The organism is Veillonella parvula (assembly GCF_040097785.1).
GTDB lineage: Bacteria > Bacillota > Negativicutes > Veillonellales > Veillonellaceae > Veillonella > Veillonella parvula_D.
Map to the genome: position 1 here is coordinate 1 of NZ_JBBNNS010000006.1, position 57,671 is coordinate 57,671.

A 57,671-nucleotide genomic window follows, 5' to 3' on the forward strand; every position below is an offset into this window, starting at 1 on the left:
AGGTATGACAATCTTTATGATTATCATCTCCGCTGTATGCTTAACCGCAGCAGGTATGACTGGTAAGGTCGGCATGATTGCGGTCCTCATGATGGCATCTTTTATCGGTACTACTATTGGGATGGCTAGTAACTTCATGTCTGAGCTTAAGGTGGCACATATGACAGGTGCTACACCTAAGAAAATGGAACAATGGCAAATCGTTGGTACTATTCTTTGTGCCGTACTTTCTGTAGGTGTTATGATTCTTTTGAATGATGCTTATGGATTTGTAGGAGATCATGCATTAAATGCACCTCAAGCGAACGCTATGGCTGCCATCATTGAGCCAATGATGACTGGTGGTAGTGCTCAATGGCCTCTATACATGGCTGGCGCATTATTTGCAATCATCTTGTGGATGGTAAGAGTTCCACCGTTGGCATTTGCCTTGGGCACATACTTGCCAATGGAAATTAATACACCATTACTTATCGGAGGTTTGATTGCGTATCTTGTACAAAATAGTACAAAAGACAAAGAATTGGCAGATCTTCGCTTCTCCAAAGGTAGTACAATTGCCTCTGGTCTCGTAGCTGGTGGTGCTATTGGCTCCTTGTTTAGTGCAGTGCTTCGTATTGCAGGTGTTGATGTATTTGCTCAAGCTTGGGTAGAAACACCTGAAGCGACATATCTCAGTATCGTAATGTATTTATTACTCTGTACGTTCTTGTACAAGGTAGCTATGTATATAAAAGCTAAACATGCTAAATAAATTACATACTATATATCCTAAATGAATTGAATAGCTTATTTATTCTATAAATAACCAGGAATCCTCCATTTTGGAGATGACCGCCTTTATCAAGTTTCATCTATGCTTGGTAAAGGCGGTCTTTTTATATACTTAGGAATGTTATTTTCGATATAGCTAAAAACTATATCAATTCAATACCTATTGGTATAGTTGGATTTGTTGACCCTTACTATATCGAATGTTATCATAAAACTATAATACCTTTAGAGGTATTATTTTTATTATGCTCATAAGTGTAAGTATAAATATATTAGTTAATTAAGGAAAAATCTGTTTCTAGATAGAACGGAGAGAAGTAAGGGTAATAATATGAAATTTAAGAAAATAGCAGCTCTATTAGGGGCTTTCACTATTGCTAGTAGTTTATTAATCGCTGGCTGTGGTAATGCGGGTAATAGTCAGAAGACATGGCGCGTAGGTACTGATGCGACCTATGCACCATTTGGTTTTAAAGACAAAGATAGTGGTAAATTAGCTGGATTTGATATTGATATTATCAATGCGATTGCAAACGAAGAGGGCATAGAAGCAGATATTCAAAATCTAAACTTTGATGCGCTTTTACCAGCATTACAAAGTAACACCATCGACATCGCTATTTCGGATATGACTATTTCTGAAGAACGTGCAAAATCCGTTGATTTTAGTAAACCGTACTATATTGCAGGTAATGGTCTCGTTGTAAACATTGATAACACCAATATTAATAGCTTTAAGGATCTAGAAGGTAAACGCATTGGTGTATCCATCGGCTCTACTGGTGCAGAGATTGCTAGCAAGATTCCCAATGCCGATGTACGTCAGTTTAATATTATTGTCGATGCGTTCTTAGAATTGCAAAATAAAGGCGTCGATGTAGTTATCAATGATACACCAGTAAACGAATATTATGTTAATGGTAAGGGCAAAGGTATCGCAAAGGTTACTGGAGAGGACTATGATGCGGCACCACTAGGTATTGCTGTGAAAAAAGGTAATACAGAGTTGCTTAACAAAATCAATGATGGCTTGGCTAAGATCAAAGCAAATGGTAAATACGCAGAAATTTATAAGAAATGGTTTGGTAAGGAACCTCCAGCAGAGGTATTAAAATAGTTTGTAGATAGTACCAGAACGTATTATTTGATATAATATGCTAGGTAAGCCTCGTGTTATATGAGGTATGTATAGAATGGGTGATATGATGGCTAAACGAAGTGCATTTTTAGATATTATTAAGGAAAAGGGCGCCCTCGTCTTGGATGGAGCTTTAGGGACCGAATTAGAGCGTTATGGCTGTGATATTCAACATAAGTTGTGGTCTGCTAAGGTTCTCATGGATCAGCCAGATATCATTAAGAAAATACATATTTCTTATTTAGCTGCGGGTGCCGATATCATTCAAAGCTCTGGCTATCAAGCGACAGTAGCAGGCTTTAAAGGTTTAGGTTATGGAACGGAAGAAGCGATAGAGCTTGTTAAACTATCTGTTCGTTTAGCCATGCAAGCTCGTAATGAGTTTTTAGAAGCAAAGGCGAGTGGGGCGCTTACATTGCGTGGTATTACGCTCGGTGAAGAGACTCCTGAGGGGGTTAGATATTTTTCTGAAGGTGCTTTACCTAAACCGTTGGTGGCAGCCTCTGTAGGACCTTATGGCGCTTTCTTGGCTGATGGCTCTGAATACCGTGGTTATCCTGATGTGCAAACAGAATATCTAGAGATATTCCATATTCCACGGCTAGCATTATTCTGCGAAGAACATCCAGACATATTATCCTTTGAAACTATACCGTCTTATGCTGAAGCAATCGCTATTGCGAGAGCTATGTCTGATCCGTTTACATCCAAAGGTATTCCCGGATGGATTTCTTTTTCTTGTAAGGATGGGCATCATGTTTCTAGTGGCGAAACCATTATTAAATGTGCACAAATGATCGACAAGGTACATCCTATTACGGGGATTGGCATTAATTGTACTAAACCGGAATATGTAGAATCATTGATAAAAGATATTCGTACTGTTACAGAGAAACCGATTGCTGTATATCCGAACCTTGGTGAAAGCTATGATAGTAAAACTAAAACTTGGTATGGCGATGCTGCATCATTTGTAGACTACGTTGAGGTATGGCGAAAAGCTGGAGCTGAAATCATTGGTGGCTGTTGTAGAACGACACCTGAAATTATCGGTGATATTGCAAAGAAAATTCACAACTAATATAGTGTGACATATAAAAAGCTATTCGAGTATAATTCGAATAGCTTTTTCTTTATATGCAAATAAAAAAGCAGTGCGAAAGCACTGCTTTTACTATGGCGGAGAGACAGGGATTTGAACCCTGGGTACGGGATAACCGCACACATGATTTCCAATCATGCTCCTTCAGCCGCTCGGACACCTCTCCATGTATTCTGTTGTGTAACAGGTACTTGTATAGTATATGAAAAAGTTAGATTTATGTCAAGCAAAAAAATGGTAGAATTATTGCATATTTACAAGGCTTTTAAAATACAATATTTGATTGCAATGATGGGGAATGATCGAAGGTTAAAACCTAATTTCGATTGTGTAAATTTGACATATAAACAGAAAAAGCCGCCTAAATAGGCGGCTCTTGTATTAGGAATTAGAATACGTCTTTAATTTCAGCAGCTTCAATGGATGCTTTAATATCGTCTGCCATTTTTTCAATTAATGGAAGATCTTCTTCTTTCAAAGAGGATTTGATATCTAGTGGTTCGGAAACGATTTCAATGTCTTTGAAGTCATTTTCGAAATGGGAAACCATTGTTTTCATCGCAGCGGAAGCCCAAGAGTGGTTACCAATGATGGATACTTTATGGTTTTGGAAGTTAAGGGCTTTTAATTCATGGATAAAGTTTTCCATAGTAAGGTATAGATTCAAGTTATATGTAGGTGCGATAGTTACCAAGTTAGTATATTTCCAAGCATCGGAGATGATGTAGGAAGCATTAGTTTTGGAAACATCGTAAATTCTGATATCTGTAACGCCACGTTTGGATAGTTGTTTAGCCAATTGTTGAGCAATAGCACGAGTATTGCCGTACATGGAACCAAAAGCGATAACAACACCTTTTTTCTCAGCTGTATAGCTGGACCAATGTAAGTATTTGTGCGTGATATATTGGATAGATTCAGGGGTGCGCCAGATTGGACCATGAAGTGGAGCAATGCGTTTGATATCAAGGCTAGAAATTTTGCGAAGCGCATTTTGTACTTGTGGTCCGTATTTACCAACGATATTTGTATAGTAACGGCGAGCTTCTTCTTCGTATGTAGCTACGAAATCGGTTTGATCAGCAAAGATATTACCATTAACTGTACCGAATGTACCAAAAGCATCTGCAGAGAACAATGTGCCTGTAGATTTTTCGTATGTACAAGTTACTTCAGGCCAGTGAACCATAGGCATAGTGTAAGAAACCAAAGTATGTTTACCTAAACAGATTTCATCGCCTTCTTTAATTTGATGGTATTGTTCTGGTTTTGGAGTGTTATAGAATTGCTCAAACATGCGGAATGTTGTAGCATTACCTACCATTTTACAATTTGGATACCGTTCCAATGTTTCCAATAATGTTTGGCAATGATCAGGCTCCATATGGTTTACGACGATGTAATCAAGTTCACGACCATTTAAGAGGTGAGTCAAGTTGTCGAAGTACTCTTCACGAATTTCAGCATCTACAGAGTCTACCACACAAGTTTTTTCATCGTCGATGAAATAGCTGTTATAGCTAACACCATTTGGAATAGGAAATAAGTTTTCGAAACGTTCTGTTGTCCAGTCATTACTACCAATCCAGTAGATATTATGAGTCATTTTCTGAGCACAATGCATAATAAAATCCTTTCTTAACCCACACTAGGTATGTATAGCTTTACATGAGAACTCATGTCTGTAAATATAGTATCAATTTATAATACTAATATTTTCGAAAAAAATCAATATTGAAAAAGCCTACTTGAAGAAGTAGGCTTTCACATGAAAGTTCATAGTGACCAATTATTTGAAGTATTTTACACCAGATGTAAAGATTGGCATTTCTAATTGGCCAGGAATATTTTTGCTAATACCGGCGCCACAGCGTTCGGAGTGTGCCATTTTGCCGAATACGCGACCATCAGGGCTATAAATACCTTCGATAGCAGCTACAGATTGGTTAGGATTGAAGCGACTATCCATGGAGGCGATACCATCAAAGTCTACATATTGTGTAGCAATTTGGCCAGTTTTATTGAACTCCAACACTTGTTGAGGAGACGCTATAAAGCGACCTTCGCCGTGAGAAATTGGTACTGTGTAAATTTCTCCAGCTTTAGCATCACTCATCCAAGGGGATTTTGTGGAAATAACTTTCGTATTAACCATGCGAGATAAGTGACGACCAATGGTATTGTATGTCAATGTAGGATGATCTGCAGTTAACGTTTCAATATGTCCACCAGGTAATAAGCCTAACTTGATGAGCGCTTGGAAGCCGTTACAAATACCTAATACAAGGCCATCTTGTTTGTACAAGAGGTTTTCTAAACCTTCTGCAAGGTATGGGTTGCGGAAGAGGGTGGCTATGAATTTACCAGAACCATCTGGCTCATCACCGGCACTGAAACCTCCTGGAAACATAAGAATTTGAGACTCTGCTAATTTAGCTTTGATTACGTCGATAGATTCTTTTAATTGTTCTGGAGTTTGGTTGCGGATAAGCACGATATCTGTTTCTGCACCAGCCCGTTCAAAGGCGCGAGCAGAGTCAAATTCGCAGTTTGTACCAGGGAATACTGGAATAAGAACTTTTGGTTTGGCACCTAGGGAGGTGCTGCGAGGTTTAGCGTGTTGATCATGAATGTAAGCGACTGCTTCACCAAAGCCGTTTGGTGCATGCATTGGGAAAATATCGTTTAGAGGTGCTTCATAAGCAGCTTGTATTTCTTTGAGAGAAACAGATTGTCCTTCCCATTCGATAACAGGTGTGGCTTGGGTTACACCGATAACTTTCACATCAGGTAACTCTAAAAGATAATTAACAGCTGTAATATCTACTTCAACGATGAAGGAACCAAGGGCTGGTTGGAAGATACCACGTTCAGCGTATTTATCGAATTTAACACCAATATTATTGCCAAGGGCCATTTTAGTGACTGCTTCAGGAATGCCGCCTTGATCAACTACATAGGCAGAGTAAACGCGACCTTTTTCAATTTGTTCTTGTAGTGTATCGCAGTTTTCTTTGAATCGATCCCAATCAGGGGTGTCATCGTATGTACGAGGTACATCGAAGAATACGAGGCGGTGATCTACACCTTTAAGGTCTTGGCTCACAATATTATCTACATGAGCTGTACCAACCGCAAAGGATACGAGGGTAGGAGGAACTGTAAGGTCCATAAAAGTACCGCTCATAGAATCTTTACCACCAATAGCGCCGATTTCAAGTTCTTTTTGTGCTTTATAAGCACCAAGTAAAGCTGCTACTGGCTTACCCCAAGATTCTTTAGAATTGAGGCGTTCGAAATATTCTTGTAATGTTAAGTATGCATCTTCACGACGACCGCCAAGAGCTACTAATTTTGCTACAGATAAAAGCACTGCATATTGCGCACCATGATAAGGGCTCCATGCAGATAACTCAGGCACAAAAGCGTGAGTCATAATACTCGCCGTTGTAGTTTCACCGTTTAGAACCGGTAATTTAGCAACCATGCCTTGGGTAGGCGTTTTTTGGAATTTGCCACCGAATGGCATGAGGACTGTATTGGCACCCACAGTGCTGTCAAAGCGTTCTGCTAAGCCTTGTTGGGATGCTGCATTTAAATCGGATACGGCTGCGAGCCATTTTTCCTTGAAGTTATCTGCACTAGCAGAACCACGTAAGAAGTAGGATCGATCTACTGGAGCTTTTACGATAGCTTCTTGTTGTTGACTAGCACCATTTGTATTTAAAAAGTCGCGGCTAATATCTACAATTGTTTCGCCATTCCAGTTCATGATGAGGCGATTTGTATCAGTTACCTCTGCCACAACTGTACACTCCAGGTTTTCTTCGTCGCAGTATGCTTTGAACGCCTCTACATCAGAAGCAGCGATGACACAGGCCATGCGTTCTTGGGATTCAGAGATGGCTAACTCTGTACCATCGAGGCCAGCATATTTTTTAGGGACTAAGTCGAGATTGATTGATACACCATCAGTTAGTTCACCGATAGCAACAGATACACCACCTGCACCGAAGTCATTACAACGTTTGATAAGTGTCGTTACTTCGCCACGACGGAATAAGCGTTGGATTTTGCGCTCTGTAAGAGCATTGCCTTTTTGTACTTCTGCACCGCATGTGGATAGAGAGTCAACGGTATGTTCTTTAGAGGACCCTGTAGCACCACCACAGCCATCACGGCCAGTTTTACCACCTAGCAATACTACCACATCGCCTGCAACTGGTACCTCACGACGAACTTGGTTGCGAGGTGCAGCACCGATAACTGCGCCGATTTCCATGCGCTTTGCTACGTAGCCAGGATGGTAATATTCTTTTACTTCACCTGTAGCAAGGCCGATTTGGTTGCCGTAAGAGGAGTAACCACGAGCTGCTTCTTGGGTGATCTTTCTTTGTGGTAATTTGCCTTCCAATGTATCTTCAAGTCTTGTATGTGGATCGCCAGAGCCTGTGATGCGCATAGCTTGGTATACGTAGGCGCGACCGCTCAATGGGTCGCGAATACAACCACCTAAGCAGGTAGCTGCGCCCCCAAATGGTTCGATTTCAGTAGGGTGGTTATGGGTTTCGTTTTTGAATAGTAACAACCATTCTTCAGTCTTGCCATTTACATCGACAGGGATGATGATTGTACATGCATTGATTTCATCAGATTCATCGAGATTTGTAAGTCCTCCAGCGTGGCGCAATTCTTTTACAGCCAATGTAGCCATGTCCATGAGGGAGCGAGCTTTTTTCTTAGTCGTGTAGAGCTCAGCACGGCCTTCCATATATTCTTCGAAGGCTTCCTTTATAGAACCGGTGAAGCGGCTGTCTTCAATGGTAATATCTGTTAACTCGGTCATAAAGGTAGTGTGACGGCAATGGTCAGACCAATATGTATCGAAGAGGCGAATTTCTGTAATCGTAGGATTGCGGTGTTCCACCTCTGCGTATTGTTGTCTAATCATTTGAAGGTCTGCTAATGTCATAGCAAGACCGTAGTTTTTGATGAGAGCTTCTAAATCATCATTGCTCATCGTAGTAAAGCCATTGATTGTTGCCACCGGTTTTGGATCTTCTAAATCGAGAGCTAAGGTATTTGGTACGTCAAGGCTCGCTTTGCGGGAATCAACAGGGTTAATGTAGTAGGCCTTAATGACATTTTCTTGTTCTTTTGTAAAGGTGCCTTCGATAGCATATACGCGAGCACAACGCACGATGTGGCCGGATGTAAGTGTGAGCATAGAAATACATTGCTCTGCGCTATCAGCACGTTGATCGTATTGACCTGGCACATATTCAACAGCAAATACAAAGTCTTGTACACTTGGAATTTTTTCTAATACAGTATCTACAGGAGGTTCAGAAAAAATTAAATTTTTAGCAGACTCTAGATCTTTTGCATCTAAATTTTCGATGTCGTATCGCTCATAGATAGTCACATCTGTAGCAGGCATAGATAATTCCTGTTGTAAGGTTTGTAACATGCGTTGCGCTTCTAGGTTGAAAGATTCTCGTTTTGTTACGAATAATCGTTGTATAGCCATTGTAGCCTCCTGTAATGTATATAATTCCCTATGGGATATTGACAAATTAAGTATAGTCGGTCTAGACTTATAAGTAAAGATAATCTTACTAATGAAAAGATTAGAAATACTAATAAATATGAAGAGTTCATGAAGGTCATAAGACCTAACTTTCATGAAGATTTCTACATATTCATTATATATTGAGAGTCTATAGTTATAATAGGGTAATGATATGTGTATTTAAAAGTAAGAAGTTACTATTAGTATATAACAGAGGTGAATAAAATGGCAGTATCTGCAGATTTATATAGAACCTTTCTAGGGGTAGGCTTATATTTATCTTTTTCCCGTGCCGCAAAAGAATTAGGCGTGTCCCAATCCGCCATCAGTCAAAGTATTAAACAATTAGAAGGAGAACTTAATATGCCTCTCTTCGTGCGTACTACAAAATCTGTAGGGTTCACGCCAGAAGGTAAAGAATTGTTTGATACGGTAGCTAAAGCTTTCTCCATTCTTGATAATGGTGTTACCCAATTACAAGAACGGGTTAGTCAAGCTTATGAAAGTTTAAATTTGGCTGCCACAGATACTTTGTGTCGCCATTTCCTATTGCCTTATTTCCACAAATGGCAATTACAAGAAAGTGAAATTGGCTTACATATCATTAATCGTCCGTCTCCTGATTGTGTAGAATTAGTACTCAATAAAGAGGCGCAATTAGCCGTGGTTAATGATTATGAGGGCTTGAGAGATAATCCTCAGCTAGAGGTAACTACGCTAGCTACCATTCAAGATGTCTTTGTTGGCGGTCCTGACTATAAAGGGGCAGGATTCTTTGATCAAGGGCGCCTTCTTAACGAGCCTATTTTACTTTTGCATAAAGGCTCTGCTAGTCGTACATTCTTTGACGATGTAACACATGGTGCTTGTCGTAAGCCTCGCTTTGAATTGGGTAGCGTCGATGTATTACTAGATCTTGTAGAAATCAACATGGGTATTTCCATGTTACCTAATCATGTGGTACAACAAAAAATGCAAGAAGGGACTATTGTGCGCATCGATACAGATATTCCGGTACCAACACGCGACATTGTGCTTGTGCGTTCTCGCTTGGTTCCTCAATCTGAAGGGGCTGCAAGATTTACGTCCTTACTAGTTAATCGTGAAAGTACTCGAGATAAAGTTTTATAAGAAAAAGACATGTTTAAAGACATACTTTAGGAAACTTTCTTAAAGTGTGTCTTTTTATATATTAGTGTGAGTTTTACCGTGCTATATTATATTCCTATAAAGCAGTTGAGTTATATAATTCATATATGAAATATTTAAGTCTTATTTGCAATGATATTTATGGGGTATATTATAAGACTTTTACTAGATATAGGTTGACCCTAAGGGGTTGTTTACGTTAAAATTTAAAGATAGTTATGCGGAGGTATGAGCACATGGAATTATTAAAAGAACGCATTCGTGAAGAGGGGATTGTCCTCAATAATCGAGTGCTGAAAGTAGATGGGTTCTTAAACCATCAAATCGATCCACAATTGTTTAAGGCGATTGGTAAAGAAATCGCGGATCGTTACCGTGATGCAGGTGTACAACGTATTGTTACCATCGAAGCATCTGGTATTGCGTTGGCGTTGATGGCCGCGCTTGAACTAGACGTGCCATTGGTATTTGCGCGTAAGAAAAAATCCATCCTTATGGTAGATGATGTATATCATAGTGTTGTGTACTCTTATACAAAAGAAGAGAATTATGATATCACTATTTCTAAAAAATTCTTGCCAGCTGGTGAAAAAGTGTTGATTATCGACGATTTCTTGGCGTCTGGTGAGGCGGCTATGGGCCTTGCTAAGTTGGTTCAAGACGCAGGTGATGAAGTAGTAGGCATGGCGATTGCTATCGAAAAGTCCTTCCAACCTGGTCGTGAACGCTTGGAAAATGCGGGCTACCGTGTAGAGTCTTTAGTTCGCATTAAAGAATTCAAAGATAATGGTTGTGTGTTTATCGAAGACTAATTTGTCTGATTATTGTTAGAGGGAATTATGAATAAAAAAGCAGAAAAATTCGACTTACTCGTTGCTGACCTTAACAAAGGCGGTAACACTTGGTTTACAAAGGAAGAAATGACAGACGATCTTAATACAGTTGTATATCATGGTCGTTTGGATGTTCATGAGCATAGCTTGCCTGTGTTCATCGTTGTAGACGATTCTGCGTTCACCTATGTACGCATCGCTATCACAACAACATCTATTGATAAAAAAGTGATTCCTGCGGTATTGAAAGAACTTAACACGTTAAATCAAGATTACAAGATATCTAAATATTACGTGAGCAATGAAGATAATAACATTTATATGGATGTGTCTATACCATGTTTGAATGAACAATTTGATCCTACTGTAGTAGTGAATCTTATGCTTGAAGTTATTCAACCGCATTTAGATACTGTACATAAAGATATTCTTAAAGTAGCTGGCTTAGCTTAATAGAGGTTGTTATGAATCCTAAATCCTTATTATTTGATAAGTTTTTGAAAGAAGAAGAAATCATATCTTTTGAACGGAAGGATTTTGATGATGAAGACGGTACAGTAGTATATCGTTCTTATATCAAGTCTCCTTTATGGGATATGCCTTTGTTCGTCATTCTCGATAACAGCATTTATAGTGTAGTTCGTTTAGTGTTAGGCCCTGAAAAGGTAACAGCACAAAATATGAATGCCTTGAATGCATTAATTAATCGTGACAATGCGACATATAAAAATTACAAACTTTATATTGATGAACAAGACTCTAGCCTATACTTGGATTGTGTATATATGTGTGGTGATGATGCGTTCGAGCCTGCATTGATGTATGCGTTGATGTCTTCTATTGTAGATTATATTCCAGAATCTGTAGGTGAATTGAAAGCTGCCTTTGAAAGTGGTACTCACTAATCAATAATAGATACAAGTTAAGTGATCTAATGTTCGGAATTATGAAAAGAGGATAACCTGTTTATAAATGGGTTATCCTCTTTTTGTATGGATAAGAAAAAACATATAAATATTTTAATCGATAGAGTAAGTTTGTGTTATTATAAGATTGAAAAGGCAGTATTTTATTTTACAGATTTATTTAAAATTATTTTATATGATGCAATCTATATTTTTTCAATAGTTCGGAATATAACGAATGATAAAAATATTTAATAAAAAAATATTCGAAAATAGTATTGATTTTGTAAATGTTAGGTGTTACAATTTGAGTACAAGAAGGAGGTAGCACCGTGAACTATGCAAATCAACAAACTCAAAGCAAGTCTACGGAGGCTATTTGCGCGTATTTGTCCCAGTCTGTTTTGGCTGGGCTTTTTTATTAGGAGGATCTATGAAGGTCGGTATTATCATGGGCAGCAAGTCTGACCTGGACACAATGAAAAAAGCATCTGCCGTACTTGATGAATTTAATATTCCCTATGAAATGGTTATTGCCTCAGCTCATCGTACCCCAGAGGCTGTAAAAAATTTTGTTATACGACTTGAAGGTGAAGGAGCTATTGCTTTTATTGCTGGTGCAGGCGCAGCGGCTCATTTACCTGGTGTGGTGGCGAGCTTCACTACACTACCAGTTATCGGCATCCCACTTAATGCAACCGCATTAAAAGGTATTGATTCTCTACTTGCTATTGTACAAATGCCATCTGGCATGCCTGTAGCAACCATGGCTGTAGATGGTGCTAAAAATGCAGCGCTCTTTGCAGTACAAATTGGAGCAGCTTTCAATAAAGACCTGAAAGAACAATATCAACAATATCGTAAAGATATGGCTGAAAAAGTCTTGGCAGACAATGCAGAATTACAAGGTGCTATTCATATTTAATCATCTAAATCATCGGTGATTAAATGTTGGTTAAGAAAAACAGTTTATTTAGATATCTATTATATAGTTTGTATCATTAATTATGATAAAGGAGAAAGATCATGGCTAACATCGATTTGGAAAAATTAACATTATTGTATGAAGGGAAAGCAAAACAAGTATATGCAACAGATAACAAAGATGAGTACATCGTTCATTACAAAGATGATGCCACTGCATTTAATGGTGAAAAACATGACACCATCCTTGGTAAAGGCGTGTTGAATAACAAAATTTCCTCTTTCTTCTTTGAATTGTTGAAAAAAGAAGGCGTACCAACTCATTTCGTTCGTCGTGAAGATGATCGCAACCAAACAGTACTTACATTGAAAATAGTTCCTCTTGAAGTTATCGTTCGTAATATTGCGGCTGGCTCTATGGCTAAACGCTTTGGCATTGAAGAAGGAACTCCACTTAAACATCCAATTCTTGAATTCTGCTATAAAAATGATGAACTAGGCGATCCATTTGCCAACGAATCCCAAATCACTGCACTTGGTTGGGCCACTCAAGAGCAACTTGATGTAATTTCTACAATTACTTTAAAGGTAAACGATATTTTGAAAAAATTCTTGGCTACTAAAAATGTAACCCTTGTAGATTTTAAATTAGAATTTGGTACCCATAATGGTGAAATTTTATTGGGTGATGAAATTTCTCCCGATACATGCCGTTTCTGGGATGCTACAACTGGTGAAAAACTCGACAAAGACCGTTTCCGTCGAGATCTTGGTAATATTGAAGAAGCATATAAGGAAATGTTATTCCGTCTTACAGGTGAGCGTGCCTAATAGGGGGGAAGATGAACTACGATTCTGTTTTTGACAAATGGCACGAAGAGTGTGGTGTATTCGGCATCTATGATAGGACCGTTGATGTAGCACGCTATGTATATTGGGGGCTATTTGCTCTCCAACATCGTGGTCAAGAAAGTGCGGGCATTGCTGTTACCGATGGTCATGATGTAGAACTGAAAAAAGGCATGGGCTTGTTGACCGAGGCTATCAAAGAATTACCAGCATTGCCAAGTTATATGGGGACTGGTCATGTGCGGTACTCTACGACTGGGTCCAATAATCCGCGTAATATCCAGCCTTTGGTTATTCACTACCAAGGCGGTCAAATTGCGGTGGCTCACAATGGAAACTTAACGAATGCCTTATCTATTCGAAAATGTCTCGAAGCCGATGGTTCCATCTTTCAAACGACGATGGATTCTGAGGTTATCGTAAACTTGATAGCCCGCTCTAAAGCAGAAACACAAGCGGAACGGATTGCCGATGCAGCTCGTCAAATTGAAGGGGCGTTCTCTCTAGTCATTACTACGAACGACTCCTTAGTAGGTGTACGAGATCCTCAAGGATTTAGACCACTTTGCTTAGGTAAAACAGAAAATGGTTATGTGCTCTCTAGTGAAAGCTGTGCTTTTGATGCGATTAAGGCAGAGTTTATTCGCCATATAGATCCTGGTGAAATGGTTATCATCGATGACTCTGGTGTGCGTAGTACTATGTATGCGGAACCAGAAAAAATCGACAAAAAACTTTGCGTCTTTGAATACATCTATTTTGCACGTGGCGATAGTCATATCGATGGTCAATCCGTATATCAATCTCGGCTAAATATGGGCCGCGAACTATATAACGAAACTAAGTATGATGCAGACATCGTAATGTCCATTCCGGATTCCGGTACAACAGCTGCATTAGGTTATGCTCGTGCATCGGGTATCCCTTTTGCGGAAGGTTTAGTTAAGAACCGTTATAGCGGCCGTACCTTTATTAAACCAAATCAAGAGGAACGAGAATTAGCTGTTCGTATGAAGCTAAATGCATTGCCACATATTGTTGGAGGTAAGCGTATCGTCCTTATTGATGATTCTATTGTGCGCGGTACTACGAGTGGTATCATTGTAAAAATGCTAAAAGAGGCTGGTGCTAAAGAGATTTATATGTGTATTAGTTCTCCAACTATTGAGTACTCCTGTCACTATGGCATTGATACATCAGTGCGTAAAGAACTTATAGCAGCTACTCATACTGTGGATGAAATTAGAGATTTTATCAAGGCTGATAAATTACATTACTTGTCTCGTGAAGGCCTATGTCGTGCTGTATCTGATGTAAAGCCAGATGATTTATGTTTTGCATGTTTCAATGGTGATTATAGTGTAGCGGTTCCTGCGGACCAAGAGGAAGGGGTCAAATATGTGCTCGAATAAAACTAGTTTAACCTATTGCGATGCAGGTGTTGATATCGATGCAGGTAATCGCGCCGTAGAATTGATGAAAGAATCTGTTAAACGGACGTATACACCGGGTGTTGTTGGTGATCTAGGTGGTTTTGGGGGAATCTATTCCTTAGCTGGTCATGCTATGTCTGATCCTATGCTCGTATCTGGTACAGATGGGGTGGGTACCAAATTACGTCTCGCTATTATGATGGATAAACATGATACTATCGGTCAAGACTGCGTAGCTATGAGTGTTAATGATATCCTCGTACAAGGTGCTACACCTTTATTCTTCCTTGATTATATTGCGGTTGGCAAACTAGAGCCTGTAAAAGTGGCGGATATCGTACGTGGTGTAGCTGAGGCGTGCGAAGAATCAGGCTGCGCTTTACTAGGCGGTGAAACTGCTGAGATGGCAGGTTTCTACGATGATGAGGATTATGATGTAGCTGGTTTTGCCGTTGGTATCGTAGATCGTCCTAAATTGATTACTGGTGAAAGTATCAAGGCAGGAGACGTTATTCTTGGGTTACCATCTTCTGGGGTTCATTCTAATGGTTTCTCGTTAGTTCGTAAAATTGTATTTGATCACAAGGGTTTCTCCATTGGTCAAGATATTCCTGAATTTGGCAAAACACTGGGAGAAGAATTATTAACGCCAACGCGCTTATACCCTAAAGCTGTATTGCCGTTGATTAAAGAAAGCCTACTTAAAGGTATGGTTCATATTACGGGCGGCGGTTTCTATGAAAATATTCCTCGCGTCTTACCTACGGGAGTAACAGCAGAGATCGATTGTGATACATGGCCTCGCGTTCCAGTTTTTGAAAAGCTACAAGAATGGGGCAATGTAGATTGGCATGAAATGTACCGTACTTTTAACATGGGCATTGGCATGATCCTCATAGTGGACGCTACGGATGTGGATCGAGTAAAGGCAAATCTTGAAAGTCGTAATGAAGCGGTTTATGAAATTGGTCATATCGTTAAAGGCGAAGGTCCAGTTGTTGTAAAAGGGGCGGTATTTAATGACTAGTTCCTTAGTTAAAAAACGTCTAGCTCTATTCGCAAGCGGTAGAGGCTCCAATGGGGAAGCCCTCTATAAAGCCATGCAAGAAGGATATATTAATGGTGAGTTTGTAGTTATCATTACAGATCACGGTGATGCAGGGATTGTTGAACGTTCTAAACCTTGGAATATTCCACTCATTGTCATCGAACGTAGCGACTATGATTCTAAAACTAGCTTTGAACAAGCCCAGTTAGATGCGTTAGAGCCCTACAAGGTAGATGGTATCGTTTTGGCTGGATATATGCGCATTGTAGGGGCTCCACTGATTGAGCACTATGAGCATAGAATTTTAAATATCCATCCTGCCTTGTTGCCATCCTTTCCGGGACTACATGGACATCAACAAGCTATCGATGCGGGCGTAAAGGTAACTGGTTGTACGGTACATTTTGTTGATGCCGGAATGGATACAGGTCCTATTATCATGCAGAATACAGTTCCTGTATTACCTGATGATACAGAGGATGTTTTGAGTGATAGATTATTACCTATAGAACATAAAACATATAAAGAGGCGTTACGACTATTTTGTGAGGATAAGCTCACTATAAAAGGTCGTACGGTTTATATTGAAGATTGATATGTGTAAGCAAATGGAGAGGTTACATGATTAAAAATGCACTGCTTAGTGTTTCTGATAAAACGGGTATTGTAGATTTTGCAAAAGGTTTAGTTGACTTAGGTGTAACCATTTATTCGACAGGTGGTACGCTTAAGGTGATTACCGATGCAGGTATTTCTGCAAAAGCTGTAGAGTCTTTGACAGGTTTTCCAGAAATGATGGATGGCCGAGTAAAAACTTTACATCCTAACGTGCATGGTGGTATTTTGGCGATCCGTGATAATGCGGAGCATAAACAAGCTATGGCAGAACATGGTATCGAACCAATCGACCTTGTTGTGGTTAATCTTTACCCGTTCCGTGAAACCATTGCAAAACCTAATGTGTCCCTAGAAGAGGCCATTGAAAATATCGATATTGGTGGCCCTACGATGGTTCGTTCTGCCGCAAAAAATCATGCGTACGTAGGCATCGTAGTAAATCCAAATCATTACGATGAAATCTTGGAGATGCTCAAAGACAAAGGAAAATTGACTAAGGAATATCGCTTTGGTCTTGCCAAAGAAGCCTTTGCTCATACAGCGGCTTACGATGTGGCTATCGCTAATTATATGAGTGGAATCTTGCATGAAGGTCCTACACCTCCTGAGTATTTGAGCGCTTATGAAAAGGTAACAAATCTTAGATATGGCGAAAATCCGCATCAACAAGCAGCGTTCTACAAAGAAATTGGTACAGCTCATGGCATGGGGGCTTTGAAACAACTACATGGCAAAGAGCTTTCCTATAACAATATTGTAGACATGGAAGCGGCATGGAATATGGTATGGGAGTTTACTAATCCAGCTGCATGTATAATTAAGCATACGAACCCATGTGGTGCCGCTACTGCATCTACATTACATGATGCCTATGTAAATGCGTACGAAGCTGATTCCGTATCTGCCTTTGGTGGCATCGTAGCCTTAAATCGTGAAGTAGATGCAAGTACAGCGGAGGAAATGAGCAAAATTTTCTTAGAAGTTATTATGGCGCCAGCTTTCACAAAAGAAGCATTAGAAATCCTTGAAGCAAAGAAAAATATTCGCCTCATCGAGCTATCTAAGCCGGAATCTGGCCAAGTGACAGTGAAAAAGGTGTCTGGTGGTTTATTAGTGCAAACAGAAGACGATCTCGTAGAAGACCGCGCCAATTATAAAGTTGTTACGAAGGTACAACCGACAGAGGAACAATGGAAAGCCCTTGAATTTGCATGGAAACTTGTAAAACATGTAAAGTCCAATGCTATTTTGATTTCTAATGAAAAACGTACCCTTGGAGTTGGGGCCGGTCAGATGAATCGCGTAGGCTCTGCAAAAATTGCCCTTGAACAAGCCGGGGAAGCCGCAAAAGGCGCTGTATTGGCATCCGATGCATTCTTCCCGTTTGGCGATACCGTAGAAACAGCGGCAAAGCATGGCATCGCAGCTATTATTCAACCAGGTGGCTCTATTCGCGATGAAGAGTCCATCAAAGCGGCTGACGAAGCGGGCATTGCCATGGTATTTACAAATATTCGTCACTTTAAACATTAATTGGTTAAGAGCTTTTAGCGGATTGTTAAACACTATCAGGGCAAAATATCTATTGTATGGTCAATAATTATTGATGTTTGGAGTAGTCTCGTTATGTGTTTATATTATTATAAACTTAATGGCGTTTAGGCGCCGATGGAGGACTTATGAAAGTATGTGTAATCGGTAGCGGCGGCCGCGAACATGCATTGGCGTGGCGATTGTCCATCAGCCCTAGCGTAACAAAGGTTTATGCTATTCCTGGTAGCGCAGCCATGTCAGATTGTGCAGAGCTAGTTGGCATCGATTGGCAACAAAGTGATCATTTGATTAGCTTTTTGAAAGAGAATCAAGTTGATTTAGTTGTTGTTGGGCCTGAGGCTCCTTTGGTAGCAGGCTTAGCAGATGTACTCAATAAGGCGGGAATTCCAGTTTTTGGTCCATCCAAAGCCGCCGCTCAACTAGAGGGCTCAAAGGTGTTTGCCAAGGATCTCATGAAAAAATACAACATTCCAACTGCTGCGTATGGTGTATTTCATAAGATAGATGAAGCGAAAGCTTTTATTGCTCAAACAGGAGCTCCTATTGTTGTTAAAGCTGACGGCTTGGCGGCAGGGAAGGGTGTTGTAGTAGCTATGACCGTCGACGAAGCGAATGCGGCTGTGGAAGATATGCTCAGCGGTAATCGATTCGGAGATGCAGGCAGCACCGTTGTTATTGAAGAGTTTATGGAAGGTGAAGAGGCTAGTTTATTAGCCTTTGTAGATGGTAAGACCGTTGTTCCCATGATTGCCTCTCAAGATCATAAACGCATCTTTGATGGGGATAAAGGGGCTAATACTGGTGGCATGGGGACTTATGCACCGGCACCAGTTCTTACGGATGCATTGCGGGACGAAGCGATGAAAACTATCTTGGAGCCTATAGTAGCGGCCATGGAAAAGGAAGGTATGCCGTATGTGGGCTGCCTCTACGCTGGGCTTATGATTACTGACGAAGGTCCTAAGGTGGTAGAATTCAATGCGCGCTTTGGTGATCCTGAAACACAAGTTGTATTGCCGCTACTCGATGGTGATTTAGGTGAGATTATGATGGCCTGTGCTAAGGGCACATTAACCTCTAATATGGTGAAATGGAAAGATTCCTCAGCGGCCTGCGTTATCCTTGCTTCTAAGGGCTATCCTGAAACTTCATCAAAGGGCGATGTCATCAGTGGGGATATTAAACAATATGACACAACCATTGTATTCCATTCTGGTACAAAGCTTGTTGGTGAAAATTATGTTACTAATGGCGGTCGTGTGCTCGGTGTTGTCGGACTTGGCAAAGACCTTAGAACGGCACTTGATAGAGCCTATGGACGTATAGAGCATATCGACTTTGAAGGCATGCAATATCGTACAGATATTGGGGCTAAGGCTTTTAAATAAAGTAACAACATTTTGAATATAATGAAAACCTCTACATTCATGCACGACGCATGCGGTGTAGAGGTTTTATTTTCTACCTTTTAACTGTTACCTATGATATAATAAATTAGATATAAAGAGGGCCCATCGACGTGTGATGGCGTTAGGCTCATCTCAAAAATTTGGAAACTTATTGATGACGCCTGACGTGTAGAAGTAAATCTTCTACACGTTAGGTGTTTTTACTATAGTCTATTTTATTTCTTAATAGCGATATACAACTATGATATATAATAAAGAACCGTTAGAACTGAATAGTCCGGTAGCCTTTTGGCTGAATTTTCCAAACGAAGAACGCGTATTTTGGGTGGATCGTCAAAGTGACCGCATCGTTGTAGGCGCTAAACGTTTGGCGACGGTCAAAGATGATGAAGATCGCCATAATTACGCTTACGTGTTTTATGGAGATACTTTTTTTGAGAACTCTAAGGACCCTAAATGGGCTGGCATGGGTCATGAAATGATTGCTTTCACCCATTACTACATCGTAGAAAATGGGGAGTCTTTCTACTTGCACGTTGGTGAAAGCGTCCCTATTACGGATTTCGAGGTGTCTCGAGTTCGCCATAACTACAAGGAAACCAGTGATGATAAGGCGGTTTGGGATAGTTTGATGAACGCTATCGCTGATGGTATTAGTAGCGGTGAAATGACGAAGGTCGTTTCTTCTCGAGAGGTACAGTTCACTAGCGAAACACCATACAATGTGGCAAGTATTTTAGCAAATTTAGTAGATAATAATCCAAATTGCTTTATCTTTGGTTACGAAAAGGATGGACGCACCTTTGTGGGTGCATCGCCAGAGATTCTAGTTCGCCATCGAGGTAGTGAAATTCTCAGCTATGCCTTGGCGGGGACAGCGCCTAAACATGGACCAAATGCGTGGACTAAGGAACAACTGTTAACGGATAAGAAAAATCTCTTTGAACATAATATCGTCCGTGACCGTATTGTGGAGATCATGAAATCTATTACTCCGGAGGTTATAATAGGTGAAACGGGTATCATGGAGCTGGCGCATCTCTATCATTTGCGCACCATTATTACTGCAAAGGATAGCACAAAATCCCTCGTGGAATGGGCAAAGTTGCTCCATCCTACACCGGCTCTCGGTGGTGAACCACGAGAAAAGGCGTTGGCATTGCTACAAAAGTACGAAGCTCATGAGCGCGGCATGTATGCAGCACCTTTTGGCTTTATGAAAGATATGGGGGACGGCATTGTCATCGTTGCTATTCGATCTGCCCTCATTATGGATAATGTTCTTTATGCCTATGCAGGATGTGGCGTCGTAGCCGATTCTGATGCGGATGAAGAATATGCAGAAACTAATAATAAAATGCGCACCATTTTGGATGCGTTATAATAAATTTCCAAACCCTTAGGAGTTGTTGAAAGGGAATATAATGAACGAATATATTGCTGCCTTGGTAGATGAGTTTTACCAACTCGGCGTCCGGCATGCTGTGTTTAGCCCTGGTTCTCGTTCTACGACGATGGCTATGCTTTTCACGGAGTATGAAGGCTTTGAAACATATATGAATATAGATGAGCGCTCTGCTAGCTTTATGGCGCTTGGCATTGCAAAGGCTCATAAAGAACCAACTGTGTTAGTTTGTACATCCGGTTCCGCAGTGGCTCATTATTTGCCCGCTATTTTAGAGGCTCAATATAGTGGGGTACCTCTTATTGTATTGTCTGCCGATAGACCTTATACCTTGCTACATACAGGGGCTCCACAAACAGTAGATCAACAAAAAATCTTTGGTACAGCTGTAAACTATTATGAAGAATTAGCGGTGCCTCAAAAGGAACATTATTATACATATCCACGACAAGTAGCGCGCAAGGCATATATGAAAGCTATGGATACTAAAAAAGGACCCGTGCATATCAATATACCTCTCTTTGAGCCGTTGGTACCTGAACTGGACCGTAAGCACTTTGAAGCGGGACGTAGCCCTTACAAAGTATTTAAACCTAATTACGGTGATGTGTTTAGCTATCAGAATAGAAGTAATAATACAAGTAATGCAAGTAATGCAAGTAATGTAAGTGACGTAAGTGATGTAAGTTATACTAAAAATACTACTGATAATAGTGCTAATAATACTAATAACTTTAATAACTCTAATCTATTGCTTACACAGTATAAGAGAGTCCTTATTTTAGCTGGCCCACAAATTGATATAGATGAAGTTGAGTCTATTCATTCCTTTGCGGAGAATTTACAAGCTCCTATCTTGGCGGATCCATTGTCCAATGTAAGACGTTGTCATAAGACTGGTACTATTGATGACAATCATGAAGTTGCTAGCAATCGTAACAATGATACAGATATGATTCAGAAAAAACATTTCTCTGATGTTGTCATTTCTACGTATGATGCGTTTTTAGCGGATAAAGACCTATGGCCTGTACTAAAGCCAGATTGCGTAATTCAGTTTGGACAAATCGTTGTATCGAAACGGGTACAGCAAATGGTGGCAAGTTGGGATAATGTGGAGTATATTGAGGTAAATCCCACGATGGACTCCATGAACCCTATGGGGAAAACCACCATACACATGCAAGCAAGCATCGATATGTTTACGCATTTGTTCGCTGTAAAGAACGAATCTAATGCATATCTTAATAGATGGCAACGTTTAGAAGTAGCTGGTAAAGCTCAACTAAGTACAGCTATAGAAGAACCAAGTTGCTTTGAAGGACGCACGATACGCGAGTTGCAACAGCATATTCCTGACAATAGCCAAGTACTTGTGGCGAATAGCATGACCGTTCGCGACTTTGATTACTTTTGGCTTTCTGGGGAGTCCGATGCCGTTCTTTACGGTAATCGTGGTGTTAATGGTATCGATGGTACAGTTTCCACTGCGCTTGGACTTGCAACGAATCATCAGCCTACATATCTCGTAACGGGTGATTTGTCTTTATTCCATGATCTAAACGGTTTAGCGGTTGCTAAAACGCACAATCTCAATTTGACGATTATTTTGCATAATAACGATGGAGGCGGTATTTTTGAATATTTACCGCAAAAGGGAACGAAATATTTTGATTATTTGTTCTCTACGTCACAAGGTTTAGATTATAGTGGGGTTGCTAAACTCTATGGCTGTGGGTACACTAAAATCTCTAGTCCTGATGAATTGGTCCCTGTATTAGCTAAAGTTAGCGAGGAATCTGGCGTTCATATTATTGAAATACCAACAGACCGGGAATATAGTCGTCAGTTACATAGGAAATATACAAAAGTTTCAGTTGATATGGAGGCATTACTATGAGTCAGTATTTTTGCAGTATTGTAGATAATGCTTTGTGTAATCCAGCTCAGCGCATGTATTTTGACTTGGGAGAGTATCGCTACGGTTTGACTGTGGTAGGTGAAGGGGAACCTATTGTATGTTTCCACGGCTTCTCTGAATCAAGCTATACTTGGGATGCTATTAATCTGCCGGGGTATCGAGTGGTTCGTATTGATTTAATCGGACATGGCGATTCAGATATTCCTGATGAGAATCAGGCTTACACCATTCCTCAAATGATAAAGGACTTACACACAGTTATCTATTACATGGTTGGTGAAAGCTATTACCTCATGGGCTATTCTATGGGGGCTCGTATTGCACTTTCCTATGCGTTGGAGTATGAACGTGAAATCAAAGGTCTTATTCTTGAAAGTGGCTCGGTAGGCATCGCTTCTGACGCTGAGCGAGCAGCACGCCGCAAGGCGGATGAAGACTTAGCAGTTCATATCGAAGAGCATGATGGTGCTTGGTTTGCTGCACGATGGGCGGAAGTACCTATTTTTGAGAGTCAAAAACAGCTTTCAGAGGGGGTAGAAGAATTAATCTATCTACGTCGTTCCAATAATAGCCCATATGCATTAGCTTGTACATTGCGTGGGTCAGGGCAGGGCGTGATGCCTTATGTAGGGGATAAATTAGAAAAATTCTCTGTTAAAGGTTTATATGTGAGTGGCGCATTAGATACAAAATATACTACAATAGGAAGAGATGTATTTGGCAAGTTGCCAAGTTTTAATCATGTCATCGTCGACGGGGCGGGGCATAATGTACATATAGAGAAACCGCAGATTTTTGAACAAGCGGTATTGGATTTTTTACAGAAGAAAGGTTAAGTCCATGAGCAAATTTGATTGGAAAATATTGGATCGTAATTATGAAGATGTAATTTACGAAACATATAATGGCATTGCAAAGATTACTATTAACCGTCCAGAAGTGCGCAACGCATTCCGTCCTAAAACGGTAATGGAGTTAATTGATGCTTTCACAGTAGCTCGTGAAGATAACGAAGTAGGCGTAATCGTATTGACTGGTGCTAACCACGGTAAGGGCGAAGATAAAGAGGCATTCTGCTCCGGCGGTGACCAAAGCGTACGTGGTCACGGTGGTTATGTAGGTGAAGATAATGTGCCTCGCTTGAACGTTCTCGATTTACAACGCTTAATTCGCGTCATCCCTAAACCTGTTATTGCAATGGTTAATGGTTATGCTATCGGTGGCGGTCATGTATTGCACATCGTATGTGACCTTACAATCGCTTCTGAAAATGCTAAATTCGGTCAAACTGGTCCTCGTGTAGGCTCCTTCGACGCTGGTTATGGCGCAGGTTACTTGGCTCGTATGATCGGTCACAAACGCGCTCGCGAAGTATGGTTCTTGTGCCGTCAATACACAGCAGCTCAAGCGTATGAAATGGGCATGGTTAATACTGTGGTACCATTTGACAAATTGGAAGAAGAAACAGTTCAATGGTGTAGCGAAATCCTTGAATTATCTCCAATGGCATTGCGCATGTTGAAAGGCGCTTTCAATGCCGACACAGATGGCCTTGCAGGTTTACAACAATTCGCAGGGGACGCTACATTGATGTACTATACAATTGATGAAGCGAAAGAAGGTCGCGACGCGTTCAAAGAAAAACGGAAACCTAACTTCAAACAATTCCCTAAATTCCCTTAATCGGGAGTCGATACAGTCCTATATGACGGACTATATTAACGGTTAAAACGACAAGTGCGCCTCTATAGGAGGCGCCTTTCTTGTAATATCTCTTTATTTATCATATTTCAATTATTATTTTTTAGTTTTTACTTATTATTTACTATTTATTGGTAATTAGTGATTACTTATTAGTGATTAGGTTTAGATACGAGGTGAGATGATGGAGTGGTTACGTTATGGTGCACAGCACTACCCTAATCGTAAATGTATAAATGAATATACCTATAACGATATATACCGTGGCGTACTCCATGTAGCTCGTAATTTAGTGCCTTTAGACGCATCTCGTGTGGCTATCTTGTCTGATAACTCTGTGACCATGGCAATGTATGTGTTGGCTGCTATGCTAGTTCATAAAGAGGTACTTTTACTTAATGTACATCTTAAGCCAAAGGAAATAGAAAACCAATTGGATCAACTAGGTGTTACCACCGTATTACATAGTAAAGAACGACGTAATCAATTATCTCATTTCGTTGATTCGAAGGCCTCTAATTCAATTGTTACAAATGAGTTTGAAGCTCTAGAAGATATTCTATCGGATTTAGCGGTCGAGGACTCCTTTGATTGGGTCTTTGTAGACACAGACATAGCTGCTATCATGAATACGAGCGCTACTACGGGGCAATTTAAGTCTGTACCGCTTCGATGGGGGCAGATTAAAGCTCATGTACAAGCTTCCCAAGAGGTACTAGGAAAAACGGATCAGGATAATTGGCTAATGGTACTGCCTCTGTTTCATGTGAGTGGTTTATCTATCTTGATGAGGTCTCTTTATAACGGGACGGCTGTCACTATTTTGCCTAAATATGATGAAGCTCAAGTTCTCAAACTTATAGAATCTGAGCAAATCAATATGATGTCCTTAGTGCCCACTATTTTGACTCAATTAGAGCCACATATTACGCACCATGTATTACGTGTTATATTGCTCGGTGGAGAATTCATTCCTATGGCTCTCATCGAAGCTTGTGAAAAGAAATCTTTGCCTATCTATAAGACCTACGGCATGACGGAAACCTTTAGTCAAAGCGTGACCTTCTCTGTATTGGAGTATCCTCATAAACGAGAATCTGTAGGTAAGCCATTGCCTGGCATGCAGGTTCGTATCGATAATCCTGATACAGATGGGGTAGGCGAAATTCATTTGACGGGCCCTATGGTTATGACTGGTTACATCAACAAGAAACCTATCGATGGAGACTTTAATACAGATGATATTGGTTACATCGATGAGGAGGGGTTCGTTTATATTTTGAATCGTCGTAAGGATCTCATCATTTCTGGGGGTGAAAATATTTATCCTAAGGAACTAGAGGATTTGGTCTATACGTTGCCATTGGTAAAGGAATGTGCCGTTGTGCCTGTGTCCGATGTTAAATGGGGACAAGTGCCAGCCCTCTTTGTGGCCTTTCATGATGGTAAAAGTTTGCCACCAGAGGATATTATAGTCTTTATGAAAGACTCTTTAGCAAAATATAAGATTCCGAAATATGTAAAAGTATTAACCGCATTGCCTCGAAATGGAACTGGCAAAATATTGCGTAATGAATTGAAATTATAAAATTGAGGCGCCTATGAATAATATTTTAAACTTTAAAAGTATAACTACATATCGCCTTAAATTGCCACTGAAGTTCAATTTTAAGACTGCCAAGGGCGAGGTGAAAGAAAGAGAGACTATCGTTGTTCGCATTGAAGACCAACAAGGGTATGTAGGATATGGGGAATGCGTAGCTTTCACAGAGCCATTCTATACATTTGAGACCGTAGAAACCTGTTGGAAAGCTATGGTAGACGATTATATCTTTAATTTGCGCTTGATGCGGCCTAAATCACTGATGACCTATGTACGACAATTACAATTTTGGCGCAATCGAGACAATATGCCTATGGCTATTGCGGCTCTAGAAAATGCGCTTATTCATCTTCATTGTGAACGGATAGGTGTAAATTCTGTTTCCTACATTATGGATCAACCTTTACAAGAGACAATTGAAAGTGGTATCGTCGTCGGTGATGTGCCAATAGACCAATTACTTGATGTTGTAGCGCATCATGTAGTAAATGGTTGTAAGCGGATTAAATTAAAGGTAAATCCTATAGATGGTTATGAACGCGTAGCTTTAGTTCGCAAACATTATCCGGATTTGGTCTTAGCGGCTGATGCAAATCGAAGCTATTCATATCAAGAAATAGATAAGGTCCGTCAGTATGATGATTTAGGTCTAGCTTGTATTGAAGAGCCCTTTGCGATGGCAAACCTTCAATCTTATAAAGATTGGAAGTGGGAGCGTCTTAATCATGGTGATTGGAAAATCTATACGCCAATTTGTTTGGATGAGTCCATTTTAGGATATGATGATTTGTCCTATGCTATCGAATATGGTTTGATTGATGTGCTTAATATAAAAGTAGGGCGCATGGGGGGGCTTATTCCAACAAAAGCAGCTATTAATCTATGTAGAGAACGTCATATTCCATATTGGATTGGTAGCATGGTAGAATCAGGGGTTTCTAAAATGCTTCATGTTCAGTTAGCCGCATTAGGAGATTCCTATATGGCAGGGGATTTGTCCGATTCAAATCGATATTTTGAACAAGATCTTATTTTCCCAGATTTAACCTTTAATGAGGGTGTTATGCAGGTCCCTGATGGTGATGGACTAGGTGTAACAGTTTTTGATGACCGGCTAGAAACTTATTGTATGGAGAAACGAACACTATGAATCTAATTGAATCCTTACAAATCGATGTACCTCGTATGACGAGCGATACTACATGTATTGCAAAAATGAATTTAAATGAATTTCATAAACAACCGCAAGGCTATTTAAATGGTGGTGCTACATTAGCTTTTGCAGAAATTATTGCAGGTATGATGAGCAATGAGCTGGTAGGCTCTCATAAATTTGGAGTAGGTCAGTCTATAACTGCGAATCACTTGCGTCCTGTGAAATGCGAAGGAACATTAACAGCCTTAGGAACATTACTAGTGAAAGGCAAAACATCCCATGTATGGCGCTTTGATATGATAGATGATGCACAACGCCTTATTTCACAAGTGACTGTAACCTTGGCTATTGTAGATTTTGATAGATAAAATCCCATTTTTAAAGGATTTAGTTATATTTGCTAATTAAGTTATGTATAATTTCATCTTACATGAGAACTTACGATTGTTAAGATTATAGGATAATAAAAGGACAGTATCTACTTTTCAGTAGATACTGTCCTTTGTTGGATTTACAATGTAAATGGCTCGTCTAGAAAAACGACATAGCTCTTTTTTACGTTTTTTAAGATCTGCAATTTAAAATGTTAGGAAAGACAAAGATATTTATTTTCTAGTGATAGTATATAGGTCTTCAATATCAGGAATATCGTAAATTACCCATGTTCCATCTCCTAAATGACGCATCAAAACTTTTATATCTTTTGTCATATTCTTTTTATTATTTTGTATCGTTACAGTCACAGTAGCCTTATCACCATTATCTTCTGACTTTAGGTTTTTAACCTCTACATCATGTTCCTTAAATAGGCGACCTTCTACAAGACGATCTACCATAGACTTATTATCATCATTTGCTGTAGTGGTATTATTGGTAGGTGATTCAGATTTAAAGCTGTCAGGATCTTCGATATATGTTCGTATTACGTCTTCGATAAGAGCTGGTCCAAATGTTTTGGTAGCTGCTATTGTAGCTTTACCAAGTGGGGTAGATGTATCGACATATTTATTGCCTTCTCGTTCTACAATGTTTTTTACAATGGATTTTATATCTATGTGGCGTAATGCTTCGTCTGCATCTTTATCTTGTACTGCTTGGTGAATGATTTTTAATGTGTAGGCTGGTGTATGTGGTACATACCATAAGAAATACCATGCTGCGGCCATCGCTCCTACAATAGCTATGATAAGAGCGATAATAACACCTTTTGAATTGAACTTATTCACAGCGAATCCTTTCATGTTTCTATAGAGGCATTTTCATACTGAATATATACATATTGTAGCATATTGAGTAAAGAATAGGATGATTTCTAGTAAAGGGTATACCTATTATAGCTTAGAGAGAAAATTGTACTATTACGAAAACTGACGAATTATGACGATAAAGGGTGGATTCCTGTAATATAATATAGAGATACTTTTATAAAAGCTATAAAATAACGATTATCAAATATAATCAATTATTTTCATAGATTTGTAATAATATTTTTTAAAAAAATAGTTGCATTGCTCTAAAATCCATGATATTATGTACAAGTAGTCAACGCGAGTTGATACGCGGCCCCGTGGTGTAGCGGTTAACATGTCGCCCTGTCACGGCGAAGATCGTCAGTTCAAATCTGATCGGGGTCGCCATTTTTTTTTACAAAAAATCATGCCTCGGTAGCTCAGTTGGTAGAGCAACGGACTGAAAATCCGTGTGTCGACAGTTCGATTCTGTCCTGAGGCACCATTTGTATTCCATGCGGTTGTGGTGGAATGGCAGACACGCCATCTTGAGGGGGTGGTGAGCTAACGCTCGTGCGGGTTCAAGTCCCGCCAACCGCACCAAATATAAGGACCTACAGTTTACTGTAGGTCTTTTTTTCGTTATTTTGATATTAAAATATATTTAATGAGTTTATCTTCTCCTTTTAAACCTGAGAAGTGTTGGCAGGTTTTCACAATCCGTGTACAATCATAGTAATTAGTAATATACATTTATATATATAGTTTTCAATATGAGAGAAGATTATGGTTTTTAATTATGGTGAGACGTTACGTATCCGAAGGGATCTATATACGATTTTAGGCAAGATACGCTATATTGATACTCATGGAAAAATTGGGTATGAGTATAAGTTAGTTAGACATAAGAATAATGCAGAGTTTTGGCTCAGTTGGGATAAGAAGCGAGATGCGTACCAGTTTTCCAAGTTGTGTGGAAAAGCACTACCAGCCGATATGAAACTCATAGATAGTGGTTATGAGATGGTAACGGGCACTTGGGGTGAGGTAGACGTAGGTACTACTGATACTGCTAAATATAAAGAGTATGAAAATGCTGATGGTACTGCTACGTTTTCTGTTCAAGAGTGGGCTTTTGAAACGGAATATTCAAAAGGCTTTTACATTAATAAAGAATACGTATCTGTCGAAAAGGATTCAGAGGTAACCGAGTCTATTCTAGATAAAATGGATACGATTAAGAAGCTAAAGTTCATAGGACCAATCGGTTGGATTTTGGGGAACTTACTACTTTATATGCCAATCTTTGATATAAAAATATTGAATGATGTACGGGATGTACTTACCTGGCCTTATATAGTAGCTGGGAGTATAGTCCTTGGTATCATTGTGGTTTGTGCTTTCATTATTTCCAGAACTATGCGTTGATGAAAACACATCGGTTATATAGGAGTCCCTTTCGTGGGGTAAATAAAAGGTCGTAACATGTATTTAATACATATTACGACCTTTTTACTATAGGATTTATTTGTTAGGGGTTAGCTATTAGCTTCAGCTGGTTGAAGTTGTTCAAGTTCAGCTTCTTTAGCATCTAATTCTTTGGCGCCAAAATGAGCCAATACACAGAATGTAATACAAAGAACACATGCTACTAATAAAAGATAGAAACCTGCATTCCAACCAAATTTATCTGCTAAAACACCAAATAGTGTTGTACCTAAGTTTGCACCAACAATGTAACTCATGAATCCACGAAGACCAACAGCAGAACCTACTGCAAATGGTGGTACAATATCCATAGTTTGTACTGAAGCTAAGAATTGAGGAATGTAGATTAAACAACCTACAATAGCAGCGAAGAAAGTAACCCATAAGAGAGACTCGCTTTGCCAATAACCAAATATACAGAAGAAGATAATACTTATAGCAATGATTGCAGGTGGCATGCGATAACCTTTAAAGAATTTATCGGAAATGTAACCTGCAAAAATAGTTGAAGGGATAGCCGCCCATTCAAAGAATAAAAAGGCAACAGACATTTCTGCTTTGGAGAAACCCTTTACTTGTAATAAATAAATTGGAAGCCAAGTAAGCATACCAAAGCGAATCATGTAAACAAAGGTGTCAACTAATGATACATACCAAGCGTTTTTATTTTTTAATACGTATTTTACAAAGATTTCTCTTGTGCTCATATGCGGTGCTTCAGAACTTCTGTGCGCCTTATGAGCTGTGTCGGCGATGATTTCACTTGTTGGTGGTAAGCCTTCACGTTCAGGGCTTTCTTTGATTAAGAAAGAAATGGCAATTGCTATGATAACTGCAATAAGCGCTGGTACACCATAACTCCCTAATTGCCAGTGATCTGTAGTAGTGAAATATAATGCGGCGGCTACGATTGGTGCTACGATACCACCACCGAGATTGTGTGAAATATTCCAGATAGCTCCATAACGGCCACGTTCCTGTTTTGGGTACCATTTAGCTAAGGTGATAAAGGATGGTCCTACACCAAATCCTTGGAAAAAGCCATTTAGTACTACTAAAACTAAGAAGAAGGCGAGACTATCGGCAAAGCTCATAAAGATATTGATAATTGCACAGCAAATGAGACCGAAAGCCATAAACTTGGCAGGACTTGCTTTGTCCGCAAGACTACTCATAAAGCCTTTACTTAAACCATAAGCGATAAGCATACCACTAGATAGCAAACCAATTTCTGTTTTGCTCATATGGAGGATATCTGATAAAAAGTGTGTTGATAAGGCAAAGTTATTACGAACAATATAGTACGCAGCATAACCTATAAAAATACCAATTAATGATTGCAATCTATATTTATAATATAGATTCATAATCATGCTTTGTGGAACTGATGATTTTGCCTCTTTAGGTTGTAGAAATGAAAACATAGTTATTACCTTTCTTTCTTAATAACTAAATCCTATTGCATTGTTAATACTACCATTTCTATAGAATTCATGTAAATGATTTATGAGATAAAAATATTAATTTGTAACTTTAAATTGCTTATTATTAGCTGAAAATGTGTATAGAAAATATTTGAATTATAGACAAGTACTTCTTAATATATTAGATTAAATATATTGGGAGGTTATTATCTATGAAATATTTACGCCGTGAACTTAATCAAGTGGAAAAAGAATATGTAAAACAATTTGGTGAAGATTCTTTAAATCGTGTCATCCTTCATGATCCTGATACAAAGGATAAACAAGAGGTGCAAGATACTATTGATATTCTAAAAGAAGCAATTGCAAAAAATAAACCTCTAGAACAGGTTCCAGAGGATATGTGGAAGCTTATTGAGTTTTAATGTATATGACTAACTATATGAGATGTATAGCCAGTTTTTTAATATAATTATTTGATGGAGACTTGAATGAATTTAAAAGGAATTGTACTAGTTGCGACAGCATTGGTTTCTAATATAGGAATAATAAATGCTGAGCAGATACCCATTCCATCTGTATCAACGCCATTAGGCGCAAAAACTACTCAACTTGATAGAGTACAATCTCAAGAAGTTATGCCTTATTTGGAAAGTAAAGTTACGGGCGAAACAGAATTATCTTATGCTGTTATGTCCGTTGCTAAAAAAACATTTAATGAACAAATGTTGCTACATCGAGAGGTAGAATCACGTATGCACGCTCATATTGAGGAACATAATAGAACAATAAGAAGTGTGCCACAACGAGACCTTATTAAAAATCCTTATACACGAGAAGAAATTGAAAAACAAATTGTAAAGGCCATTAATTTTAGAGAAAGCAGTAAGTATCCAGTTAATGACAAGGAATATTACAATCATATAGATATAAATAAAGTAAATGATTTATCTGGTTTTCCAAAGAAAATACCTTCTTTTGCTAAACAGGTTGATATTCATTTAAAGCCGCCTAAGGCGATTGAAGATGGTCGGTATATTCAAGTTTCTTTTACAGGCAAACCATCAGAACTAAAACCTTATATTCAAGATGCAGAAAGTCATGCTAAGGTTATTATTACTAAGGGTGAGGCTGAACGTGTTTCTATTAAACCGTACGAAGATGTTAAGACGAATTATAGAAAATACTTGTCTACTATATTGCCAAAAGAATGGATTGAAGTAACTAATATATTCAATAATATGTATCAATATAAAATGGCGCTAAGCAATGAGAATATTAAGCGAAAGGTTGATCGTGAGCTCTCTAACCAAATGAATAATCAAATGGTTTTGGACTTAGAGCAAGATACTAGTAAATTAAGTTCTGATAAAGTGTTGCCTAATGATGAAAATAAGACTTTACAGAAAAAATATTTAGGTTACTATTCGTATAAAGAAGTAAAGCGACCATTTAACGCAGAGTACACATTCTACATCTTTAAATTTGATTATTCATATAATATGTTTACTGTTGCAGGCATGGCCGTTAATCCAGAGCAAACTAGAGTCATTTATTTCCTTACTACAGTACAATAAAATAAAAAAGGCACATTGTCATATGAACAGGCTATCTAACAATGAAATAATTTTAGATGGGTGTTCAATACAATGTGCCTTTGTTTTATAGTTTGTAGAGTTCAGGTTTGCGATCTCTAAAAATGTTAATTTTATTGCGAATATCCTCTACTACGGTGAGGTCGATATCTACAGATGAGATGCCCTCCCTAGTGTCCATTTCGAGGAGGTTTGTACCCCATGGATCGTATACAGCGGAGTGACCAGTGCTTTGAACTCGACCTACTGTACCACAGCCGTTGACAGCACATAAGAAGAGTTGGTTTTCAATAGCTCGCACTTCGTTTAATACTTGCCAGTGGCGTAAACGCATAGTAGGCCATTGAGCAGGTACAAATAATAGCTCTGTATTTGATAATGCAGCCATTCTTACGAGCTCAGGGAAGCGAATGTCGTAACAGATAACCGTACTACAAGGAATGCCATCCAATTCAAAATGAGTGGTATGCGTACCGCTAGCGAAGTATTGGTCCTCTTTAGCAGGACTAAATCCGTGCATTTTGGAATACTCTCCTACGAGCTTGCCTTCACGGTTGTAAGCATAGGATGTATTAAATACTAAATCCTCTTTTGCTACGGCTACAGAACCGCCCACAATGTTTACATTGTGTTCTTTTGCGAATGTACTTAATAAAGCTTTTGTTCTTTCTCCATTTCTGTCAGAAATATTGATTAAATCCTTAGATGGATGAAATCCTGTATTCCATGTTTCGGGCAAGACGATAATGTCAGGCTTTTCTGATAGGGCTTGTGAAAGTAATTCTTGGACGCGCGCATAATTGTATTCCACTTCGTTTACATAGACGTCCATTTGTATAAGGCTTAAGCGTTTTTTCATAAGAAATCCTTTGTCTATTGGATAAGCATAATTTTAGAAATATGTATTATAATTAGAATATTAAAGCATTATTGAACGGATTACAATATAGCTCTAAATAATCGTAGAAGTTTTGAATGATTTTAGATACCGAAGATTTATATGAATTTAGATGTTTTGGTGAAATATTATGGAATTAACAGAAGTTATAAACTCTCGTACTAGCGTACGTAAATATAAAGAAACTCAATCAGTAGGGGTCAACATAATTCAGGAGTTAGTATCTCTTGGTATGCGAGCTCCATCGCCTAAAAATCGTCAGCCCTGGCAGGTTATTCATGTGACGACAGTGGAGAAAGAACATTTTGTGAATTTAGGCTTTCAGGTGTTAGAGCAATATAAAGAACATAAGGAACATTTTGGTAGTTTAGAGATTAGTCTTAAGGCTATGCAAACTGCTAGTGACTTGCTATTTGTGTTTAATCCTTATGATCACTTGCCTGACTATACTCGCGTGTGGGAGAAAAGTGACTTACAAGCTATTGGCGCTTTTATAGAACATATTTTATTGGGGGCAAAAGCAATTGGGTTAGGTACACTATGGATGAATGATGTGTATTTTATGCAGTGTGAAAGCAAAACCTTTTTAAATATTCCTCACGATGTACAGGCAATCATTGCTATAGGTATTCCAGATGAAACTATGTATCCTAGACCTCGAAAATCGATTGATGAAGTACTAATAAAGCGTTAATTTTTACTATTCTTCATGGAAATGTTATAATATTCTGTATATAATTGTGTTCTAATAGAGGAGGACCTATGAAACGGATTCCGTTGGTAACACTGTTAGTTTTGGTATTGGCAATGGTTGTGGCAGGTTGTGGATTGCTTTCACAAAAAACAGAACCTACTAGTTCAGTACCGCCTGCAAAAGAAGTTAAGATGGTACATCCAACGGGTATTCCTGTTCTTATGTATCATAAAGTCGGCGACGACAAAGATAATGATGCAGTTATTCGGGAGGATTTGTTTAGAGAACAAATGAAGTTCCTCAAGGATAATGGCTATAATCCATTGACGATGGATCAATTGTATGATTATGTTGTAAATGGTGCTGCGGTGCCTGAAAAACCTGTTGTTTTAACCTTTGATGACGGTTATGCAGATACATATTCTATCGTATATCCAATTATGAAAGAATATGGATTCCCGGCGACTGTATTTATCAATCCTGGCGATGTTGGGACGCGTCTAACTTGGGATCAGGTGCGTGAAATGCACAAAAATGGTATTACTATTTCAAACCATGGTTTCCAACATATAGAAATGGGCCAATTGTCAGAAGCAAAACAAATTGAAAATATTACAAAGGCCCAAGAGGCACTTGCTAAAGAAGTAGGCATTAAGGATAATCCTTGGTTCTGCTATCCATATGGAGATAAAAATGAATTCACCGACTCAGCATCTAAGAAAGCTGGTATTAAAATGGGGATGGCTATGAAATCTGGCTGGGCTCATACTGGTGATAATCCATATAATATTTTGCGTGTTTGGGTAGGTAATGCGGTGGATATCAAGCATTTTGAAGAACGCATTAGCACTGAACATTTCACTGATTTATAAGGAGAAATACATTGTTCAAAAAGAATTGGGTAAAGTTCATCATTATGGTGTTCTTATTTACCGTTGTCACATCACCCTTCGTGGTGCTCTTTGGACCATTTAATAATGTAAAGCGCGCTGTAATTGGTGCTATCTTACAATCTCGCCATCCTCATTACATTACATGGTTGTTTAATGAAGACGAGTTACAATCTATTTTGGGGACTGTAGGGGTTGTTAAAAGCCAAGATTTGTTCAAGTTTAATGCTCGTGAAGATAAGACTTTAAATCTTGAAAAAATCCAGTCTGCTCGTTATGTAGGCTATATTTTAGAAATTCCTGATCCTCGTCGTATTCAAGTAGGTACAGCGGCTAATATTCAAGAAAAAGGCGATACTACAAGTAATATTGCAAAAATGAATAATGCTGTAGCAGCGATTAATGGCGGTGGTTTCCACGACCCTAATGGTACTGGTACAGGCCGTTTGCCATATGGTTTCATCTTGCATGATGGTGAGTACGTTATCGGTAAGGATGTAGGCCCTGATGAAGACGTAGACTTTGTAGGTTTCTCTAAATCTGGTAATCTTATCGCTGGTAACTATGATAAAACTCAGCTTAGTGATATGAAGGCCATGGAAGGTATTACCTTTGGTCCACCTCTTATCGTTGATGGTAAGAAGATGATTACCGAAGGTGATGGTGGCTGGGGCGTAGGTCCTCGTACTGCTATCGGTCAAAAGAAAGATGGTACAGTGCTATTTCTCGTAATCGATGGTCGTCAACCAGGGTATTCCATTGGTGCTACCTTGCGTGACGTACAAGATATTCTTTTTGAAAAGGGTTGCTACATTGCAGCAAATTTAGATGGCGGTTCTAGTTCTACTTTGTACCTAAATGGTAAAGTCGTAAATAAACCTGCCGATTTGTTAGGGGAACGCATGATCCCAACGGCGTTTATCGTGAAATAGGAGGACAGATGAAACCTTTTACGCGTGTACTGAGCGCCTTTGCGGTAGGTATTCTTCTGCAAGGTGGGGTATACCTATACCTTGATCAATATATATTTGCACCGACTACAGAGTTTAACGTAGCAGGCGCATCAAAAGATGATACTAAAAACTTCCCTGATGTGAAGGAAGGTACTAAGTATGTATCTTATGACCGTCAATTTATGGCCGTTGTTACAGAGAACTCTTTGAAAATTTACAAGGCTAATGAAAGCAAGCCCACAAATATCGATTTGAAGGGCCGCTCGATTAGTTACTTCAACTGGATGCCAGACCGTAACTATGCTGTCATGGGTTTATATGACTCCAGAGATGTTGTCATGGCTCGTCTTAATGCGGATGATCCAGAACACGAAGTTGATACGAAACTTGAAGACTTGCCTCGGGGCAGTAAAATTGTAGATGCTGCGTACTCTGAAGCGACAAATGTGGTGTATATGAAGGTAAAAGTTCAAGAACACACATATCGCATTTATCGTACCGATGCTAACTACGATACACGTCGCGTTTACATGCAAGCTACTGATATCGGTCATATCGGTGTATTCTACGATGAAGATAACTTCTTCTACGATAATGTGAGAACTGGGGATGTATTCATGTTCAACGGCATTGAAGGGGGATGGCGTGTTATCAACCCTGAAGGGCGTTTCCGCTTTATCGGTGTTGATATGGACAAAACCATCTACATTGCTCGTGTTGATGAGGACAATAATGCATTGACTGTTTACACTGGTAAATTAGGTGTAGGCTTCAATCCAGTTTACAAATACAACCACCCTACTACATTTAATGAGTTGACATTATCAGATGTAAAAAACATCATTAAGAATGGTAGTGAAGAAACTACTAAGGTAACAGAAGATACTACATCTTCTAAATCATCAAATAGTAGTGGTAGTAAAAAGAAATCTTAAGAAAAAGCCTTTATAATGTTCTTTCATTATAAAGGCTTTATTCCTATAATAGTATGTACCCTAAGGATATCTATGAATATATTATTTGTACGCCTTAGTTACATAGGTGATGTTTTGCATGCTACACCTGCTGCGCGGTGGATTAAGAAACAGTATCCTGATGCTAAGTTGCATTGGATTATAACGCCTAGTATGGCAGAGCTTTTACAGGGCAATCCCTATGTAGATAAAATTATTCCCTGGGAACGGGATATATACGAGGCACATTCTAAAAAACTACATATTCCTACAATGTGGCGCATGTGGTGGGATCTTAAGGCCAAATTAGAGCCTTATAAATTTGATGTAGCCGTTGATGTGCAAGGGCGACTCATAACAGGGCTAGTACTATTAGCTTCAGGAGCCCCCATTAGACTTGGCCTTGGTGGTACAAAAGAGTTGAATTGGCTGTTTACTAACTATAAAACGAAGTCTAGTACAGAACACGTGATTAAACGCTATGTAGAGGTAGCTCAGTTGTTAACAAAGGCTATTTCTGAACATGCAAATTTAGATACATCGCTTAACATTGATAAATACGGTATTGAGAGCAGTTGTCCACTAAATGAATCTAATGCTAATACGCTATACCATATGGATTTTCAGGTGCCAACAAATTTACATAGTTGGGCAGAAAATCAATGGAAGTCGATTGATAATGACGTTTCTTTACATCGAGGCGTGGTAGAAACTCCGTTACGCATGGGGCTGGTATTAGGTACCTCTTGGGCAACGAAAGAGTGGCCTCAGGAAAAATGGTACTCCCTCATTAAATCCCTTCAATATAGAGGAAATTTTGTTTGTTTAGGTGGTCCTAAAGAGGCTGCTCAATACAAACCCTTGCTAGACTCTTTGACAGATGAGGGTATTGATAAAATTGTTCTGAATATGTTAGGGAAAACGACACTTCAAGAATTAGGGGCTTTAATTGAAAGTTGTGATGTAGTAGTTACTGCTGATACGGGAGCTCTGCATATTGCATTAGCTTTAAATAAGCCTGTAGTAGCACTCTTTGGCCCTACGGACCCTAAATTATGGGGCCCTCTGACGGGGACCTTTAAGGTGCTCGTAAATGACGAATTAGATTGCTTGGGCTGCCGAAAACGACGTTGTCCTAAGCCTAATCAATATTGTATGTCTGGTATTGATCCAGTACGCGTAAAAAAAGCAATTTTTGAACTGATAGGAGATACACATGGCAAAGTTTAAAATTCAAAAAGGTTTATCCGATGCGGATATGATGAAAAATTTTAAGGATACAGAAAATTTCGAAGATACTATGCTCAATATGGAGCGAGATGCTAAGAAACCAGTAGTTCATCAAAGTCCAAAGCAAAAAGAAGATGCTTTTTACCGTGAGTTCTTAACTGAAAAAGTAGAGACTATGATTGGTAAAATGCTCCTTGATATTAAGATGGAGTATTTTAAAGAAGGGGAAGGGGCTTTCTCTATTCAGGTGAAACGGGACGGTAAAAATATTGTCCTTGAAACTGCGCCTAAAAAGGTTAAGTCTGAGAAGTAAGCCGTATAATGGGGACTCTCAAATTTTAAAGATTAGGTCAGAACCTGTCCGTAAATGGGCAGGTTCTTTTGCATGTTTATGCATTTAAAAATATCGGCTTAGTTATTAATAAAATTGATGAGCTTATAAGCATACCGACGTTTATCGAATTACTACATTTATAAATACCGATATATTTTGAAAAGTATTTAATAATAACCAAAAATTATTACGATATAATTTTTAGTTTCTCATTAAAATGAGCAATTACAAAAAAATTAATTTGATTAAACATACATGCTAAACTCTAGTTCCTCTGCAGTTTTTTGTGATATTCATCACGAAAAAATCATCTTTGAATACATGAGATTATGAGTAAATAGCATAATGTGGTTGTTGACAAAGAATTTTATAAGTAGTCTAATATAAGTATGTATTACGATTTTAGCGCGTTTGGCTAGTGTGAGCAGACATCGAAAAAATCGTAAAAAAAATAGGTATGAGATAGTTGTTTAATGAGTGTATAAAGTTACATACACAGACTATTTCGATTTGGAGGATTAACATGGCTAAAAAATTAAGAATTTGCGAAACCGTTCTTCGTGACGGTCATCAATCTATTTTGGCAACACGTATGCGCTACGAACAAATGGAACCAGTGCTCGGCCTTTTAGATGATATTGGTTATGAAGCTCTTGAATGTTGGGGCGGCGCTACTTATGACAGCTGTCTTCGTTTCTTGAATGAAGATCCATGGGAACGCCTTCGCAAATTGAAAGCTAATTTGAAAAATACCCCATTGCAAATGTTGCTTCGCGGTCAAAATTTGTTGGGCTATAAACACTACTCCGACGACGTAGTAGAAGCATTCTGTAATGCGGCTGTAAAAAATGGTATCGACCGTATCCGTATTTTCGACGCATTGAACGACCCACGCAATATGGAAGCTGCTATTAAGTATTCCAAAAAAGCTGGTGCACATGTTCAATCTGCTATGGTATACACAATTTCTCCAGTTCACACAACTGAAAGCTTCTTGAAAGTAGCTGAAACTTTGGTAGAAATGGGTACTGATTCCCTTTGTATCAAAGATATGTCCGGTTTGTTAGGACCTGCTGATGCATATGATTTGGTTTCTACTTTCAAAAAACGTTTTGGCGAATTGCCAATCGACTTGCATAGCCATTTCACTTGCGGTCTTGCTAGTACTACATACTGGGAAGCTGCTAAAGCTGGCGTAGATATCATCGATACTGCTATCTCTCCATTTGCTCATGCAACTAGCCAACCAGCTACTGAAACTATGATTGAAATGTTCAAAGGTACTGAATGGGATCTTGGTCTTGACCTTGATAAATACATTCCATTAGTTGACCACTTCCGTAAAGTAAAACAACAAATCGCAGAAGAATTCAACTTGAAACCAGCTAGTGATGTAATCCCTGCTGTTCGTCGTTACCAAATTCCTGGCGGTATGTTGTCCAATACTCAAAACCAATTGAACGAAATGGGTATGGGTGATCGCTTCTTTGACGTTATGGATGAAATGCCACGCGTTCGTGAAGACTTGGGTTACCCTCCATTGGTAACTCCAACATCCCAAATCGTTGGTACAATGGCTATGATGAACGTTATGATGGGCGACCGTTACAAAATGGTTCCTAACGAAGTTAAAGATCTTGTTCGTGGTAAATATGGTCAATTACCTGGTACAATTTCTGATGAAATTCGTCAAACTATCATTGGTGATGAACAACCTATTACTTGCCGTCCAGCAGATCTTATCGAACCTGAATTGGAAGGTTACCGTCAAGATTTAGCTTCTAAAGGCTACAATGGCATCACTGACGAAGACGTATTGACTTACGCTATGTTCCCAGAAGTTGCTATTAACTTCTTCGATGCAAATCGTCGTTAATCCAAATTTTAAAAGAGGATTCTTAGGAATCCTCTTTTTTTTGACCATATTTAAACTATCCTCATAGAGAAATAGTATAATCCAGTATATAGTTTGTTTTATTAAATGAAGAGATTCAATAGTTGTTTCATTTTTTATATTTTAGCTTTTTTATAAACCGTATAGACAAGTTCCTATTAAAAGGGGAGACTAAGGAACTATGAAATATCAGATATTACCAATTTTCATATCGCCATAAGATACATGGGGGCGTGTGAAAATATAATTTTTACGAAAAGTATTAGATATTAAAAGGGTCGAGATACCTTTGAATAATCGGTCAATTATAAACTACGTATGAAAGAATAGTGAAAAATATGTTGGATATTTGCGTGTTTCACTTGCGTTAAGTATTAAAAATAGCGTAAACTATAGAGAGTATCTACTATTTATGATATTGAGGTAATCCTGTGAATTTACAAATACGAATTTGGATATCCAATGTTGTGCTGTTTGTTGTACCTATTTTAATAGCAATCATCTTATTTTTGCTATATTTTACAGGTTTGCGCATATTGGCCAATGCCGGTTACTATTTGCGTATTGAGCAGGAACAACAGTTTAAAAGTGTCAGTCGAATAACTGAAACCATTACCTTTTATGGGTTAGAAAATGATCTAATTAATAGCTTGGTTAAGCCTAGCTATAGCTTACTTGATCCAAAGGAAGTATATGTTGAAGTACTTGATCAAGGAAGTATGGTGTATAACTACGGTAATCCACAAATCTATAGTGCTTCTGCCATTGTTGGTCTTATTGATGTTAACCCTGAATTACAGGGCATTGTATATCAATCCAATAATACTTTCGTTTATGAAATGAGAAAGTACGATGGACGTCATTCCTATGTATACCATATTGCGATTAGGCGTGCTACTCATGGTAGTGATAGCTTAATGGAATCCGTATCTTTCTATATTATCGTAGTTTCCATATTGCTCTTTATTGTTACATTTTTTGCTATTAACCGATTTGTTACACGATTTATCATGATTCACGTTAAGAACATGACAAAGTCGTTAGAAATGGCAAATCGTCAGATTGAAATGGAACAGGAGCAACAAAAAGAGTTACTCGCTGGTATATCCCATGATATACGAACTCCGTTGACGGCTATTAAAGCGTATGCTGAAGGTGTTCGTGATGGTATTGCACCAACGGAAGAGCAACAAAAAAGATACATGGGAATTATTTTGAAACGGGCCAATGATTTAGATTCTATGTTAGAGGAACTATTCCTCATAACAACTTTGAACTATAAAAAAGAATCTCGTCCATCTGAGCGAATTGAATTAGGTCAGTTTGTACGTGACTTTGTAGAAGATCATTTAGCTCCGTATCAATCGAAGGGGCTTGAGATTAAGGCCCGTATAGCTACGGAAACACCTTTTATCAATGCTAACCCACAATTGTTACAACGTGTTTTGCAGAATGTGTTGAACAATAGTGCTAAGTATAAAATGACCGATATTGGTCACTGCGTCATAGATGTAACGAGTGATGATGATTTTGTATACTGTGTCATCAGTGATGATGGACCAGGTGTGCCGCCAGAATCTCTAGAGCGTCTGATGCGCCCATTCTATCGTGTAGATTCGTCTCGTACGAATCCTCAAGAAGGTAGTGGCCTAGGATTGTCGATTATCCGTCGAATTATGGAAATCTTTGAAGGCCGAGTTATGATTGAAAATGTAAGGCCACATGGTCTACGTATTATATTAGAGTTTCCTAAGCAAGGAGAAGAATCATGAGTGAACATATCTTAATTATTGAAGACGATTTGGATATTGCCAATATTGAGCGTGATTATTTAATGGTGGCGGGCTATGATGTAACGATTATGACTAATGGTACAGATGGCATTGAAGCAGCATTAAATACTCCTGTAGACCTTATTATCCTTGATGTTATGTTGCCAGAAATGGATGGCTTTGAAGTTTGTCGTCAAATTCGTGACAAAGTTCGTGTACCAATCGTTATGGTAACTGCGCGTCTTGACGATATCGATAAAATCCGTGGCTTAGGCGTAGGTGCTGATGATTATATTGAAAAGCCATTCTCTCCATCTGTATTGATTGCGAAGATCAAAGCTATGTTGGCGCAATATAAACGTTTAACAGAGCGCGATGCAATGGAAACAAACGCTATTCAATCCGGTGAAATCCGTCTCGACCCTAAGATGATGAAAGTATGGGTGAATGAAAAAGAGGTTCATCTCAAAAAGAAAGAATTCCAGTTGTTAGAGTTCTTGATGCGTAACCGTGATATTGTATTTAGCAAAGAAGAATTGTATTCTCGTGTATGGGGACTTGACTCCTATGGTGATTATGCAACTGTAGCGGTTCATATTAATCGTTTACGTGAAGAAATTGAGGATAATCCATCCGATAGTAAGCATATTATTACAGTGTGGGGTGTAGGGTATAAATTCGTTTAGTATCGAGAATATGCATTCACATTATACTCACGTTGTTCGTGGCTGTTGATTAGATATGACTTTATAGAGATTTTATTATAGAGATATAATCAAAGGTTTAAGAATTGTTTATATAGTTACTTTGATAGTTTAGATATTCCATGTATACTTATTTAAGTAAGGCTGACTATGACTCTAGATAAGTAATATTTTAACTTCTCTCTCTTAATAAGTTCTCTCTAAAGCTTATCTAGATCACATATACTCTCTCTCAACAGTCCTTACACTCTCAAACTATATGCATAAAGGGCATTTGCTAGCGACGGCTAGTAAATGCCCTTTATGTTTTTTAGATTTTAGATATTTGAATACATTCTATACAGCTTCTTTCAGGATTCTAGGTATTTATCTAGTGGAGGATATACGGTTATAATAATTATACTTTCATAAGAAAAGTTATAAATTGATATCTTGCATTGTAAAAGCAGGCGTACTATAATAGGTTCATCAAAATCAATTTTATAAAATTGATTTTGAGATGATTTGAATTATTGTGAGACGTGGCGTATTTATAAAGTATCATAATTATATGATTTATGATTTGGTTCTTATTTTACCTTTTATAATCATCATTAAGACGTTATGGGTGATGTAGAAGAATATTAAGAAGAATATAAGGAGATCTACATGACATTTTCAAAATATAAGAAAACAGTAATTGCGTGTATTCTTGCTTTGGGTATTGGGGTAGGCGGAGGATACTATTTCTTTGGCAGCCCTGTTAATACGCAACCAACAAACGTGAGAGAACAAACTAAACAGACTAAGCCTATTACTGAAACGCGTAATACCTATGTAGTACAAGCAGCTAAAGAATCTGGGCCAGCTGTAGTAGGGATTACAACACAAGTATTTCAAAAGGATATTTTTAACCGTACTATCTATGCTGGAGAAGGTGTCGGATCTGGTGTGCTTATCGATAATGACGGACATATTATAACAAATAAACATGTGGTAGCGGGGGCTAGAAATGGGGAGGTTACAGTATCATTGTCTGATGGCAGTACGGTGACGGGGACTGTTATAGGTTCAGATTCACAGACGGACTTAGCAGTTGTAAAAATTAAACCTCCAAAAAATATTAAACCTATCAAAATTGGTGACTCTGACTCCTTGCAAGTAGGGGAGCCAGCTATTGCTATTGGCAATCCTTTAGGTCTTGAGTTTAAAGGTTCAGTTACCTCTGGTGTTATTAGTGCCTTAGCACGTACAATTGATGATCAAGGCCAACGATTCCCATTGATTCAAACTGATGCAGCCATTAATCCAGGTAACTCAGGTGGTGCACTTATTAATGCAGATGGCGAGTTAATTGGTATCAACAGCTCTAAAATCTCTAAAGAGGGAATTGAAGGTATGGGCTTTGCCATTCCAATTAATTCCGCAATGACAATTGTTGATTCTATTATTAAAAATGGTAAGGTCATTCGCCCTTATATTGGGGTGTGGGCTGTAGACCGTCAAACTGCAGCGCGCAATAATGTAACCTATGAAGGTGATGGACTTCTTGTTGTTCAACTTGATTCTAATGGTCCTGCTGCACAAGCTGGTCTCGTAGAAGGGGATACGATTGCACAAATTGATGGTAAAGATATTACTACATTACTTGAATTAAAAGAACAAATTGATGCTAAGAGCCCTGGAGATACAATTTTGGTATCCTACACTCATAACGGAAAAATGAAGAGCGCACAGCTTAAATTAGGGGAAGCGTCTTCAAATTAGAATCTAGTAAATAAAACTTAATTAAGTATTCCAATAATGCACTAATTTCTTTTGTAGTGTTAGAAAATCCTCATCTTTTAGATGAGGATTTTTAGTTATAATAGGGTGCTTTAATAGATTTTGTATAAAAAATACCATAAATAAGAAAATTTTTTGAAAAAATTTTTCCTATAAATGCAGAAATTAACTGTGTTTATAGATTAGAAATAGAAAAAAATATATTAAGTTCTAATATTTTTTTTTACAAAGTACCTTGCGTTCCGAGGTACCTTATGTTATTATGTATTTGTCAGTACATGATAGTGACCGTAAGAGAGCTTTCACATTGGCAGGCAAGCACAGCCTAAAAGGGAGGAACTATGCAAGTTCAATTAAAAAAAGGTGTTATGGACATGCTGGTGCTAGCATTATTAACACAAAATGATCGCTACGGATACGAAATCGTAAGCACCATTTCGGAATATATTGAAATATCTGAAGGAACGATATATCCATTGTTTAACAGACTGAAAAAAGAAAAGTATGTTGAAACGTATTTAAAGGAGTCTTCTACAGGCCCATCACGGAAATACTATCATATCACGAACGAAGGCCGTGCAGCATATAACAAGATGCGTCAAGAATGGGATGATTTTTCTGGTGTTATCAATATGCTGTTGAAAGGAGTCGATAATAATGAACAAAAATAGCTTTTTGGATGCATTGCGTAATATATTTAAAAAAGCGCGTGTTGCAGATGTGGAGAGTATTATAGAGGTTTATGAAGAGCATTTTGCGGTAGGTTATGAAAAAGGGCTTACCGATAGTGAGATCATTAAATCCTTAGGGACTCCAGAGGAGATATATGCATCCTACGTAGATGCAGGTATCATTACAGACACAATGAATCTAGATGGTAGCGAAAGTAAATCCGTTAATATGCAGGAAATTTATGCACGATTTGATGATTATAAAGAACGTCTTTTACCTCAATTACCGGGGATGGCTAAAAAAGCATCCAAGACTTTACTCTCTATTGGAAGTGGCTTATCCTATATTGTAGGTGCTCTTATATTCATTATTACACCGGCTATTTTGTTCTTGCTAGGTAGCTCATGGCAACCATTTGAGAATGTTACTGCATTTCCAGTATTGTCCATTGTAACTTTAGTGGCACTTGGTGGTGTAGGTTTATTTGGTGGACTTACATGCGTCTTTGTTGGTACAGAGCTTCGTGGTGTGCGTGAACGTTACTTCCGCAATATGGACTAAGGAGGATCTATGAGACGAATTATAATAACAGCGATTTTAACCGTAATTTGTGCTGTTGGGGCATGTACATCTTTTGCCGTTAATGATTTACCTAATTTTGGTGAATGGATGAAAACGAATGAACAACAGTTTAGAAAACCACATAGACATGATGGTCCTAATCAGTATATGGATAAACATATGATGGATGGAAATAATCGTATGATGCCTAAAGATGGTATGGGGCCAAATAATGGCCAACATATGCACCAAAATGGTCAAAATCAAATGATGCCTCAAGATGGTATGGGACCAAATAATGGTCAGCATATGCACTCAAATGGTCAAATGCCTATGCAAGGCCAACCACCTCAACAACCTAATGGCAATGCACCACAACAACAAACTGATCAAGGTGCACCACAAACTACACAAAACTAACGATACTTTATGAGTCCATTTCTCTCATAAGATATAGAGAACGTGGTCATGAAAGTGCATTCATGGCCACCATAGAGTCACACACTCTATGTGATACATTCGTATCAGAATCTCTCTCTTACACACAATAACTACACACAAACAAAAAGAGCTCCTCAGCAAAGGAGCTCTTTTTGTATCTATTTATAAATATAGATAGTACTTGATGGGCTGGGAATATTTTATTAACTTCTTAATGAAAAACGACCTATGCATGTATATAGGTCGTTTAAAAATTATTTGATGTGTTTAGAGCCACGTTCTGTCATAGCTATGCCGTCTTTGCAAAGAGGGCATTCTTCAGGTTTATAAGTTGGAACTTCAAGATTAAGTAATGCTTGTACCTTTTCGTGAGGTACACCGAATTCTGCTTTACCCCCAGAACGGTTAACAAGAAGGCCTACACCTACGATTTCACCACCGGATTGGTTTACAACATTTACTACTTCTTGTACAGAACCACCAGTAGTTACGATATCTTCAACGATAAGTACTCTTGTGCCTGGCTCGATTTTAAAGCCACGACGTAATGTCATAACGCCTTTTTCGCGTTCTGTGAAGATAGCACGGGTTCCAAGCGCTTTACCTACTTCGTGAGCAAGTAAGATGCCGCCGGTCATAGGTCCAATAACAAGTTCTACATTTTGATCGCGGAAGCGTTCAGCTAATTCTTTACAAAGTTTTTCTGTATATTTTGGATGTTGTAATACATTAAATTTTTCAACATACATTGGACTGTGGAGACCAGATGTCAAAAGGAAGTGACCTTCTAAAATAGCTTGAGTGTCGATCAGTAATTGTTTTACTTCTTGTTCTGTCATCATTTGGATACTTTCTCCATTTCTTCAATAATTAAACGAACTGCTTCACGAGGGCTTTCGGCTTGTGTAATAGGTCGACCGATAACAAGGCGAGATGCTCCATCTTGTAATGCACTAGCTGGTGTAGCAACCCGTTTTTGGTCGTCTGTTGTTGCAAAGGAAGGGCGAATACCAGGGGTAACGATGAGGAAGTCATCGCCACATGCTTCACGAATCATTTTAGCTTCTAATGCGGAACATACAACACCATCCATACCACAGTCTTTAGCGAGTTTTGCAAGGCGAATGACTTGGTCGGAAATTGGTAGCTGACCACCAATAGCAGTCCAAGATTCATCGTCAAAGCTAGTTAATGCGGTGATGGCTAATAATTTTGGGCGTTCTACGCCTAGTTCTTTGCCACTCTCACGAGCCGCCTCAACAGCAGCTTTCATCATGACAGGACCACCTTGACCATGTAAAGTAATTAAACTAGCGCCGAGACGTGTTAAGGAAGCTACGCCATGGGCTACGGTATTTGGAATGTCGTGCAATTTCAAATCAAGAAATACTTGTTTGTTTTGCTCCTGTAAAAAACGAATTGTTTTTGCTCCTTCGGCGTAGAATAGCTCCATGCCGACCTTGTAAAAGCTAACCGAATCACCGAGGGATAATACGATTTCTTTCACTGCATCCATCGTGGATACGTCAAGGGCAACGATTAATCTGTCATCTGCCATGTTGCAACCTCCATACTACATACATATCTAAATAATTTTCACATACTGAGGGCCTATCTGTCAATTAAAATTGGTGTGAATGAGGTGATTATTGGTCACCTTTGAACAGTAGATTATAGTCTATTTCATGCTATAATAAGTAGAGTAAATGAATATAATTCTTATATATAGATTTTGAAAGGAGTCCTATGTTAGATTTTGTTGCATTAGACTTTGAAACAGCAAATAAATTTAAAAATAGTGCGTGCTCCTTGGCGGTTATTACCGTAAAGGACGGACAAATTACCAAAAAGGCATATAGCCTCATCAAGCCTCCGTTTATGAGTTTTGATGATGAGTGTATTGAAATTCATGGTATCCAACCGAAGGATGTTCTTCATGAAAAGACCTTTGATCAGTTGTGGAATGCCATTTATGAAAACCATTTAAAAGGGAATATTATGGTGGCTCACAATGCGAAATTTGATATGAACGTATTGCGTGCTACTTTAGATTATTATAAAATCCCTTGGCCAGAACTAGATTATGCATGTACAGTTAAACTTTCACGTGCGGTATGGCCTGATTTAGTTAATCATAAGTTGAATACAATGGCCGCATATATTGGAGTTGAGTTTAAACATCACTATGCACTGGATGATGCAGAGACTTGTGCAAAGGTTGTATTAGAAGCTGCTAAGTTGAAAGGCGTTAATAGTTTACCAGATTTATTAAAGACTACAGGCGTACCGTTAGAACCATTCATTGATGATAAAAATCGCTCTGCTCAAGATGCATTACATAAAGAGCCAGAACCAGAACAAATGTCGTTCTTTTAGTAAGGAGAGGTACTATGTTGGGGAAAGAATTATTAGCTTATGTAGATCATACATTATTGCGTCCTACAGCTACATGGGATGATATTAAAGAAGTTTGTGAGGATGGTTTAAGGTATAAAACTGCATCTGTTTGTATTCCTCCAGATTTTGTAGCATCCGCCCATGAAGCATATCCAGAACTTAACATATGTACCGTTATCGGCTTCCCTTTAGGATATGAAACAACAGAGGTAAAGGTGGCAGAAACGAAACAGGCCATTGAAGAGGGCGCTTCTGAAATTGATATGGTTATTAATCTTGGAGCTGTAAAGCAAGGTGATTTTGAAGCGGTAACTAGCGAAATTGAGGCGCTTAAGAAGGCTTGTGGTGATAAAATTTTAAAAGTTATTATCGAAACTTGTTATCTTACAGATTCTGAAAAGGTAGCGCTTTGCAAATGTATTACAAATGGTGGCGCAGACTATATTAAAACATCTACTGGATTTGGTAGCGGCGGTGCAAGCCTTGAAGATATTAGACTCTTTAAAAAGCATATTGGTCCTAATGTACAGATTAAGGCCGCAGGTGGTATTCGCTCTATTACGGATATGAAAGCCTATATTGCAGAAGGTTGTAGCCGAATTGGAGCCAGTGCAGCTGTAGAGTTACTAAAGAATCACTTGAACGAAGAAGTATAATAGAAAACCACCTAGGCTATGCTTAGGTGGTTTCTTAGAATGGCGGTGTAACTATGCGTATGTATGATATTATTCTGAAGAAAAGGGCGAACTTGCCGTTAACAGATGAGGAAATCCGCTTTGTCATAGATGGTTATGTAAAGGGGGAAATCCCTGATTACCAAGTGAGTGCGCTCTTGATGACCATAGTTTTTAATGGTATGAATGCTCGCGAACTAGGAACTTTGACCTTGGCTATGGCTCAATCAGGTAATATGGTAGACTTGTCAAATATTGATGGGATTACCGTAGATAAACATAGTACAGGCGGCGTGGGAGATAAGACAACACTTATTATTGCACCTCTCGTAGCCGCTTGTGGCGGCAAGGTGGCTAAGATGTCTGGACGTGGACTTGGTCATACAGGTGGCACTATTGATAAGATGGAATCTATTCCAAATTTAAAGGTATCTTTAGAGCAAGATGCTTTTATCAATCAAGTTAATAAAATTGGTCTTGCTGTTATTGGTCAGTCGGAAGGGCTTGCACCTGCTGATAAAAAGCTATATGCTTTGCGCGATGTGACGGGAACTGTGGATAGTATCCCTCTTATTGCATCCTCTGTTATGAGCAAAAAATTGGCTTCTGGTGCTCAAGCAATTTTGTTAGATGTAAAGGTTGGCAGTGGTGCCTTTATGAAAAACATAGAGGATGCTCGTGAATTGGCTAAAGCAATGGTAGATATTGGAAAGGGAAATGGCCGTTCAATTAAGGCTATTTTGACGGATATGGATCGACCGCTAGGCCATGCTATTGGAAATGCTTTGGAGATTCGCGAGGTTATTGATACGTTGAAAGGTCATGGTCCAGAGGATTTAACGCATGAATGTATTATCATGGCTGCCCACATGCTCGTATTGAGTCATATGTGTGATTATGAAACTGCTCTTAATCGTGTGCAACAAGCATTAGATTCTGGCGTAGCCCTAGAACGATTACGTTTAATGGTTGATGCTCAAGGAGGAGATAGCCGCGTTATCGATGATGAAAGTATATTGACAATCGGCCAGTTTACCTATGATGTGATAGCACCTCAAGACGGTTATATTATCCATATGAATACAGAACAATGTGGGATTGCATCCGTTATGCTTGGAGCCGGTCGCACTGTTAAGGATGGTCCTATCGATTATAGTGCGGGCATCTTGATGCACAAGAAAACAGGCGACTCAGTTACAGTAGGTGAATGTATAGCTACCTTGTATGCTTCTGATGAGAGCTTGCTTTCTAATGCTGCAAAGACATATTTAGAGGCGATTACCTTTGGCGAAACTGCACCAATCATGGCGGATACGATTCTTGATATTGTGGAATGAGGAGATCCATATGATAGAAAAGGAAACTCATATGACAGAACAGGAAATTCAAAACCTTATAGATTGCGCCATCGTTGCTCGTGAGAAAACTTATAGTCCGTATTCACATTTTGGTGTGGGCGCAGCCCTTCTTTGCGAAGATGGAACCATCTATGAAGGGTGTAATATAGAAAACGCTTCTTATGGATTAACTAATTGTGCGGAGAGAACTGCTATATTTAAGGCCGTGTCGGAAGGGCAAACAAAATTTAAAGCCCTTGCCGTAGTTGCTGATACGGAAGGGCCTTGTGCACCATGTGGTGCTTGTCGTCAGGTGATTTCTGAATTTGAAATACCTCGTATTATAATGGCGAATTTAAGAGGGGACTATACAGTTGTTGAATTAGAAGGTTTATTACCTTTTAGATTTGGGGCTGATAACATATAAAAAGAGACCACGTTGATGTGGTCTCTTTTTGGTATACCTTAGAATACAGGAACAATAGCACCTTGGTATTTTTCTTGGATGAATTTGATAATTTCAGGGCTATGAAGTGCAGCCATCAATTTTTTGATGCGAGGGTCATTTTCATTGCCTTTAAGTACAGTTACGATATTTACATAAGGGGAATCGTTATTTTCAATTGCCAATGCATCTTTGCCAGGGTTAAGACCTGCGTTTAATGCAAAGTTAGTGTTGATAGCAGCTAAGGCTACATCGTCAAGGGAACGAGGTACTTGTGCTGCTTCTAATTCTACGAATTGATATTCGTTAGGGTTCGCAGTAATATCTTGTACGGTAGATAAGATGTTTGTAGAGTCTTTTAATGTAATTAGACCTTGTTTTTGTAACAACAATAATGCACGACCACCGTTTGTAGGGTCATTAGGAATAGCGATTTTAGCGCCTTTTGGAAGATCTTTTAAATCTTTGATTTTACGGGAGTATAAACCCATTGGCTCAAGATGAACACCACCGGCAGATACTAAGTCAAGTTTGTGAGCTTTTGCGAATTCCTCCATGTAAGGTACGTGTTGGAAGAAGTTGGCATCAATCTCTTTGTCCCCTAAAGCCAAGTTAGGTGTGTTGTAATCAGTAAATTCAGTGATTTTTAATTCGATATCATCTTTTGCTAAGATTGGTTTAACTTGTTCCAAAATTTCTGCGTGAGGTACTGCTGTTGCCCCAATTTTTAATACTTGTTTGCCATCGCTAGCAGCTTGTTTGTTGTCGTTACCACAGCCTGCGATTAATAAAGCGCCGCCAAGGATTACAGTAGCTGCCAATGCTAAAAATTTTCTCATTAGACACACTCCTTATACAATAATTACATATAAAATATTAAATCTATAGTACTAAATAATTTCCTATCTATCAAGAAGGAATTATTATAGGTTCTCCATAACTAAAAACTATGGAGAACCTATAATATAAGTATGTTCATTTTTAAAACAATTTGCCCATGATAAGTCCAATCGCCCACATTAGTTGATAAATCATAGCGGCCCCAGCGGTAGTGCCCATAGCCTTATCTAGTTGGAACTCATCTGTATTGGTAGATAATGTATGAATTGTTTTGAAAGCTAGTGGTGCTGCAAGGAATGCTAATAAGGTGAACCATGTCATATGGCCTACTATAATCCAAGCAATGATCCAAATAAAATTGAAAATATATGAGATACTCATTAAGCTGAGTGCTCTTTCACGACCAAGCACGATTGGCAACGTGTGACGTCCATGGCTTTCATCATTACGAATATCTCGGATATTATTCGTCAACATGATGGAACCAACTAGCAATGTAGATGGAATTGCAGGAATTAACAGGGCTAAGGATAATTCTCGTATCCAGGCATAGCCTGTAATGAGTACGATAGCAAAACCCATGGCGATACCAGAGGAAATTTCTCCAAATGGTGTTCGAGAAATTGGTTTTGGACCGCCAGAGTAAAGAAAACTAATTAGAATACATAAGAAGCCTACAGGAATGTAGTACCAAGTTATAGTAGCAGATAAATAAAGACCAATAATAATGGGTACAAACATGAGTACTTTAATCATCGTTATAATGAGCTCTGGTGTTATAACGCCACGTGTGATAGAACCAGCATTACCTACCTTTTGACCAGCATCAAGTCCAGATTTAAAGTCTTTATATTCATTCCATAAATTAGCTACAATTTGGGCTGTTACAACAGCTAAAAATATGAGCACTGTATGTAAAATGGCAAGACCTGTACCCTGAGCAGCACCAAATGCGTAATAACTAAAGGCGGCACCTAAAATGGTAGGCCCTAATGCAGCAGCTAATGTGCGAGGCCTAGTGAGGGGAATTAATTCTTGTATCATGTTAAAAGCACACCGAGTGTGCACTCCTTTCCATTTCTCATACATATATCATCTTTACATGTCTATTTATGTATTGTATAGCAGAAAGGTAAGCTTGTAAATTATACTATACAGTTATATATGTCGATATAGTATAATAATTAATATATGCAGTATAGATGATTATCTTTTAAACTTTTAATATATACTGCACGGATTATCTAACAATCTATACATAGTGTATTGTTAAAAAGGTGAGGTGTCTTATGAGAACTCTCAATAAAAAGTTGATGACATTGGCTTGTGCCACCTGTTTAACTGTGGGTATGGGGGCAGTGGCATGTGCTGATACGGTAGATTTAGGTTATGGTATGTACGGCAGTACTTCCCCAACTGTGAAAGCTGTAGAAGTTGTGCACATTTCTACTGATGCAAGATTGCGTAATCAAGAACAAGATAAATTTCTCAAAGTAGCAAATAAATCTGCTGTTGATACTATTAATAATGTTGTGAAAGTACAGACTGGTGTAGCTGTTGAACCAGTGAAGGGGGATTTTCTTGATGGTTACTCCTTCTATCAACTGCAAGGTACTGATAAACAAGGTCATCATACAGGTAGTTTAATTGTTATTAACTATTCTAAAAATGCTATTGATCAAGTTATAGGTATGAATAAGACTATTTTAGAGAAGGGGTCAGATGCGGAAAAAGCTGCATTAAAGCACTCCATCTCTAAACATGTAGAATCTTACTCTAAAGAGACGGCCCAACAACAATTACAAGGCTTAAAAAGCAGTACTGTTGAAGGTACTAAATTAGCTAAAGATCTAAAAACGATAAATGACAAGTTACCTTCTCAAATTATAGGTGTCTTTGATAAAATGCTTGCCACAGATAAGAAATCATCTCCTAAAAGTATAGAAGAGGTCCGTTCTTATGTAGACTTTGTGGCAAAACAAGTGAGCCTAGATGCAACTCATGTAGCGTATAAACCTGTTCAAACTCGCTATGGTACGGCTGTGACAGGCGATTTACGCGGTAGTCTAAAATATGATGGCTTTAGAAATACCTATTCCTTAATTGGTTATGCTGTTCCTACAGATAAAGGTGTATCTTTACAGCTTTTAATGTCTGATGATTCTAGCCATGATTATTGGGCTAATGAGTTGAATCATATGTATCAAACACAATCTCTCAAGGGAGGAAAATAATATGAAATCTTTGAAAGTATTGGCTTGTGCAGCTTGCCTAATGGGTACTGTATCTGGCGTAGGTTTTGCTAAGGATGTACAAACAATTGCAGGATCCATGATAGTGCCTAACAATGTAACTGTTGTTTCTGCATCCAAAACAAATACACGTGATTTTGTAGAAAAACAATTAAATGAGGAATCTTCAAAATCTACGATGTCGAATATGATGGCAAAGGAATTTTTCCAAAACTTTGGTACTAATTTTGATATATACCAATTGCAAGGGGCAGATAAAACTGGTCAAAAAGATGCATTCGTAGTAGCTGTAGATGTTAAACAAATAGCTCAACAAGTGGCTAAAGAAAAGGCTAATGACCCTATGTTTATAGCGGCAATGGCCGCTCTTGATAAAGGTCAAATTGATCCTGTAACAGAGCAACTTCTATTAGGAACAATAAATAAACAGATTCCCACTAGCACAACGGTAGTTCCTTTAAATGGACCAATTAATGTATCTAGTCGTGATCCCCAAAAAGCAACGATTATGCCTAAAACACTTAAAACTCTAACCGTAGAAAATGCAGAACAAGTACATCCGGTGGCTGGTACAAAATATCAAACATATGCAGCAAGCTCTCGCTTGTTATATGCAGATGGAAATGTACAAACTCCACTCTATGCAAATGCTGCATTTGTGTTGAAGCCAGGAAAACCAGTGTTGTATGTAGGTATAACAACTGATGTACAACGTGATTATTTCAAACCAATATTTGACAATGCATTCAAATCAATTAAATAATTGGTTATATACGTACTTTTATTTTATATGTGATATATTGAGGTAAGTCATATATATTGAGGCATCAACATGAGTTTCGCGCCTTAAATATAGTCATATTAATTTATATTTATTTATAAAAGGAGATTTATCATGAAAACAATTTCTACAGACAAAGCACCAGCAGCAGTAGGCCCTTACTCTCAAGCTAAAGTGGTTGGCAGTTTATTATTTGCTTCTGGTCAAATTCCACTCAATCCTGCAACTGGTACAGTTGTTGAAGGGGGCATTGTAGAGCAAACTGAACAAGTATGCAAAAATATTGAAGCCGTATTGACTGAAGTTGGTACAGACTTTTCCAAGGTTGTTAAAACAACTTGCTTCTTAGCTGATATTGGTGATTTCAAAGCATTTAATGAAGTGTATGCTAAATATTTCACTTCTAAACCAGCTCGTTCATGTGTGGCAGTAAAAGACCTTCCATTAGGCGTTATTGTAGAAGTGGAAATTATTGCGGAAGTATAAGATGGATTATATTTCTTTGTTACAGTCAGAGATGCGTCCTGCCTTCGGTTGTACTGAGCCAATTGCATTGGCTTATGCGGCTGCGAAGGCAGTCTCTGTTTTAGATGAGTTTCCTAACCATATTCACGCAAGATGCAGCGCGAATATTATCAAAAATGTAAAATCCGTAGTCATTCCAAATTCTGGGGGGCGAAAAGGACTAACGGCGGCCGCTACACTGGGTGCTATTGTAGGCCATCCAGAGCGTGAACTAGAAGTATTAGAATCTGCTACAGACGAAGATCGCAAATGGCTTGGCACATTGCTTGATGCCAACTTCTGTACCGTTTCACTTGCTGAAGGCGTAGATAATCTATATATAGAAATCACTGCAGAAACAGATGAACATACAGCGGTTGTTCGCATTGAAAATGACCATACGAATGTAACCTATGTATCAGTAGATGGTGAGATTGTCTCTGAAACAGTCAATGAAATTAAGAAAGCGGCTAAAACAGAATATGCCATGACCTTTGATAGCATTTACGAATTTGCTTTAACAGGTGATATTTCTGGTATCCTACCTCAAATTAAACAGCAAGTTGAGTATAATACTGCAATTTCTAAGGAAGGTCTGTCCAATGATTATGGATCTAATATTGGACAATTGTTATTGTTAGATGAAGAAAATCCATCTCTCGAAACGAAATGTAAGGCTCGTGCCGCAGCTGGCTCTGATGCGCGTATGAGTGGCTGCCCATTGCCTGTTGTTATTTGCTCTGGCTCTGGTAATCAAGGTTTAACCGTGTCTGTACCAATCATTACGACTGCCGAGGAACTTGGTAAAAGTGATGATGAATTGTATCGAGCGCTCGTCTTTGCTAACTTGCTAACGCTTTATGTTAAATCTGGTATTGGTAAACTATCCGCATACTGCGGGGTTGTATCTGCCGGTGTGGTAAGTGTAGCAGGCATTGCCTTCTTGAAGGGTGATAGTAAAGATATAATCGAGAACACTCTTGTAAACGGTCTTGCAAGTCTATCTGGTATCGTATGTGATGGTGCGAAACCATCCTGTGCAGGTAAAATTGCAATTTCCCTTGATGGCGCCTTTATGGGATATAAACAAGCTCGCCTTAACAAAAACTACCAAAAAGGCGATGGCCTTGTAGCATACTCCGTTGATGAAACTATCCGCAGTATTGGTGCTGTGGCACAAGGTATGAAAGAAACGGACGTAGTTATCTTGAATGAAATGCTAAAACACTAAACTGTATGTGATGTGTTTAGTTGAATATAAAAAGAACCCTTCGTTGGTTTCTGTACTTTCAAAAATTGTGTCCAATTTTGGGGGTACAGTTCATGTGAAGGGTTCTTTTTTGTTTATTGTAATTTTTTAGGATCTTTAAGTATCAATGAAGCCCCAAGACCCACTACTAGGAATGGTACGAGTGTCATCATAGCGGCAGGTAAAGAATAGGTATCCGCAAGGTTTCCTACTACAGGTGCGATGATACCGCCGATAGTTTGGCTCACCCCGAGGGTAATACCGGACGCAAAGCCGATGCTTTTAGCAAGGTAGGTTTGGCCTAGTACGATAACGGGGCTGTAGCTAAGAGCTTTAGCAGCGCCAATCATGAGTAGTAACATATAGGCTATAGGCATCATGATAATAGGGGAGAAGGTTGGCACTTCTGTTAATAGGAACATGGCTGGCAACCAAATCAATAGGGATAGTCTAATGATTTTGATGGGACCATATTTGTCGCCTAATAGACCGCCAATATATGTCATGAAGATACCGATACTAAAGAATATGGTTAATGCAAAGCTACCTTGCTCTGGGCTAGTGCCGAGTTCACGAGTCCAGAAGATAGGAATAAATGCATT

Annotated in this window: 55 protein-coding genes and 4 tRNA genes (1 of these 59 running past the window's edge); 48 read left to right on the forward strand and 11 right to left on the reverse strand. The window is 38.7% G+C overall.

The features are described 5' to 3' along the window. The 3 genes from AAA071_RS08880 to mmuM form a co-directional block, all read left to right on the forward strand. On the forward strand, positions 1-754 hold a 754-nt coding region (locus AAA071_RS08880), incomplete at its 5' end, for an OPT/YSL family transporter (RefSeq protein ID WP_349234141.1). 351 nt (positions 755-1,105) lie between these two features. Then, positions 1,106-1,891, forward strand: a complete 786-nt coding sequence (locus AAA071_RS08885; protein WP_155086386.1) for a basic amino acid ABC transporter substrate-binding protein — start codon at positions 1,106-1,108, stop codon at positions 1,889-1,891. 76 nt (positions 1,892-1,967) lie between these two features. Continuing rightward, positions 1,968-2,993, forward strand: coding sequence for a homocysteine S-methyltransferase (gene mmuM / locus AAA071_RS08890; RefSeq protein ID WP_287511238.1), 1,026 nt, complete (start codon positions 1,968-1,970; stop codon positions 2,991-2,993). 96 nt (positions 2,994-3,089) lie between these two features. On the opposite strand, the gene AAA071_RS08895 is transcribed toward mmuM, so the two are convergent. From AAA071_RS08895 to AAA071_RS08905, 3 genes are all read right to left on the reverse strand, one after another. Beyond that, positions 3,090-3,180: transfer RNA gene (locus tag AAA071_RS08895), tRNA-Ser, on the reverse strand. 222 nt (positions 3,181-3,402) lie between these two features. Further along, positions 3,403-4,638 (reverse strand): FprA family A-type flavoprotein, encoded by a 1,236-nt coding sequence (locus AAA071_RS08900; protein WP_021147764.1) that lies wholly within the window; start codon positions 4,636-4,638, stop codon positions 3,403-3,405. Between the two features lie 165 nt (positions 4,639-4,803). Further along, complete coding sequence (locus AAA071_RS08905; protein WP_316584264.1) at positions 4,804-8,544, reverse strand: phosphoribosylformylglycinamidine synthase; 3,741 nt, start codon at positions 8,542-8,544, stop codon at positions 4,804-4,806. Positions 8,545-8,811: 267 nt separating this feature from the next. Here AAA071_RS08905 and AAA071_RS08910 point away from each other — a divergent pair, with 267 nt between their 5' ends. The 18 genes from AAA071_RS08910 (at position 8,812) to AAA071_RS08995 (ending at position 27,462) form a co-directional block, all read left to right on the forward strand. Further along, a complete protein-coding gene (locus AAA071_RS08910) occupies positions 8,812-9,717 on the forward strand; it encodes a LysR family transcriptional regulator (protein ID WP_004693739.1) in 906 nt (301 codons plus the stop codon). Positions 9,718-9,971: 254 nt separating this feature from the next. After that, positions 9,972-10,547 carry a xanthine phosphoribosyltransferase gene (locus AAA071_RS08915; protein WP_004693737.1) on the forward strand — a complete coding sequence of 192 codons (576 nt, stop codon included), beginning with the start codon at positions 9,972-9,974 and terminating at the stop codon, positions 10,545-10,547. Between the two features lie 27 nt (positions 10,548-10,574). Further along, positions 10,575-11,021, forward strand: a complete 447-nt coding sequence (locus AAA071_RS08920) for a hypothetical protein (protein WP_004693736.1) — start codon at positions 10,575-10,577, stop codon at positions 11,019-11,021. Between the two features lie 11 nt (positions 11,022-11,032). Beyond that, the gene (locus tag AAA071_RS08925; RefSeq protein WP_004693734.1) at positions 11,033-11,473 is read left to right on the forward strand and encodes a hypothetical protein; all 441 of its coding nucleotides are present in this window, start codon (positions 11,033-11,035) and stop codon (positions 11,471-11,473) included. A gap of 433 nt (positions 11,474-11,906) precedes the next feature. Next, positions 11,907-12,398 carry a 5-(carboxyamino)imidazole ribonucleotide mutase gene (gene purE, locus AAA071_RS08930; RefSeq protein ID WP_105087129.1) on the forward strand — a complete coding sequence of 164 codons (492 nt, stop codon included), beginning with the start codon at positions 11,907-11,909 and terminating at the stop codon, positions 12,396-12,398. A gap of 101 nt (positions 12,399-12,499) precedes the next feature. Further along, the gene (purC, locus tag AAA071_RS08935) at positions 12,500-13,228 is read left to right on the forward strand and encodes a phosphoribosylaminoimidazolesuccinocarboxamide synthase (RefSeq protein ID WP_021147770.1); all 729 of its coding nucleotides are present in this window, start codon (positions 12,500-12,502) and stop codon (positions 13,226-13,228) included. An 11-nt stretch (positions 13,229-13,239) separates the two neighbouring features. Further along, positions 13,240-14,658, forward strand: a complete 1,419-nt coding sequence (gene purF / locus AAA071_RS08940) for an amidophosphoribosyltransferase (RefSeq protein WP_105087128.1) — start codon at positions 13,240-13,242, stop codon at positions 14,656-14,658. Next, positions 14,645-15,706, forward strand: a complete 1,062-nt coding sequence (purM, locus tag AAA071_RS08945) for a phosphoribosylformylglycinamidine cyclo-ligase (protein ID WP_316581482.1) — start codon at positions 14,645-14,647, stop codon at positions 15,704-15,706. Before purF ends, purM begins: the two co-directional genes overlap by 14 nt. Next, positions 15,699-16,322, forward strand: a complete 624-nt coding sequence (gene purN, locus AAA071_RS08950; RefSeq protein ID WP_316581483.1) for a phosphoribosylglycinamide formyltransferase — start codon at positions 15,699-15,701, stop codon at positions 16,320-16,322. Before purM ends, purN begins: the two co-directional genes overlap by 8 nt. Positions 16,323-16,348: 26 nt before the next feature. After that, positions 16,349-17,878 (forward strand): bifunctional phosphoribosylaminoimidazolecarboxamide formyltransferase/IMP cyclohydrolase, encoded by a 1,530-nt coding sequence (gene purH, locus AAA071_RS08955; RefSeq protein WP_278618500.1) that lies wholly within the window; start codon positions 16,349-16,351, stop codon positions 17,876-17,878. Between the two features lie 146 nt (positions 17,879-18,024). Further along, a complete protein-coding gene (gene purD, locus AAA071_RS08960) occupies positions 18,025-19,287 on the forward strand; it encodes a phosphoribosylamine--glycine ligase (RefSeq protein ID WP_316581484.1) in 1,263 nt (420 codons plus the stop codon). 262 nt (positions 19,288-19,549) lie between these two features. Further along, complete coding sequence (locus tag AAA071_RS08965) at positions 19,550-20,692, forward strand: isochorismate synthase (protein ID WP_105087123.1); 1,143 nt, start codon at positions 19,550-19,552, stop codon at positions 20,690-20,692. Positions 20,693-20,732: 40 nt separating this feature from the next. Further along, entirely contained in the window at positions 20,733-22,613 is a 1,881-nt protein-coding gene (gene menD / locus AAA071_RS08970; RefSeq protein ID WP_316581485.1) for a 2-succinyl-5-enolpyruvyl-6-hydroxy-3-cyclohexene-1-carboxylic-acid synthase, read from the forward strand. Further along, positions 22,610-23,470 (forward strand): 2-succinyl-6-hydroxy-2,4-cyclohexadiene-1-carboxylate synthase, encoded by an 861-nt coding sequence (gene menH / locus AAA071_RS08975; RefSeq protein ID WP_004693711.1) that lies wholly within the window; start codon positions 22,610-22,612, stop codon positions 23,468-23,470. Before menD ends, menH begins: the two co-directional genes overlap by 4 nt. Before the next feature lie 4 nt (positions 23,471-23,474). Beyond that, a complete protein-coding gene (menB, locus tag AAA071_RS08980; RefSeq protein WP_024061373.1) occupies positions 23,475-24,317 on the forward strand; it encodes a 1,4-dihydroxy-2-naphthoyl-CoA synthase in 843 nt (280 codons plus the stop codon). Between the two features lie 199 nt (positions 24,318-24,516). Beyond that, positions 24,517-25,923: an o-succinylbenzoate--CoA ligase gene (gene menE, locus AAA071_RS08985; RefSeq protein WP_128113994.1), complete on the forward strand. Its 1,407-nt coding sequence runs from the start codon at positions 24,517-24,519 to the stop codon at positions 25,921-25,923. A 13-nt stretch (positions 25,924-25,936) separates the two neighbouring features. Next, positions 25,937-27,088 carry an o-succinylbenzoate synthase gene (gene menC, locus AAA071_RS08990; RefSeq protein WP_128113995.1) on the forward strand — a complete coding sequence of 384 codons (1,152 nt, stop codon included), beginning with the start codon at positions 25,937-25,939 and terminating at the stop codon, positions 27,086-27,088. Beyond that, positions 27,085-27,462, forward strand: coding sequence for a PaaI family thioesterase (locus AAA071_RS08995; RefSeq protein WP_024061370.1), 378 nt, complete (start codon positions 27,085-27,087; stop codon positions 27,460-27,462). Before menC ends, AAA071_RS08995 begins: the two co-directional genes overlap by 4 nt. Before the next feature lie 237 nt (positions 27,463-27,699). Here the strand turns inward: AAA071_RS08995 and AAA071_RS09000 are convergent, their stop codons facing one another. Next, positions 27,700-28,335: a hypothetical protein gene (locus AAA071_RS09000; RefSeq protein ID WP_008602793.1), complete on the reverse strand. Its 636-nt coding sequence runs from the start codon at positions 28,333-28,335 to the stop codon at positions 27,700-27,702. A 320-nt stretch (positions 28,336-28,655) separates the two neighbouring features. Between AAA071_RS09000 and AAA071_RS09005 the strand changes: the two genes are divergently transcribed. From AAA071_RS09005 to AAA071_RS09020, 4 genes are all read left to right on the forward strand, one after another. Then, positions 28,656-28,731: transfer RNA gene (locus tag AAA071_RS09005), tRNA-Asp, on the forward strand. 21 nt (positions 28,732-28,752) lie between these two features. Further along, positions 28,753-28,828: transfer RNA gene (locus AAA071_RS09010), tRNA-Phe, on the forward strand. A gap of 12 nt (positions 28,829-28,840) precedes the next feature. Then, positions 28,841-28,926 (forward strand) — tRNA-Leu (locus tag AAA071_RS09015). Between the two features lie 183 nt (positions 28,927-29,109). Further along, positions 29,110-29,751, forward strand: a complete 642-nt coding sequence (locus AAA071_RS09020) for a hypothetical protein (protein WP_008602791.1) — start codon at positions 29,110-29,112, stop codon at positions 29,749-29,751. Positions 29,752-29,861: 110 nt separating this feature from the next. Here the strand turns inward: AAA071_RS09020 and pgtP are convergent, their stop codons facing one another. After that, on the reverse strand, positions 29,862-31,235 hold the full coding sequence (pgtP, locus tag AAA071_RS09025) for a phosphoglycerate transporter PgtP (protein WP_004693689.1): 1,374 nt from the start codon (positions 31,233-31,235) through the stop codon (positions 29,862-29,864). Positions 31,236-31,447: 212 nt separating this feature from the next. Between pgtP and AAA071_RS09030 the strand changes: the two genes are divergently transcribed. Further along, a complete protein-coding gene (locus AAA071_RS09030; protein WP_008602789.1) occupies positions 31,448-31,660 on the forward strand; it encodes a hypothetical protein in 213 nt (70 codons plus the stop codon). 66 nt (positions 31,661-31,726) lie between these two features. Then, positions 31,727-32,812 (forward strand): hypothetical protein, encoded by a 1,086-nt coding sequence (locus AAA071_RS09035; RefSeq protein WP_004698384.1) that lies wholly within the window; start codon positions 31,727-31,729, stop codon positions 32,810-32,812. An 85-nt stretch (positions 32,813-32,897) separates the two neighbouring features. On the opposite strand, the gene AAA071_RS09040 is transcribed toward AAA071_RS09035, so the two are convergent. Beyond that, a complete protein-coding gene (locus tag AAA071_RS09040) occupies positions 32,898-33,689 on the reverse strand; it encodes a carbon-nitrogen family hydrolase (RefSeq protein ID WP_004698326.1) in 792 nt (263 codons plus the stop codon). A 169-nt stretch (positions 33,690-33,858) separates the two neighbouring features. Between AAA071_RS09040 and AAA071_RS09045 the strand changes: the two genes are divergently transcribed. The 13 genes from AAA071_RS09045 (at position 33,859) to AAA071_RS09105 (ending at position 46,569) form a co-directional block, all read left to right on the forward strand. After that, on the forward strand, positions 33,859-34,422 hold the full coding sequence (locus AAA071_RS09045; RefSeq protein WP_004698371.1) for a nitroreductase family protein: 564 nt from the start codon (positions 33,859-33,861) through the stop codon (positions 34,420-34,422). Between the two features lie 68 nt (positions 34,423-34,490). After that, a complete protein-coding gene (locus AAA071_RS09050; protein ID WP_004693679.1) occupies positions 34,491-35,294 on the forward strand; it encodes a polysaccharide deacetylase family protein in 804 nt (267 codons plus the stop codon). Positions 35,295-35,305: 11 nt separating this feature from the next. Continuing rightward, entirely contained in the window at positions 35,306-36,244 is a 939-nt protein-coding gene (locus tag AAA071_RS09055; RefSeq protein WP_004693677.1) for a phosphodiester glycosidase family protein, read from the forward strand. 8 nt (positions 36,245-36,252) lie between these two features. Beyond that, positions 36,253-37,200: a hypothetical protein gene (locus tag AAA071_RS09060; protein WP_004693675.1), complete on the forward strand. Its 948-nt coding sequence runs from the start codon at positions 36,253-36,255 to the stop codon at positions 37,198-37,200. Between the two features lie 72 nt (positions 37,201-37,272). Further along, positions 37,273-38,448 (forward strand): glycosyltransferase family 9 protein, encoded by a 1,176-nt coding sequence (locus tag AAA071_RS09065; RefSeq protein ID WP_316581486.1) that lies wholly within the window; start codon positions 37,273-37,275, stop codon positions 38,446-38,448. Beyond that, entirely contained in the window at positions 38,435-38,761 is a 327-nt protein-coding gene (locus tag AAA071_RS09070; protein ID WP_316581487.1) for a hypothetical protein, read from the forward strand. Before AAA071_RS09065 ends, AAA071_RS09070 begins: the two co-directional genes overlap by 14 nt. Before the next feature lie 544 nt (positions 38,762-39,305). Then, the gene (locus AAA071_RS09075) at positions 39,306-40,658 is read left to right on the forward strand and encodes a pyruvate carboxylase subunit B (RefSeq protein ID WP_008602782.1); all 1,353 of its coding nucleotides are present in this window, start codon (positions 39,306-39,308) and stop codon (positions 40,656-40,658) included. A gap of 449 nt (positions 40,659-41,107) precedes the next feature. Next, on the forward strand, positions 41,108-42,448 hold the full coding sequence (locus AAA071_RS09080; RefSeq protein ID WP_077708186.1) for a sensor histidine kinase: 1,341 nt from the start codon (positions 41,108-41,110) through the stop codon (positions 42,446-42,448). Next, positions 42,445-43,134 carry a response regulator transcription factor gene (locus AAA071_RS09085; protein ID WP_004693664.1) on the forward strand — a complete coding sequence of 230 codons (690 nt, stop codon included), beginning with the start codon at positions 42,445-42,447 and terminating at the stop codon, positions 43,132-43,134. The genes AAA071_RS09080 and AAA071_RS09085 overlap by 4 nt, the downstream gene beginning before the upstream one ends. Before the next feature lie 666 nt (positions 43,135-43,800). Then, the gene (locus tag AAA071_RS09090) at positions 43,801-44,898 is read left to right on the forward strand and encodes a S1C family serine protease (RefSeq protein ID WP_195213462.1); all 1,098 of its coding nucleotides are present in this window, start codon (positions 43,801-43,803) and stop codon (positions 44,896-44,898) included. 359 nt (positions 44,899-45,257) lie between these two features. Further along, positions 45,258-45,587, forward strand: coding sequence for a PadR family transcriptional regulator (locus AAA071_RS09095; protein WP_004693657.1), 330 nt, complete (start codon positions 45,258-45,260; stop codon positions 45,585-45,587). After that, a complete protein-coding gene (locus AAA071_RS09100) occupies positions 45,574-46,149 on the forward strand; it encodes a DUF1700 domain-containing protein (protein WP_195213461.1) in 576 nt (191 codons plus the stop codon). Before AAA071_RS09095 ends, AAA071_RS09100 begins: the two co-directional genes overlap by 14 nt. 9 nt (positions 46,150-46,158) lie before the next feature. Continuing rightward, the gene (locus tag AAA071_RS09105; protein ID WP_195213460.1) at positions 46,159-46,569 is read left to right on the forward strand and encodes a transcriptional regulator; all 411 of its coding nucleotides are present in this window, start codon (positions 46,159-46,161) and stop codon (positions 46,567-46,569) included. A 275-nt stretch (positions 46,570-46,844) separates the two neighbouring features. On the opposite strand, the gene pyrE is transcribed toward AAA071_RS09105, so the two are convergent. Then, on the reverse strand, positions 46,845-47,432 hold the full coding sequence (gene pyrE / locus AAA071_RS09110) for an orotate phosphoribosyltransferase (protein ID WP_004693651.1): 588 nt from the start codon (positions 47,430-47,432) through the stop codon (positions 46,845-46,847). Then, a complete protein-coding gene (gene pyrF / locus AAA071_RS09115; RefSeq protein ID WP_195213459.1) occupies positions 47,429-48,148 on the reverse strand; it encodes an orotidine-5'-phosphate decarboxylase in 720 nt (239 codons plus the stop codon). Before pyrF ends, pyrE begins: the two co-directional genes overlap by 4 nt. 188 nt (positions 48,149-48,336) lie before the next feature. Here pyrF and AAA071_RS09120 point away from each other — a divergent pair, with 188 nt between their 5' ends. The 4 genes from AAA071_RS09120 to AAA071_RS09135 are packed head-to-tail and all read left to right on the forward strand — an operon-like array spanning position 48,337 to position 51,425. Beyond that, positions 48,337-48,966, forward strand: a complete 630-nt coding sequence (locus AAA071_RS09120) for a 3'-5' exonuclease (RefSeq protein WP_004693647.1) — start codon at positions 48,337-48,339, stop codon at positions 48,964-48,966. Positions 48,967-48,980: 14 nt separating this feature from the next. Next, positions 48,981-49,643, forward strand: coding sequence for a deoxyribose-phosphate aldolase (deoC, locus tag AAA071_RS09125; protein ID WP_278466862.1), 663 nt, complete (start codon positions 48,981-48,983; stop codon positions 49,641-49,643). 53 nt (positions 49,644-49,696) lie between these two features. Next, positions 49,697-50,998 (forward strand): pyrimidine-nucleoside phosphorylase, encoded by a 1,302-nt coding sequence (locus AAA071_RS09130; protein WP_316581489.1) that lies wholly within the window; start codon positions 49,697-49,699, stop codon positions 50,996-50,998. Between the two features lie 31 nt (positions 50,999-51,029). Continuing rightward, the gene (locus AAA071_RS09135; RefSeq protein WP_316581496.1) at positions 51,030-51,425 is read left to right on the forward strand and encodes a cytidine deaminase; all 396 of its coding nucleotides are present in this window, start codon (positions 51,030-51,032) and stop codon (positions 51,423-51,425) included. Between the two features lie 38 nt (positions 51,426-51,463). On the opposite strand, the gene AAA071_RS09140 is transcribed toward AAA071_RS09135, so the two are convergent. After that, a complete protein-coding gene (locus AAA071_RS09140) occupies positions 51,464-52,282 on the reverse strand; it encodes a MetQ/NlpA family ABC transporter substrate-binding protein (RefSeq protein WP_316581490.1) in 819 nt (272 codons plus the stop codon). Positions 52,283-52,424: 142 nt separating this feature from the next. After that, a complete protein-coding gene (menA, locus tag AAA071_RS09145; RefSeq protein WP_314051018.1) occupies positions 52,425-53,327 on the reverse strand; it encodes a 1,4-dihydroxy-2-naphthoate octaprenyltransferase in 903 nt (300 codons plus the stop codon). Between the two features lie 245 nt (positions 53,328-53,572). On the opposite strand from menA, the gene AAA071_RS09150 reads away from it, so the two are divergent. The 4 genes from AAA071_RS09150 (at position 53,573) to AAA071_RS09165 (ending at position 57,051) form a co-directional block, all read left to right on the forward strand. Next, positions 53,573-54,517 (forward strand): hypothetical protein, encoded by a 945-nt coding sequence (locus tag AAA071_RS09150; protein ID WP_004693634.1) that lies wholly within the window; start codon positions 53,573-53,575, stop codon positions 54,515-54,517. A 1-nt stretch (position 54,518) separates the two neighbouring features. After that, positions 54,519-55,298, forward strand: coding sequence for a hypothetical protein (locus tag AAA071_RS09155; RefSeq protein ID WP_004693632.1), 780 nt, complete (start codon positions 54,519-54,521; stop codon positions 55,296-55,298). A 132-nt stretch (positions 55,299-55,430) separates the two neighbouring features. Next, positions 55,431-55,802, forward strand: a complete 372-nt coding sequence (locus tag AAA071_RS09160; protein ID WP_349234143.1) for a RidA family protein — start codon at positions 55,431-55,433, stop codon at positions 55,800-55,802. A gap of 1 nt (position 55,803) precedes the next feature. Continuing rightward, positions 55,804-57,051 carry an L-cysteine desulfidase family protein gene (locus AAA071_RS09165; protein ID WP_004693627.1) on the forward strand — a complete coding sequence of 416 codons (1,248 nt, stop codon included), beginning with the start codon at positions 55,804-55,806 and terminating at the stop codon, positions 57,049-57,051. A 113-nt stretch (positions 57,052-57,164) separates the two neighbouring features. On the opposite strand, the gene AAA071_RS09170 is transcribed toward AAA071_RS09165, so the two are convergent. Further along, positions 57,165-57,671, reverse strand: partial view of an MFS transporter gene (locus tag AAA071_RS09170; RefSeq protein ID WP_004693625.1) — the end only. Its footprint extends 681 nt past the window's final position; the window shows 507 of its 1,188 coding nt (coding positions 682-1,188); the start codon falls outside the window, past its right edge — the gene reads right to left on this strand; its stop codon occupies positions 57,165-57,167.

Coding starts and splice junctions, on each gene's coding strand:
- menA (WP_314051018.1), bottom strand. CDS start 53,327: ATGATACAAGAATTAATTCCCCTCACTAGGCCTCGCACATTAGCTGCT.
- pgtP (WP_004693689.1), bottom strand. CDS start 31,235: ATGTTTTCATTTCTACAACCTAAAGAGGCAAAATCATCAGTTCCACAA.
- AAA071_RS09130 (WP_316581489.1), top strand. CDS start 49,697: ATGCGTATGTATGATATTATTCTGAAGAAAAGGGCGAACTTGCCGTTA.
- AAA071_RS09060 (WP_004693675.1), top strand. CDS start 36,253: ATGAAACCTTTTACGCGTGTACTGAGCGCCTTTGCGGTAGGTATTCTT.
- AAA071_RS09035 (WP_004698384.1), top strand. CDS start 31,727: ATGAATTTAAAAGGAATTGTACTAGTTGCGACAGCATTGGTTTCTAAT.
- AAA071_RS09120 (WP_004693647.1), top strand. CDS start 48,337: ATGTTAGATTTTGTTGCATTAGACTTTGAAACAGCAAATAAATTTAAA.
- purF (WP_105087128.1), top strand. CDS start 13,240: ATGAACTACGATTCTGTTTTTGACAAATGGCACGAAGAGTGTGGTGTA.
- AAA071_RS09040 (WP_004698326.1), bottom strand. CDS start 33,689: ATGAAAAAACGCTTAAGCCTTATACAAATGGACGTCTATGTAAACGAA.
- pyrF (WP_195213459.1), bottom strand. CDS start 48,148: ATGGCAGATGACAGATTAATCGTTGCCCTTGACGTATCCACGATGGAT.
- menE (WP_128113994.1), top strand. CDS start 24,517: ATGATGGAGTGGTTACGTTATGGTGCACAGCACTACCCTAATCGTAAA.
- AAA071_RS09155 (WP_004693632.1), top strand. CDS start 54,519: ATGAAATCTTTGAAAGTATTGGCTTGTGCAGCTTGCCTAATGGGTACT.
- AAA071_RS09075 (WP_008602782.1), top strand. CDS start 39,306: ATGGCTAAAAAATTAAGAATTTGCGAAACCGTTCTTCGTGACGGTCAT.
- AAA071_RS08965 (WP_105087123.1), top strand. CDS start 19,550: ATGATATATAATAAAGAACCGTTAGAACTGAATAGTCCGGTAGCCTTT.
- AAA071_RS08920 (WP_004693736.1), top strand. CDS start 10,575: ATGAATAAAAAAGCAGAAAAATTCGACTTACTCGTTGCTGACCTTAAC.
- AAA071_RS09140 (WP_316581490.1), bottom strand. CDS start 52,282: ATGAGAAAATTTTTAGCATTGGCAGCTACTGTAATCCTTGGCGGCGCT.
- AAA071_RS09160 (WP_349234143.1), top strand. CDS start 55,431: ATGAAAACAATTTCTACAGACAAAGCACCAGCAGCAGTAGGCCCTTAC.
- AAA071_RS09105 (WP_195213460.1), top strand. CDS start 46,159: ATGAGACGAATTATAATAACAGCGATTTTAACCGTAATTTGTGCTGTT.
- AAA071_RS09045 (WP_004698371.1), top strand. CDS start 33,859: ATGGAATTAACAGAAGTTATAAACTCTCGTACTAGCGTACGTAAATAT.
- mmuM (WP_287511238.1), top strand. CDS start 1,968: ATGGGTGATATGATGGCTAAACGAAGTGCATTTTTAGATATTATTAAG.
- AAA071_RS08900 (WP_021147764.1), bottom strand. CDS start 4,638: ATGCATTGTGCTCAGAAAATGACTCATAATATCTACTGGATTGGTAGT.
- purD (WP_316581484.1), top strand. CDS start 18,025: ATGAAAGTATGTGTAATCGGTAGCGGCGGCCGCGAACATGCATTGGCG.
- AAA071_RS08910 (WP_004693739.1), top strand. CDS start 8,812: ATGGCAGTATCTGCAGATTTATATAGAACCTTTCTAGGGGTAGGCTTA.
- AAA071_RS08925 (WP_004693734.1), top strand. CDS start 11,033: ATGAATCCTAAATCCTTATTATTTGATAAGTTTTTGAAAGAAGAAGAA.
- purM (WP_316581482.1), top strand. CDS start 14,645: ATGTGCTCGAATAAAACTAGTTTAACCTATTGCGATGCAGGTGTTGAT.
- AAA071_RS09000 (WP_008602793.1), bottom strand. CDS start 28,335: ATGAAAGGATTCGCTGTGAATAAGTTCAATTCAAAAGGTGTTATTATC.
- purC (WP_021147770.1), top strand. CDS start 12,500: ATGGCTAACATCGATTTGGAAAAATTAACATTATTGTATGAAGGGAAA.
- AAA071_RS09165 (WP_004693627.1), top strand. CDS start 55,804: ATGGATTATATTTCTTTGTTACAGTCAGAGATGCGTCCTGCCTTCGGT.
- AAA071_RS08915 (WP_004693737.1), top strand. CDS start 9,972: ATGGAATTATTAAAAGAACGCATTCGTGAAGAGGGGATTGTCCTCAAT.
- AAA071_RS09030 (WP_008602789.1), top strand. CDS start 31,448: ATGAAATATTTACGCCGTGAACTTAATCAAGTGGAAAAAGAATATGTA.
- purH (WP_278618500.1), top strand. CDS start 16,349: ATGATTAAAAATGCACTGCTTAGTGTTTCTGATAAAACGGGTATTGTA.
- AAA071_RS08885 (WP_155086386.1), top strand. CDS start 1,106: ATGAAATTTAAGAAAATAGCAGCTCTATTAGGGGCTTTCACTATTGCT.
- AAA071_RS09065 (WP_316581486.1), top strand. CDS start 37,273: ATGAATATATTATTTGTACGCCTTAGTTACATAGGTGATGTTTTGCAT.
- menD (WP_316581485.1), top strand. CDS start 20,733: ATGAACGAATATATTGCTGCCTTGGTAGATGAGTTTTACCAACTCGGC.
- AAA071_RS09135 (WP_316581496.1), top strand. CDS start 51,030: ATGACAGAACAGGAAATTCAAAACCTTATAGATTGCGCCATCGTTGCT.
- purN (WP_316581483.1), top strand. CDS start 15,699: ATGACTAGTTCCTTAGTTAAAAAACGTCTAGCTCTATTCGCAAGCGGT.
- AAA071_RS09150 (WP_004693634.1), top strand. CDS start 53,573: ATGAGAACTCTCAATAAAAAGTTGATGACATTGGCTTGTGCCACCTGT.
- menH (WP_004693711.1), top strand. CDS start 22,610: ATGAGTCAGTATTTTTGCAGTATTGTAGATAATGCTTTGTGTAATCCA.
- AAA071_RS09085 (WP_004693664.1), top strand. CDS start 42,445: ATGAGTGAACATATCTTAATTATTGAAGACGATTTGGATATTGCCAAT.
- menB (WP_024061373.1), top strand. CDS start 23,475: ATGAGCAAATTTGATTGGAAAATATTGGATCGTAATTATGAAGATGTA.
- AAA071_RS09070 (WP_316581487.1), top strand. CDS start 38,435: ATGGCAAAGTTTAAAATTCAAAAAGGTTTATCCGATGCGGATATGATG.
- AAA071_RS09090 (WP_195213462.1), top strand. CDS start 43,801: ATGACATTTTCAAAATATAAGAAAACAGTAATTGCGTGTATTCTTGCT.
- AAA071_RS09020 (WP_008602791.1), top strand. CDS start 29,110: ATGGTTTTTAATTATGGTGAGACGTTACGTATCCGAAGGGATCTATAT.
- menC (WP_128113995.1), top strand. CDS start 25,937: ATGAATAATATTTTAAACTTTAAAAGTATAACTACATATCGCCTTAAA.
- AAA071_RS09050 (WP_004693679.1), top strand. CDS start 34,491: ATGAAACGGATTCCGTTGGTAACACTGTTAGTTTTGGTATTGGCAATG.
- AAA071_RS09100 (WP_195213461.1), top strand. CDS start 45,574: ATGAACAAAAATAGCTTTTTGGATGCATTGCGTAATATATTTAAAAAA.
- AAA071_RS08995 (WP_024061370.1), top strand. CDS start 27,085: ATGAATCTAATTGAATCCTTACAAATCGATGTACCTCGTATGACGAGC.
- pyrE (WP_004693651.1), bottom strand. CDS start 47,432: ATGATGACAGAACAAGAAGTAAAACAATTACTGATCGACACTCAAGCT.
- deoC (WP_278466862.1), top strand. CDS start 48,981: ATGTTGGGGAAAGAATTATTAGCTTATGTAGATCATACATTATTGCGT.
- AAA071_RS08905 (WP_316584264.1), bottom strand. CDS start 8,544: ATGGCTATACAACGATTATTCGTAACAAAACGAGAATCTTTCAACCTA.
- purE (WP_105087129.1), top strand. CDS start 11,907: ATGAAGGTCGGTATTATCATGGGCAGCAAGTCTGACCTGGACACAATG.
- AAA071_RS09095 (WP_004693657.1), top strand. CDS start 45,258: ATGCAAGTTCAATTAAAAAAAGGTGTTATGGACATGCTGGTGCTAGCA.